Raw genomic sequence first — 57,671 nt, 5'->3', positions numbered from 1 at the left:
GGTCGTCGACGCCGGCGCGGATGATCATGCCGGCGCGGGTGCGATTGAGCGCGAGCCACATCGCCACGCCGATCACGACGGAGGCGGCGAAGATCACCAGCCGCACCAGGGGATACCGGAGATAGACCGGCTCGCCCGAGGATTTGATCGCCGTGACCAGCGGCAGCTCGATGGGGCCGATCAGCCAGTTCGGCGTCTGGATCTGGTAGAAGTCGCCGCCGCAGGCCCACAGCATGAGATCGGCGAACACGATCGAAAGCCCGATCGTCACCATGGTCTGCCTGAGGTCCTGTCCCTCCATCCGGCGGAACACGATCAGCTGGAGCAGGACGCCGACCAGGGCGGTGAGGATGAAGGCGACAATGAAGCTGAGCAGCCAGGAGCCGGTCGCCGTGCTGATGGCGTAGCCGACATAGCCGCCGAACAGATAGAGCGAGCCGTGCGCGAGGTTGACGTTGCGCATCAGGCCGAAGATCAGCGTGAAGCCGCTGGCGACGAGGAAGTAGAGTCCGCCGAGAGTGATGCCGTTGAAGACCGCGTTGAGGAAGACGCGCTTGCGGCCGATGGCCTCTTCCAGGCCCGGCGGCCAGACCGCGAAGACCAGCCACAGCCCGACGGCGATGGCAATGATCGAGATCAGCGCCCAGGCCGGATGGCGTTCGACGAAGCGGCTCATGTGCGCAGCCCGCCGATCCAGGCCCCGCGCCGGAGGTCCACCGAATGCAGGTCAGACAGGCTTGCAGCGGCTGCTAGCCTCACCATGAACGCGCGCTCCCGTCGGTCGCGACCCTCTTTCGGGATCGCGTTGCCCGCATCCTAGCGAGGCTGCGGGGGCGACGTTTGATCGTGAGTATCTTTTCGTGGCCCGCGCTCAGGCGCGCAAAATCTTGGCCGCGCGACGATAATCGGTCGGGGCCATCCCCACATTGGCGGCGAAGAAGCGGGTGAAGCCGCTCTGCGAGGAGAAGCCGAGATCGAAGCCGATATCGGCGATCGGCGTCTCGCTTGCCACCAGCGCTTCGAGCGCATGTTCCATGATCAGCGTGTTGAGATAGAGGTTCGGCGTCACGCCGGTCTGGACGCGGAACAGCCGGTAGAAATGCGGTCGCGACAGTCCTGATTCCCGCGCGATCGTGTCGAGCTCGATCTCGGCGCCGGGGCTCTCCGACATCATCTTGATGCATTTGCGCACGCGGAAATCGGTGACGGAGCCGTTTGCGCGTGGATCGCGCGCGATCTCGGCCTGCTGCCAGCTTTCGTCGTAGCAGATGTCGATCAGCCGCCGCAGCTCGGAATCCAGGCTGGACAGAGATGGTGCGCCGCACACGAGCGCGGCGGTCCGCCTGATGTGCTTGTCCAGCGCCGGCGTGCGCCGGAACTGGGTGCGGCCGAAACGCATCCGATGGGTGCCGGATGCATCGGGGGCAAACCATTCGGCATTGACGTAGAGCACGAAGAAGATCGCGCCGCCGTCGAGATCGGCGGGCAGGAAATTATGCGGCTCCCAGGGATTGACCGCGACGACGGACGTCTCGTTGAGATCGTGGTGACCGTCGGAGACGTCGATGCATGCGGGCATGCCGCCAACATGGAAGATCAGATGACCTTCACGATGGGCGTGGATATTGAAAGGGCGGTTCAACTGATAAACCGTCGCCCGGCCGAACCGGCCGTGGAAGACGGCGAGCGCACGGCTCATGCCTTCCCCTCCCGAATGTTCTTGTCTTTTCGCTCAGCGTTCAACAACGCCGACGAGATTGCAAGAGCGGAGAGCGACCGCGTCAGCAAGTCGCTCCCCGGGTTGCGCATCGCGGAGGTGATGCGTCAGTACTTCTTACATTCCGGCACGGTGCGGCTCGGCAGCCCGATCTTGGAGAATACGGCCGGGTCATAGCCGAGCGTCTGATTCACGTTCGGGATCACCTTCACGACCTTGCTGAACAGCGCGCCCTTGCCGTCGTCGACGACCTCGGTGACGAAGTTGGTGCCGATCGCCTGGCGATTGGAGTCGAGCTTGATCTTGCCGTTCGGCGCATCGATCTCGATCTTGGCGAGGGCTTCCTTGTACTTGGCCTGGTTGTTGGAGAGGTCGCCATTGACCTGACGCAGCGCCAGGATCAGCGCCATGGTCGAGTCATAATAGTTGGTGGCCAGCAGCGATGGGCTCGGGAAGCGCTTGTTCGGCGGGAAGGCGTCCTGATAGGCCTTCACGAATTTCTGCCAGCCCGGGTCCTCCCACGTGTCGGCCTGGCCGCTCGCCGCGATGGTGCCGACCAGGGCGTTCTTGGCGTTGCCCTTGGACGACAGGATGGTCTGGTCGATCATGATGGAACCGCCCATCAGATGCGCCTTGCCGCCGGCCTGCTGGTACTGGTTGAGGAAGTTGACGGCGTCGGCGCCGCCGAGGCCGAGATAGATCGCGTCGACATCGTCGGGCAGTGCGGCGATTACCGAGGCGAAATCCTTGGTGCCGAGCGGCACCCATTGCCGGTTGGTGACCTGTCCGCCGGCGCCGCAGAACTCGAGCACGAGGCCGAACACCTGCGTGTAGATGAAGGAATAGTCCTCGCCCACGGTCGCGATCTTGCGATACTTCTTTTCCTCAAAGGCGTATTTGCCGAGGCCGACCTGCCACTGCGCGCCGTCCATGTTGTAGCGGAAGAAGTTCGGGGCGGGATCGACATAGGTCGTTTCCTGCGCGCCGGAGGCCGCGTTGATGAAGGTCAGCTCGGGATGGGTTTTTGCAAAGTTCTTCACCGCGATGCCCTCGTCGCCAGAGAGCGGCGAGAGCAGGATCTGCACCTTGTCCTGCTCGATCAGCTTGCGCACGGCGCGCACCGCGCTGTCCGGCGTTGCATCGGTCGATGCGACGATGAATTCGAGCTCCTTGTCGCCGACCTTCTTGCCCAGGACGTTGAGGGCCGTCTGGTGGCCGCGCATGCCGTCCTCGCCGAGCACCGTGTAGGTGCCTTCGAGGGTTGCGGTCACGCCCACCTTGATCTTTTCCTGGGCGATCGCTGCGGTTGAAAGAAAAAAGCTGCTCAGCGCGAGCAGTCCCACACTGCATTTCGACATTGTGCTCCTCCCTGTGTGTCGTCTTTTGTCGCCGCGTGGCTCTCGAAAAGCCCGCGGCTTTGATGGGAAAGCTAACCGAAGTCGGATGCGGTGCATGCGTCGGCGCCTCCTTTGGTTTGACGGGCAGTCTCATTTTTGAATGGTGCGGCGCAAATGGTTCCGCGGTGCAACAGGCGGTCACAGGAACGCTTCCGGCGGGGCTCCGTTAGCGGAGCAAATTGCTGGAGCTGTCCATGATCGAATACCCCAAGCCGCCTTATCCTTCGCAACAGCAGCCGATGCCTGGTTCGACGCGTGCGATGAATCCACGTCCCGATCATGGCGAGGAGAGTTATAAGGGCGCCGGGCGTCTGGCCGGAAAGAAGGCGCTCATCACCGGTGGTGACAGCGGCATCGGCCGCGCGGTCGCGATCGCCTATGCGCGAGAAGGCGCCGACATCGTCATCTCCTATTTGAACGAGGACGAGGATGCAGCCGACGTCAAGGCGCTGGTGGAGCAGGCCGGACGCAAGGTCGTCCTGATTCCCGGCGACATCCGCAATCCCGAGCACTGCCGGTCCGTCGTGCGTCGCACCGTCGAGGAGCTCGGCGGGATCGATATCCTCGTCAACAATGCCGCCCACCAGGCCACGTTCAAGGACATCGCCGACATCAGCGACGAGGAGTGGCAGCGCACGTTCGAGACCAACATCCACGCCATGTTTTATCTGGCCAAGGCCGCCGTCCCTCATATGAAGCCGGGAGCTGCGATCATCAACACGGCGTCGGTGAACTCCGACATGCCGAACCCGACCTTGCTGGCTTACGCCACGACCAAGGGCGCCATCCAGAATTTCACGGGTGGACTGGCCCAGATGCTGGCCGAGAAGGGCATTCGGGTCAACGCCGTGGCTCCGGGTCCGATCTGGACGCCGCTGATCCCGTCGACGATGTCGGAGGAAAGGGTCGAGAATTTCGGCAAGCAGGTCCCGATGCAGCGCGCCGGCCAGCCGGCCGAACTTGCAACGGCCTATGTCATGCTGGCCGATCCGCTCTCGAGCTATACCTCGGGGGCGACGTTGGCCGTCACCGGTGGAAAGCCGTTCATCTGATTGAAGGCGCCTCGTCGCGTTGTGAGCACGTGAACCGTGGCGGCGCCGGAGGCCGGGCTGCCACGTCCTGGTCAGCAGATCGATCAGGCGGCGTTGGACGCCTTGGCGTTGACGCCCTTGCGGAGCGCCACCGTGTTCAGCTTGGTATTGGCCGCCTTCTCTTCGTTCAAATTGGTCGTGAGGAAGCGCACGATGTCGTCGTGGCCGAGCTCTTCCGCCCAGGCGATCAGCGTGCCGTAGCGGCACATCTCGTAGTGCTCGACGGCCTGCGCGTTGGCCACGATCGCGGCATCGAGCACGGCCTTGTCCTCGATCTCGCCGGCGGTCGCGTCGGCTTCCTCGATGAGGCCGTCGATGGCCGGACACTGCGTGCCGCAGGGCTCCTTGCCGAGCTTGGCGAACACCTTGCCGAGCCGTGCCACCTGCTTGTTGGTCTCGTCCAGATGAGCCTTCAGGCCGGCGGCGAGATCCCTGTTGGTCGCCTTGTCGATCATCTTGGGCAGCGCCTTCAGGATCTGCTGCTCCGCGTAATAGATGTCCTGCAGCCCGTGCAGCAGCAGGTCTTCCATCGATTTGATGTCCTTGGTGAAGAATCCCATAAAAAGACCACTCCTTTCACAATGATGACACTGGAACGCTGCGCGGCCGCAGCTGTTCCATTCCCGTGTGCAGATCAGGAGAGCCGAATGAGCGATGGAGTTGATCATCTTGCAGGCCTGCTCGGACACGCGGCGATGGACGTGTGGGGCGACATGCCTCGCGACATCCAGGAAGCGCTGTTCGAGTCCGCCATGAAGGGACGCGAGACCGAGCGCGAGGAGCTCGCACGGCTGCTGCACGAGCGGCACCCGCGTACGCTTCATCCGGCCCGGCCAGGATGATGCAGCCGGTGGAACGATCGTACGCGCCGCTGATTGGTAAATTGAGCGACGCGCCGCCAAATGGTTCGCATGAGGCCGCGGGAGGCGCTGCGCTCGAACGTTGGAAAATTTGTGAGTCGATCGCCGTGACTGAGGTGAACATCGGAAAATGGTACGACCCAATCTCGGAACGGTGGATCGTGCCGCGTGAAGCGCGCGCCATCGCCGGCTATGGTCAGTCCGGCGCCGGGAAGGTGACGGAGAGCCACGAGAGACGCGAGGCGCAGCGGATCTGGCAGCTGTTGGTGGATTGCTGCGCAGGCGAGTGATGCCGCCTCGGGCGGCTTTGGCCGAAGCCAAACTGTCGTGGTCCCCCTTCAAGCGCCCGTCGAATAGTTGTGATCACATAGATCCGGGGGGCTCCGCGGCACCTTTGAGACCGCTGAGGCTTTCGTTCCTCGCGGTGCGGCCGCCAGCTCCGGGCTTGGGCGAACGCCTCCTGCAACGACCTCTGGTGTCACGCGGGGCAGCCCAGCGTTTCCGTCAACGCTGATCTCGACGACCTCAGGATCGGATCGGTATATTACCACCCGATTAGCAGGCCGACGCCGGAACAAGGATCAGATGATGGACGATACGATTGGCTTCCCCGATCCCGGTCTCGACCTGTCGGATGGCTTCAAGCCGCACACCTCGCATTGGGGCGTGTTTTCCGCGCGTCAGGGCGCGGCCGGGCTGGAGGTCAGGGCCTATGCGGGCGACCCCGATCCGAACGGCATCATCGACAATTTCCCCGGCGCGTTGCGCCATCAGGCACGCATCGCCCAGCCGGCGATCCGCCGCGGCTGGCTCGAGCGCGGGCCGGGCCCGGACGATCGCCGCGGCCGTGACGAATTCGTCTCCGTGAGCTGGGAGAAGGCGCTTGACCTCCTCGGCGACGAGCTGTCGCGCATCCGCGATACCCGCGGGCCTGGCGCCGTGTTCGGCGGTTCCTATGGCTGGTCGAGCGCCGGCCGCTTTCATCACGCCCAGAGCCAGGTCCATCGCTTCCTCAACATCGCGATGGGCGGCTATGTGCGCTCGGTCAACTCCTATTCCTCCGGCGCGTCCTCGGTGCTGCTGCCGCAAATCCTCGCCGGCTATGAGGACATCACCAAGCGCAACGTCACCTGGGAGCAGATCGCCGATCACACCGACATCGTGCTGGCCTTCGGCGGCATGGCGCTGAAGAACTCCATGGTGGCCGGCGGCTCGATCAGCAAGCATGTCGAGCGCGGCGCCATGGCAGCGGCCCGCAAGCGCGGCTGCGAGTTCATCCTGGTCAGCCCGCTTCGCGAAGACCTGCCCGTCGAGGCCGGTGCGGAGTGGATGACCTGCGTGCCGAGCACCGACACCGCCTTGATGCTCGGCCTCGTCCACACGCTGGTCAGTGAAGGCCTGCACGACCAGGCCTTCCTCGATCGCTACACCGAGGGATGGCCGGTCTTCCTGCGCTACCTCACCGGCGAGAGCGACGGGCAGGCAAAGCATGCCGAATGGGCTGCCGCGATCTCAGGCGTCGAGGCGCAGACGATCCGCAAGCTGGCGCGCCGGCTCGCCGGAAAGCGCGCACTGATCACCGTCTCGCATTCGCTGCAGCGCGCCGAGCATGGCGAGCAGCCGGTGTGGATGGGCATGGTGCTGGCGGCGGCGCTCGGCCAGATCGGCCTTCCCGGCGGCGGCTATGCCTATTCGCTCGGGGCGATCGGCTATTACGGCCGCCGCGTCAACGACGTGCCGGGGCCGACGTTGGGCCAGGGCCGCAACGGCGTCGCCGATTTCATTCCGGTGGCGCGCATCGCCGACATGCTGCTCAACCCAGGCAGCACCTATCGCTACAATGGCGAGACGCGGACCTATCCTGACATCCGCATGGTCTACTGGGCCGGCGGCAATCCCTTCCATCACCACCAGGATATCAACCGCCTGCGCAAGGCTTTTGCGAAACTCGACACGTTCGTCGTGCATGAGCTTGCCTGGACCGCCACCGCCCGTCATGCCGATATCGTGCTGCCGTCGACGATGACGCTCGAGCGCGAGGACATCGGCTATTCCAGCAACGACCCCCTCATGGTGGCCATGCACCAGATCGCCGAGCCGTTCGGGCTTTCGCGCGACGACTACGACATCTTTGCCGATCTCGCCGACCGGTTGGGGGCCCGCGAACCCTTCACCGAGGGCCGTACCTCGCGGCAATGGCTCGAGCATCTCTACGAGCCGACCCGCGCCTCGCTCGCCAAGCGCGGCCTGGAAGCCCCTCACTTCGACGAGTTCTGGGCGCGCGGCAGCCTGGTCGTGCCGCAGCAGCCCGATGATGGCGGCCGGTTGCGCCGCTTCCGTGAGGATCCCGTCAATCACGCGCTGCCGACGCCGAGCGGGCGCATCGAGATTTTCTCGCAGAAGATCGCCGGCCATGGTGATGCGGATTGTCCGGGACATCCGGTCTGGCTCGACAAGACCGACATGCCCAAGCCCGGGGCGCCGTGCTTCCTCGTCGCCAACCAGCCGGTGACGCGCCTGCACAGCCAGCTCGATTTCGGCGGGCATTCGCTTGGCTCGAAACATCGCGGCCGTGAGGTCGCGCGGATGAACCCGCGCGATGCTGATGCACGCGGCATCAAGGACGGCGACATCATCCGCCTGTTCAACGATCGCGGTGCGTGCCTCGCCGCAGTCCACGTCACCGACGGCATCGCACCCGGCGTGGTGCAGCTTCCGACCGGCGCCTGGTACGATCCGATGGACCCCGAAGACGAGGCACCGCTCTGCGTTCACGGCAATCCGAACGTGCTCACCCGCGACATCGGGACCTCGTCGTTCGCGCAAGGCTGCACTGGGCAGCTGACGGTGGTCGAGGTGGAGAAGTTCACCGGCAATCTGCCGCCGATCCGCGCGTTCGATCCGGTGTAGCCCTCGCGTGCCCTGACGCAGCACTACGCCGCGGCGCTGGCGATCCAACCGATCTGCGGGGAAGGACGCCGCCGCGGCGGCGCTTCGACCTCGAGCCGCTCACCCCTGCTGGCGAGGCGCCAGCGTGCCGGTGACTCGCCGCTGATGCGCTTGAACACGGTCGAGAAATGCGCCTGCGTGCTGAAGCCCACGGCAAGCGCGATCTCCGCCAATGGCCGCTCGGTGCTTGCAAGCAGCGTCTTCGCCTGCTCGGTCCGGTGATTGAGCAGATATTCGCGGGGACGGTAACCGGTCGCGGCGCGGAATTGTGCCGCAAAGTGCATCCGGGACAGGCCGGCGACATTGGCAAGCTCGGAGAGGCTGATGCCGCGGTGGAAATGATCGGCGATATATTGCTCGACACGCCGCAGCCGCCATTTCGGCAAGGCGTTGACCCTGACGCGCGGCAACTCCATCCGAGTGAGATGCATCGCCAGGGTCCGGCCGATGCACTGCGTGAAACGCCGGTCTTTGGCATCATTCTGCTCGATCAGCGCCTTGGCAAGCTCGGCTGCGAGCGGATCGCGGAGCAGCACGAGATCATTGAGCCCGTCAGTCGCAACGACATGGGCCGGAAGATGATCCGTGGAGATGTGGACGTGCAGGAAGGCGCATGGCGACTGGAATTGCACGCCGAGAGATTTCGACGGAGCGGTGACATAGAGCGTCCCCGCAGGCATGGTGCCGTCGAAAATGATCTGGCGATCCCGTGTCAGCTTCGCGCGCGTGGTCTTCAGGGCGATGCCGATGAAATAGCGATCGTCCGGCGTCGTCGTCTCGTGCGACGAGCTGCTCCGCGTGTCCTCCCATCGCGAGATCGTGATATCCTCGATCGCGCCGTCCGGAGTGCGATCGATCTGACGCCATTGGCTCTCCCGGGCGATCACCTGCGTCGGGCGAAGAACCTCGTGATCCCGCGAGCCGGCCGGAAAATCGATCCAGGCATGGGCCGCGTGCAAATTGTTCGACATCGCTCGTCCTCTCCTGGCTTTGCCGCGGTTTGCAACGACCGGCAAACGCGCAAACCCAATACTTTCCATGCTCGGAGGATAGGCGTGAGCTGGCCAGGACGCCCGTTAGTGGTGATTAGGATCTGTTAGATTTTGTGCGTGTGCACCAGGTGCGACAGCCCGCCGCAGACCTTGATTATGTTCAATTTGTCAGAGATTTGCCCGGCTGCCCCTGTTTGAGGGGACCTCAAGGAGGATCGCGTGGCGATCGACGTGCCGGTGTGAGATCCGCGCAGGGCCTTCGCTGGACCTCGCATCGGTGCCGGGTATAGTCCCCGCGCGTTTCGAGGAAGCAGTCGTCAAGATGAGCAAGATGTGACCGACCTCACGGCAGGACATGGCCCCCGCAGCGGCGGCGCCGGAACGATCCTTGACCTCGATGCCGTCTCGTTCGGGCCGTTTTTGCTGCGCTCGCGGCTGCTGGAGAAGGACGGGGTGCCGGTCAAGCTCGGCAGCCGCGCGATGGATATTTTGCGCCTGCTCGTCAGCCGTGCCGGCGAGGTGGTCCCAAAGAACGAGATTCTCAGCTACGCGTGGTCCGGACTCTCCGTCGAGGAGATCAGCCTGCGGGTTCATGTCGCGGAGCTGCGCAAGGTGCTCGGCGACGGCAAGGACGGCATACGCTATATCACCAACATCCCGAGCCGGGGTTATTGCTTCGTCGCGCCGGTGCAGCGTGGCGGACGCGACGAGCCGCCTGCGCTCACGGCGCGGCCGGCCGAAAAGGCGACGCAGTCTCTGCCGCATCGCCTGGATCGGATGGTCGGGCGGGACGAAATCGTGGCCGAGCTGGCGCCGCGCTTGCTCCGCGATCGTTTCGTCACGCTGCGCGGGCCAGGCGGCATCGGCAAGACCACCATTGCGGTCGCGCTCGCGCATGACCTGTGCGACAGGTTCGAGGGCAACGTCCACTTCCTCGAATTCGGTCCGCTCAAGGATGCCGCGTTGGTAGCGAGCACGGTTGCCGCCGCGCTGGGCCTCGTCGTGCATCACAACGATCCGAGTGACAGCATCGTCAATTTCCTGCGCGGGCGCCGGCTGCTTCTCGTTCTCGACAGCTGTGAGCACGTCATCGACGCGGTCGCACGTCTCGCGGAAGACATTCACCGCGAGGCGCCCGGCGTCGCCATCCTCGCCACCAGCCGCGAGTCGCTGCTGGTGGCTGGCGAGCAGATTTTCGAACTTGCTCCGCTGCCCGGCCCGCCGCAAGGCACACGCCTCAGCGCCGGCGAGGTGCTGAATTATCCGGCGGCGCGCCTGTTCGTCGACCGCGCCAATGCGGCGGGGCATCGCGACGATCTCACCGACGAGGATGCGGAAGTCCTGGTGCAGATCTGCGGCAAGCTCGATGGCATCGCGCTCGCGATCGAACTTGCTGCCGCGCGCGTTGGCCTCTACGGGCTGCGCGAGATGGCGGCGCTGCTCGACAGCCGCCTGCAGCTCGAATGGCGCGGGCGGCGAACGGCGCCCCCGCGGCAGCAGACGCTCGGTGCCACGCTCGACTGGAGTTTCGGCCTGATCGGCGAGAATGAGCGCATCGTGTTCCAGCGGCTCGCGGTCTTCGCAGGTCACTTCACCCTGAGGGGCGCGATAGCGGTGGCTGCCGAGGAGGCAACGCCGGAGGAACGCGTCATCGACGCGCTGGAGCAACTCGTGGCCAAGTCTCTGGTGTCCTCGCAGCCGGACGGCGCATCGCGGCGCTATCGCCTGCTGGATGCCACGCGTGCCTATGCCATGCAGAAGCTGGCGGATTGCGGCGAGGCCGACGTCATCGCGCGCCGTCACGCTTGTTATGTTCAACGCACGCTTGAAGCCGGGCTGACGGCGCAGGGCGGCAGCGGCCAGGTGTCCCGCTCGCAGGAGCGGGTGGGCCTGCTCGCCGATGCCCGCGCGGCGCTGGCCTGGAGCTACGCCAATGATGACGGCGCTGATTTGCGCGTGCCGCTTGCCGGCAGTTGCACAGGGCTGTTCGTCGAACTCAATCTGCTGAACGAGGCGCGCATCTGGTCCGATCGCGCACTCGCGATGCTCGACGACGCCGATCGTGGCGGCCGATGGGAGCTCGAGCTTCAGTCGACGCTCGGTCACGCCTTCATGTTCACCGAGCGCAACAGCGAGCAGGCGGAAGCGGCGCTCAGGCGCGGGCTGGAGATCGCGCAAGCGCTCGGCGATCACGCCAACACGTTCAGGCTGCTGTCGCGACTGAACATGTTCTACCGCCGGACCGGTGGCTACCGCCATCTGGTGCCGACTGCGCGTCACGCCGAGCGGATAGCGCGCCTGATCGGCGATACGGCGGGCATTGCCGGCAGCAAGGCGCTTCTCGGCGTGTCCTATCACCTTGCCGGCGACCAGGCCGAGGCGCAAGCTCATCTCGACGAGGGCATGCGCGACGACGCCGCGCTGCGGGGCACGCAACCCGGACATTTCGCCTATTCGCGTACGCCGCAAATTCCGCTCGCGCGCGTGTTGTGGCTGCGGGGCTATCCCGATCGCGCGCTCGAATGTGTCCTCCCGCTCGTCGGCGCGTCAGCGCCGCGCGACGTGGTCATGCATTGTATCGCGCTGTGCTGGTCCGCCTCGGTGTTCGGTTGGGTCGGCGACTGGTCCGCCGTCGAGACCATGAGCACTCGCCTGGCGACGCATGCGAGCATGCACGGGCTCGTCCCCTACGAAGCCGTTGCGACCGGGTTTCGGGCGCAGACCATGATCGCCCACGGCGAGGCCATTGGCGGCATCGACTTGTTGCGGAGCGCGCTTCCGCGTCTGCACGCGGATCGCTACGAGCTCTATATGTCGGCGTTCGCCGCGGATCTGTCTTCCGGGCTGGTCTCGTTGGGGCGCTTGGCGGAAGGCGCTCAAGTCCTTCACGAAACCATTGACCGCGTCGAGCAGGAAGGCGGCGCCTTCGACATGCCGGAGCTGCTGCGTCTGCGCGGAGAGCTCGAGGTGCAGAGCGGAAACCTCGACGCGGCCGAGGCAAGTCTCGTCGCATCGGCAGAGCTCGCCGAGCAACAGGGCGCGCTGTCCTGGCGGCTCCGCACCGAGATGTCGCTGGCGCGGCTGCGCGAGCGGCAGGGTGTACGAGATCCGCGCGAACAGCTCGCCAAGACGTACGCGCGGTTCACCGAAGGGTTTGAGACCGCCGATCTCAAGGACGCTCGGCTCATGCTGAATCCGCCTTCCGCCTGATCAAGCCGAACAGCGACGGCGCCTCCGCAGCGATCCGTCGCGCGGTTGCTGTCAGCCCTTGTGCCCGTCCAGTCGCGCAAGGAAGCCGCGAACGAGCGCAGCGATTTCGTCGGTGGCTTCATCCAGCGCGAAGTGGCCCGCTTCCAGGATGTGAACCTCCGCATCCGGAACGTCGTCGCGATAGGCCGACGCGCCGGCGACCGCGAAGGACGAATCGTATTTGCCCCAGACCACCAGCGTCGGCGGCCGGGTCTTGCGCAACCATTCCTGCCATTTCGGATAAGAGGCGACGTTGGTCCGGTAATCCAGGAACAGCGTGGTCTGGATCTCGGCCTGTCCCGGACGCGTCAGGAAGGCGTATTCGTCGGTCCAGGTATCGGGGTCGTAACGTTCGAGGTGCGGGCTGGAGCCGAGATGCCGCTGGCGCGTCGCCGCCAGCGAGGTGAAATTGGCCTTGAGCGCCTCGAGCTCGTGGGCCGGATCGGCCCAATATCTGCGACGCGCCTCCCAGAGCGGGCTCAAGCCCTGCTCGTGCGACACGGCATTCTGGATGATGATCCCGCGGACACGTTCAGGATGCGCCAGCGCCATGCGGAAGCCGACCGGGCCGCCATAGTCCTACATGAACAGGACGTAGTTGCTGAGACCGAGCTTGGTCGTGAGCTCCCCGATCACGCCGGCGATGTTGTCGAACGTATGGGTGAAATCGGACGGCGGCGGCGCGCTGCTGTTGCCGAAGCCGGGATAGTCCGGTGCGATCACGTGATATTTGTCGGCGAGCAGCGGCAGCAAGGGCTCCCACATCCGCGACGAGGACGGAAAGCCGTGCAGCAGCAGCACGGACGGGGCGTCGGGGGAGCCGGCCTCGCGATAGAAGGTCTTGAGACCGCCGATATCGATGGTGTGATAGCTGATCGAGCGACGGCTGGATCGCAATTCCTGTGCCGAGGCTTGCACGACGGCGCAGGCCATTGCGGCGGAGAGGGCGAGTGCGGCTGGAATGCTCATGTCATTGCTCTTGCACGTAGCGTGAGGATTTGTGGAAAGTGCTGCGGCGTCGGGAGGCACCATCGCAGGCGTCTCCCGAGCCATGGCCGCAGCTGTGATTTACGAAGCCTTCGCCATCGGCTTGCCCGCGAGAGCAGCCAGCAGCGCCTGCGCGGCCGGACCCGACGAATGCGGGTTCTGGCCCGTGATCAGCAGGCCGTCGCTGACGACGTGAGGCGTCCAGTTGGCCTTCTTCGAGAAGGTGGCGCCGAGGCGGAGCATCTCGTCCTCGACCAGGAACGGCACCACCTTGGTGAGGCCGACTGCCTCCTCCTCGCCGTTGGTGAAGCCGGTCACCTCCTTGCCCTGCACCAGCGGCTTGCCGTCCGGCGTCTTGACGTGGCGCAGCGCGGCGGGGGAATGACAGACGATCCCAACATGCTTGCCGGCGGCAAAGAAGGACTCGATGAGCTTGATGGAGTTCGGGTCTTCGGCGAGGTCCCACATCGGACCGTGGCCGCCGGGATAGAACAGCGTGTCGAAATCCTCCTGCCTGATGCTGTCGAGGCGAAGGGTCCTGTCGAGCTGCGCCTCCGCGGCCGCGTCCTGCTCGAAGCGCACCGTCAGGTCGGTGCGGAATTCGGGCTCGTTGCTCTTGGGATCGAGCGGCGGGCGGCCGCCCTTGGGCGAGACCAGCGTGACCTCCGCACCGGAATCCCTGAAGATGTAGTAGGGAGCTGCAAGCTCTTCGAGCCAGAAGCCCGTCTTGCGTCCGGTGTTGCCGAGCTGATCGTGGGACGTGAGAACCATCAGTACCTTCATGACTGTCTCCCTGAGTGCGTTCGCTATGCTGACGCATTCCACACGCGTGGTTGCGTCGCCTGGGTTTCGTTCGAGCACGTCGTTCGTTGCTCGCAAACCCAATCTGCGCTCAAGGCGGGCTGTTGGCTCGTTATGTATTGTTAGACGTTGAGAGAGCCGCGATACCAGGCGTGTCACCGCTATTCGAAGACGGCGTCGAAGATTTCGACGTCCATCAGCACCGGCTTGGCAATCACGGTTCCATCGGGCCGCAATGTCTGCGCGCGCCGAAGTGTCGGCACCACGATGCCGCCGAAGCTGTCATGAGCCCAGGAGGAGTGTGCGACCTTCATCCCGAAGAGATCGTGATCTGTCCGCCGCTGCAGGGCGCTCTCGTCGAAATAGAAGATCTGCTCGGGCGCGAGCGTCATCAGGTGAGCCGGGAATTGTGCCCGCAGCCGCCGCCAGGTTTCGGCATTCTCCTGCCAGGGCGACAGCTCCTCGATCACGACATCGGGGTGGGCAAGCAGGAATGGAATGGTCAGATAACTCCAGATCGCGACGCCGCAGAAGAAGACGAGATGCAGCTCGTCCGCAAGCGCCGGTGGATCGACCTCGGAAAATGCAAGGCTGGGGTCACGCCAGGACCGCAGGACCTCACCATCCAGGCTCTCGATCGTGATCGCATCCGGTTGAAAGGAGCCGGAGTGCTCACCCCCGGTGATGCCGGTGAAGCGCACCGATTGCGTCCGGGTCGAGCCTTCCGCGGTCACGTCCTTGAATTCCCGGGCATGGCCGGCGCTGGAGAACAGCGTCCCGCCAACGGAAAGGTGGAGCGTGAACCGGTTCAAGCTGTTCCAGCGGGCCATTCCGCCGCTGGCATCGATTACGTCGTCAAGAAGCGCCATGTCCCGCCACATCCACCGTGCAGTGTCTCCACCATGGCGGGGCGCATGCGGCTTGGCGTGTTAGAAGTTGTTAGGAGTTGCGAGCGGGCAGCATGGCAGTATCTCGTTGAAGATACTCTCAATTCAGGGTGCCCAGCAGCTCCCTGGCAGCGATCAGATCGCGGGTCTGGAAGCCCTCCTGGTAGCGCGCAACGAGGGGGTTGAGCAAAGCGCGGACGTCAGCGGCCTTGCCGGCCTGCTCCCAGATGCGGCCAAGGCTGATCGCCCCGCGAAGCTCCCAGCCGACCGCGGATTGACGCCGCGACAGATCGAGCGATCTGCGCAAGGTGCTCTCCGCCTCCACAGCGTTGCCCGACCCGGCGAGGATGTCACCCTTGATTCTGAGCATCTCCGGCATGTCGAAGGATTCGCCATGATCGGGAATCTGGGCGATCGCCTCGTTGATCGTCTGCAAGGCCTCGTCGGGCTGGTTCTGGGAGGCGAGACCCTCCGCGAGCGCCGTCGCAAACACCGTCGTCATGATGCGGTGCCGTGTCGCGTACAACGTAGCCTGACTGCGGCGGAGGTGCTCGATACCCCCCGCGACGTCGCCACGGCGCAACAGCAACTCGCCCTTCTGGCCGATGCCGACCGCGTGATAGGGGCCGAGGAAGTGCCGCGCTGAATGGTCGATCAGCCGCTCGATCAGGATTTCGGCACTGGCCCAGTCGCCGACCCAGAGGAACACGTAGATCGTCCAGATCAGGGAGATGCCGAGGGTGAGCGGCTGCTCGAGCAGCTCGGCCTCGCGAACCGTGTATCTGGCCACCTCGACCGCTCGCTCGGGCCGGCCTGTGAGCCAGAGCCCGCGCGCCAGCGCAACCAGCGCCACGATGCGGTCGTCATAGCCGAGATGCCCGATATTCAGTCGTTGCGAGCCGGGATTGTGCACCATCGCGCTTTCGCAGAACCGAACCGCCTTGTCCTGGTTGCCGATCAAATGATGCGCGACGCCGAGCATCCAATCGACGTTCAGCGTGGCGGCGGAATCATTCAGTTTGCGCGCAACGCCCTCGCCCTGCTCGCCGGTGTCGAGCGCGCCGTGAAAATCTCCGACCCTGGTCAGGTAGATGTGCAATCCGCGCAACAGCCAGAGCTGCCAGTGCAGGTCCTCGAGCTGCCGGGCGAGCTCGAGACTGCGCGTGAAGGCCGACCGGACCGCTTCCGTGTTGCCTTGCGTGAACATCACGGAAACGCCGAGCGCGGCCTGCAGGGTCATCTCCTGCCGGCTGTCCACGGCGTTCGTGTCGAGGGACGCCAGCGCCTGCTGGGTCCATCGGTAGCATTCCGTCAGCAATGTCAGTTCGAGGAAGAATTGCGCCGCCGAGGCCGCCAGATCTACGCCGATCGTCCGGTCGCCGCCGTCCGAAAAGCTGAAGGTCAGCGCAGCCCTGACATTGGGCAAATGGTCGGCATAGGGAAGGAAGCCGCCCGCGCTCTGCATGCCCGTGGATTTGAGGGCAATGTCGCGCAGGAAATCGCGGAAATATTCGGCGTGGGCGCGCGCGACGCGGTCCGCTTCGCCATTCTCGACGAGCTTGTCCGCCATGAAGGCGCGGGTGGTGTCGAGCAGGCGATAGCGCAGTCGCCGCTCCGCCGGCGAGGTCGCGATCAGGGATTTGGAGAGCAGGTTGGAAATGGCTTCCACACCTTCGCCCTCGCTGATGCCCTGGCAGGACGCGACCGCAAGCGCGGCTTCCAGCGTGAACGGCCCGACGAACACCGACAAGCCGCGCAGGGTCGCGCTCTCGGCCGGCGGCAGCAAATCGTAGCTCCAGGCGAGCGCGGCGCTCAGGGTCTGGTGCCGCGGAATCGCGGTGCGCCGTCCCCGCCACAGCAGCGAGAAGCGGCTGTCCAGCAGTGATGCGGTCCCGGCAATGCCATAGGCGTTGACACGTCCGGCCGCGAGCTCGATCGCCAGGGCAATGCCGTCCAGCCGCCGGCAGATCTCTGCAACGAGCGGCGCATCCTCCTCGGTGAGCTCGAACTCGCTCAGGCTCTCGGCAATGCGTTCTACGAAGAGCTGGCTTGCGGGATAGGCAAGGATGTCGGCGATGCCGAGGCCTTCGCGCTGCGGCGGGCAATCCAGCGGAAACAGCCGGTGGACGCGCTCACCTTCGGTGCGAAAGGATTCGCGGCTGGTGGCCAGAATATGCAGCTTCGGCGCCTCGCGGACCATGCGCTCGGCCAGAGGGGCGAGCTCGTCGAGGATATGCTCGCAACTGTCGAACACCAGCAGCATGCGCCGGCTGCGCAGGACCGTCAGCAGGCTCGGCACGGGATCGTCGGCATTGACGGTCAGGCCCAGCGCGGCCGCGATCGTGCCGGGAGCGAGCCGGACATCCGTCAGCGCGCCGAAATCGACGAAACATACCTGGTCATCGAAGGCCGCGAGCTCGCGATGCGCGACGGCAAGTGCGACCGACGTCTTGCCGATTCCGCCCGGGCCGACGATTGTGACGAAGCGATGCTGGGCAAGCTCGGCCGAGATCTTCTCGACCGCATCGTCACGCCCGATCATCTTCGCGAGTGGCGCGGGCAGCGAGCGGGGCGAAGCGGCGGGCAGGCTGGTCCGGCTCTCCGAAGGCGCAGCCCGGAGCAGCGGGGCCGCGAAGCAATAGCCGCGCCCGGGGACGTTGATCACGTAGCGGGAGCCTTCGCCGGCATCGTTCAAGGCCTTGTCGTTCAAAGCCTTGCGCAACGTCGTGATGTGGAAACGCAGGCTGCCTTCGTCGACATTCACGTCGGCCCAGATGCGCTTGATCAGCTCCCGCTTGTCGACGACCTCACCCGCACGCTCGGCGAGAAAAATGAGGATGTCGAGCGCACGGCCGCCGAGGTGAAGCGGAGCGCCGTCCTTCTCGAGCAGCCGCGACTTCGTGAACAAGCGAAATGGCCCGAAGGCAATGACCGAATCTTGCTCGTTAGTGTCCGGCACGGGCCAATTATTCCAGTGACAATGCTGAAGTGCAGTCTTGGTCTAACAGAACGAGACGTCCAGTACACTGGCCGAAAGTGGCGAAATCGCGTGGCGATCATCGCAATCGCCGATCACGCGAGGAGCGTCGCAAATCTAACTTAAACGCGAGTGGTCTGAGCGATCGGGACATCTCGGCAATGCGCCGGCCGCGATGGCGGATCTGGATCTCACTCGTCGCGCGACGGTGATCATAACAGAATCTTGCAACGTCTAACGAGCAACGGGCGCAAACAGCATCCAGTATGCCCTTCGAGTTAGACGCAATTTTCAACGGGAGGCTATGATGTCCGCGATCGGCGCTCGGCCGAACGACCATGTCGTTCGATCTCAATTTGTACCTGGTCTCGATGATCAGTCGCGTGATTGGGAGCTCGTGCTGCGGGAATCCCACCATCGCATGAAGAACACGCTGACCCTGCTGGGTGCGTCAGTCCGTCGCGATTTCACGCGCGCGGGCAGAGGCGTTATGTCGCTGGCGGTGGACCGGCTCGAGCGGCGCATCGTCGCCTTCGGCAGGCTCTATCAACTTCTGTCCGATCATGACGATCTGCCGTTCGTCTCCGCAGCGGCATTCTTCGAAAGCCTGTGCGAGGCGATCTCCGAGGCTGTGCTGGAACCGGCAGGTATCCGCTGCGAGGCTGCGATCGAAAGCGGCACATTGCCGGCGGCGCAGTGTCATCGGCTCGCGCTGATGCTGACGGAGCTGGTCACGAATGCGGCAAAGCATGCTTTCCCGAACAAGAATGGTGCGCTGATCCGCATCGGCATGGCCCGGCGCGACGGCGCCTGGCTCTGCACGGTGGCCGACAACGGCATCGGCGCGACCGGTCCGCTCCAGGGCACCGGCAGCCGGATTCTCGAAGGGCTCGCACGCAGCATCCATGCGCGGCTGCAGGGCGAGGCGGGGGAGGGCGGCACGCGGGTCACCATCGTGATGCCGATCGCTGCGGCGTGACCCTCCCTCACAACGGCTAGCGGACCCTAACACGCCATAACGGGCAAAGGTCTGTTGTTTGCGCGATAGTCCTGACGTTGAGAGCGGGTGTCGATCCCGGACCCGCGGCTTGAAACAAGGAGTTGGACATGGCTGTGATCGAGATGAATCGCGAAGCTGAAACCAAGCCCTCGAAATCTCGCGGAGTTGATTTGAAGCTCGAGGTCCTCGTGATTCCGGTGTCCGATGTCGACCGCGCCAAGGCGTTCTACACGCGTCTCGGCTGGCGACTGGACGCCGATTTCACGTCAGGCGACGACTGGCGCGTGATCCAGTTCACGCCGCCGGGCTCGGCCTGTTCGGTGATCTTCGGCACGAACGTCACGGCCGCAGCGCCCGGCTCGGCGCGAGGCCTGTATCTGGTCGTCTCCGATCTCGAGGCGGCACGACAGGTCCTGCTCGACCGCGGTGTCGAAGTCAGCGAGGCATTTCACGGTGCCGGCGACGTTCATGCCGGGCCTGACGAGCCCTATCTGTTCGGCAGCGTTCGAGTCAGCGGTGCTGACCCGAAGCGCGGCAGCTATGCTTCATTCGCCGCGTTCAGCGATCCCGACGGCAATGGCTGGCTGTTCCAGGAAGTCACGACACGATTGCCCGGACGCATCGCAGGCGACGGCACGACATTCGCCTCAGCGACCGATCTGGCCGCAGCGCTGCGTCGCGCGGCGCTGGCCCATGGCGAGCATGAGGCGCGGACTGGCGGACACGACGACAACTGGCGGGACTGGTACGCCGACTACATCGTCCGCGAGCAGGCCGGCCAGCCGCTGCCGTCTTGAGTTGCAACGAAAGGCATCTTCCGATCCTGGCCGACACGGCGCGCGATGACTTGGTCGTCGCGCGCGGTGTCGTATTGCGCGGATGTCATCGCTCTCTTGCAGCGACCGGACTCGCAACGGCTAACGCAGGCTAACACTCCATAACGAGCAAATTGCCGGGGCCTGCGCCAATCTCTCTGCACACCAACCGACGCGTTGATTTTGAACTCGGTCAACGTCGCCGACCAAAGCAAGGGAGATCCAACGTGACCGCGCACGCACGAACTGAGAGCCTCAATCCCGACCGCCGTCAATTGCTGAGCCAGGCCGCGATGACCGCGGTTGCCGCCAGCGTATCGAGCCTGTTGCCGCTGCATCCGGCCAAGGCTACCGCAGGCGGCGCCATCCGCCCCTTCCAGATCAGCGTGCCCGAGCAGGATCTGCTCGACCTGCGCCGGCGCCTGGCTGCAACGCGCTGGCCGGATCGCGAGATCGTCACCGATCAATCGCAGGGCGTGCAGCTGACGACGTTGCAACAGCTCGTGCGCTACTGGCAGAGCGACTACGACTGGCGCAAGGTGGAAGCGCGATTGAACGCCTTGCCGCAATTCGTCACCGAAATCGACGGCGTCGACATTCACTTCATTCACGTCCGCTCGCGGCACGAGAATGCACTGCCGATGATCGTCACGCATGGCTGGCCCGGTTCGATCATCGAGCAGATGAAGATCGTCGGTCCGCTCACCGATCCGACCGCGCACGGCGCCAGGGCCGCGGACGCGTTCGACCTTGTGATTCCCTCGCTCCCCGGCCACGGCTTCTCGGGCAAGCCGACGGTGCTCGGCTGGGACCCCCAGCGCATCGCGCGGGCCTGGATCGTGCTGATGAAGCGGCTCGGCTACAACCGCTATGTCGCGCAAGGCGGCGATTGGGGCAATGCCGTGACGGAGCAGATGGCGCTGATCGCGCCGCCGGAATTGCTCGGCATCCACACCAACATGCCCGCGGCCGTCCCCGACGACATCGCCAAGGCGCTTCAACCCGGCGGAACGCGCCCGGCGAACCTCCCGGCGGACGAGCGCCTTGCCTACGACCAGCTCGATGATTTCTACAAGCACGGTCTCGGCTACGCGATCGAGATGTCGAACCGGCCGCAGACGCTCAATGGCCTCGTGGATTCGCCCGCGGGCCTCGCGTCCTGGATGCTCGATCACGATGCGCGCAGCGCCGCGATGATCGCGCGCGTGTTCGATGGCCGGACGGAAGGGCTGTCGCGCGACGATGTGGTCGACAACATCACGCTCTATTGGCTCACCAACACCGCGGTGTCGTCGGCGCGGCTGTACTGGGAGAACAAGCTGGTGTTCTTCGCGCCCAAGCACATCAAGATCCCGGTCGCCGTCAGCGTCTTTCCGGACGAGATCTACGCCGCGCCGCGGAGCTGGGCCGAGAAGGCCTATCCCAAGCTGATCCACTACAACCGTCTCGACGAGGGCGGACACTTCGCGGCCTGGGAGCAGCCGGCGCTGTTCTCCGCGGAAGTGCGCACCGCGTTCCGTCCGCTGCGGCAATCGATCTGAGATGCGAACCCATACATCAGGAGTGCAAGCAATGAACCGTCCCGAACCCACCTTCACGACCGAGCAGATCCACCTCGAGCGCCGCCTGCCGTCCTACTGGCGTGTCACCTTCGACATGCCGCCGGTGAATATTTTCGGCCCGAAGCAGTTGCCGGTGCTGGGCGACATCGTCACCAGGATCGAGACGGATCCGGACGTGAAGGTCGTGGTGTTCGACAGTGCCGTCGAAGGCTTCTTCATCACCCATTACGACTTCCTCGCGCCGCTGGAGGACTCGCTTCGTGTCCCGCGCGGACCGACCGGCCTCGAGGCGCTGCCCGACATGCTGGTGCGCCTCAGCCGCGCGCCGGTCGTCTCCATTGCCGCGATCCGGGGCCGCGCGACCGGCGTCGGCAGCGAGCTCGCGCTCGCGAGCGACATGCGCTTTGCCAGCCGCGAGAAGGCGATCCTGTCGCAATGGGAGGTCGGCGCGGGCCTCGTGCCCGGTGGCGGGCCGATGGCGCGGCTGCCGCGCCTGATGGGCCGCGGCCGTGCGCTCGAAGTGCTGCTCGGCGCCGACGACATCCATGGCGATCTCGCCGAACGCTACGGTTACGTCAACCGGTCGTTGCCGGATGCCGAGCTCGATGGTTTCGTCGAGGCACTCGCGATGCGCATCGCCTCGTTCGACAAGGAGGCGATCGCCCAGACCAAGCGTCTTGTCGATGTCGCAAGCCTGCCGCCGGACGCCGAAATCAAGCCGGAGTGGGACGCGTTCCTGGCCTCGCTCGGTCGCCCCGCGAGCCAGACCAGGATCAAGGCGCTGATGGCGCGCGGTTTCCACCGCTCCGGGGACGTCGAGAACCGGCTCGGCTTCCACGTTGGACAGATCGGCAGCTAACGGAACCGTTGCGACGCTCGGCCGGTTGGAGCGGCGGCAGGCGGTCACGCCGATGCCGCCTTCCACCGGTACAGAGCGCTGGTGCGCAAAAACAATCGAGGAGAATTGAGATGATCCGCAAGGCAAAAGCAGTTTGGAAGGGCACGGGCCGCGACGGCAACGGTCAGCTCTCGAGCGAATCCGGCGTGCTCAGTGAAACGCCCTATTCATTCAAGACGCGCTTCGAGAACGAGAAGGGCACCAATCCCGAGGAGTTGATCGCTGCGGCCCATGCCGGCTGTTTTACGATGGCGCTGGCCTTTGGTCTTCAGATGGCAGGTTTCACGCCGGACGAGCTTTCGACCGAAGCCGCCGTGACCCTGGAGCCCGAAGGCAAGGGCTTCAAGATCAGCAAGTCCGCGTTGACCTTGCGCGCCAAGGTGCCGAACCTCGACGACGCCGGTTTTGCCAAGATCGCCGGCGAGGCCGAGAAGAACTGCCCGGTGTCGAAGGTGCTCAACGCCGCGATCACGCTTGACGCCAAGCTGGGCTGAATGAACGCTGGGAGTGCTGCCATGTCTCGCCAAAATCCGTCTCGCCAAAATCCGTTTCGCCAACATCAGCCGGATGAGGACAGGTTCCGGGCGATCCTGCCCGAGGATATCGCATGGCAGCCCTTCCCGGCATTCCCGCCGGGCGCGCGGTTGGCCGTCATGGTGGGACATCCCGCCGAGCCCGGGCCTTACGTGGTCCGGGTCAAGGTGCCCGGCGGCACCAGGCTGATGCCGCACAAGCATCCGGAGGACCGCATCTACACGGTCATGTCGGGCGTGTTCTACATCGGGCTTGGCGAGAGTTTTGATGGCGATAAAGTCAGAGCCTATCCGCCGGGCAGTGTTATCGTGCTGCCTGGCGAGACCTGGCATTTCCATTGGGCGAAGTCCGGCGAGTACGTTACGCAGGTGAGCGCGATCGGGCCGCTGGGCCTCGAATACCACGACGACAAGGATGACCCGCGCTTGCGTGCAGTTGCAGAGCAAAGGTAAGCATCTCGACGAAACCAAGGAGCATCAAATGACGACGGAACGCGCAGTTTTGGCCGGAGGCTGCTTCTGGGGCATGCAGGATCTGATCCGCAAGCAACCAGGCGTGATTTCGACACGCGTCGGCTACACCGGCGGCAAGGTGAAAAACGCGACCTACCGCAACCACGAAGGCCACGCCGAGGCGATCGAGATCATGTTCGATCCCGCCAAGACCAGCTACCGGACCATGCTCGAGTTCTTCTTCCAGATCCACGATCCCACCACGCTCGATCGCCAGGGCAATGATCGGGGCACCAGCTATCGCTCCGCGATCTTCTATGCGAGCGATGAGCAGAAGCAGATCGCCGAAGACACCATTGCCGACGTCGAGGCGTCGGGCCTGTGGCCCGGCAAGGTGGTGACCGAGGTCGCGCCCGCAGGAGAGTTCTGGGAGGCCGAGCCCGAGCATCAGGACTATCTCGAACGTTATCCCGACGGCTACACCTGCCACTTCATCCGGCCCGGCTGGAAGCTGCCGCGCCGCGCCGCTGCCGTCGGAGGCTAGATCAAGACGCCGCGCCGTCAGGCCCGCGATCGCGCGATCAGATCGCGGGCCATGCGCATGTCGGCGATATCGGAGCCTTCGGTAAACGTCCCGCAGACGTTGTCGAGAAGCGCCCGAGCTTCCGCGCCCCGGCCGGCTCCGATCATGGCGCGCGCGAGGCTGGTCGCGCAGCGGAGCTCCCAGAAGCGCGCGCCCTGCTCGACGGCAATGTCGATGGCCTCGCGAAAGTGCGCCTCGGCCTGCTCCGAATGCCGCGCGCTTCTGAGCATCAATTCTCCCTTGATGCGGAGCAGCTCCGGCAGATACCAGCGCTCCTGCCGGTCGTTGCAACGGGTCAGGACGTCTTCGATCACGTCGAGGCCACGGTCGACCTGGTCGGCTTCGAGGAAGCACGCGGCGAGCTCGCCGAGCAGCGGGAGAAAGCGCGGCAGGAAGCGCGCATCGCCGGCGCGGTTGAGCTCTTCGCGCAGGAGCGGCAGGCCGGTGGCGATGTCGCCGCGCCTGGCCACGACCGCGGCGTTGAAGGCGCGTGCCCATAGGCCCCACAACCGGATTCCGTGGCGCTCGGTGTGTTCGAGCAGCTCGGCGCCGTGGCGCTCGGCGGCATCGAAATCGCCGGACCAGAACGCGATCGGGCAGACGGCCTGTCCCAGCACGCTGCAGAAGGTCAGCGCATGGCCGTTGGCGCGGCCTTCCTCGATGTTCTTGGCGGCGAGCGCCTGGGCTTGGTCGGCGAGGCCCTGAAGCCACAGGATGCGGGCCCGGAAATATTGCGTCGATATCCTGAGATCGAGCGGGAAGATTTTTGGCTTCTCCACCAGCACATGCAGCGAGGCGTTCACCCGATCGATACGCTGCCGCGCGTCGTCCTGGTCCCCGAGATAATGCAACGCGACAGCCATCAGGCGGTCGCCCAGCATAAGATCGGTGCTGTCGGGCGAATTCGCAGCCGCGTTCGCAAAGCGCTCGGCGAGCCCGCGGGCCTTGCCGAATTGCCCGTTGTTGAACTGGTCGATGCACAGGCCCCAGAGCGCCCGCAGCCGGAAGTCCTTGTCGTCGAGGCTCTCAGCCAGCTCGAGCGTCGTCTCGAGGATCGGGCGCGCCTCGCGCGCGCGGCCCTCGCCATACATCAGCGACCAACCGAGTGCCGACAGGAGCTGCATGCGGATGCGGTCGTTGTCGCCGTCGTCTCCAAGCGCCGCCAGTGCCGTTCTGCTGCGCTCGCGGCATTCGGCGAACAGCGACAGACGCACCCACAGGGTGACCGCTGCCGCCGTCAGCGCAATGCCGAGCCTGGTGTCGCCGTCGGGCGCGAAGGCCCAGTCCAGCGCCGCGCGCACATTGTCGAGCTCCCCACCATAGGTGCCGAGCCATTCGGGCAGCGGCGTCGACGTGTCCGCCCCCGCGCGCTCGAAGCAATCGCGAAAGTGCTCCGCATGGCGCCGCGCGAACTGCCTGGCTTCGCCGAGCTCGTTCAGTTTCCCGAGCGCGTAGGTGCGCGTGGTGTCGAGCAGGCGATAGCGTAGCGCCCGCGAGCCGGATGGCGAGATCAGCGATTTGGTGACCAGGCTGTCGATCGCCTCCAGCGTCTCCGAGGTGCTGAGGCCGTCGCCGGACGCGACCGCGGCGGCCGCCTCCGGCGCGAACGGCCCTGCGAACACCGACAATCGTCGCAAGGTGGCGCTTTCCGCCGGAGGCAGCAGGTCGTAGCTCCAGTCGAGGGCGGCGGCGAGCGTCTGGTGCCGCGGGACGGCGGTGCGCCGTCCGCGCCATTGCAGCGAGAAGCGGCTGTCGAGCAGGGAGGCGGTGCCTGCGATGCCATACGCATTGACGCGGCCCGCCGCGAGTTCGATCGCCAGCGCAATGCCATCGAGGCGCCGGCAGATGCTGGCGACAAGCGGCGCCTCTTCCGCGCTGAGCTGGAACGGCCCGGAGCTCTGTGCGATGCGCTCGACGAAGAGCTGGGCCGCCGGGTAGGCGAGAACCGCGGCGACGTCGAGGCCCTCGCGCTCGGGCGGACAATCCAGCGGAAACAGCCGGAAGATCCGCTCGCCTTCGCTCCGGAACGACTCGCGGCTGGTGGCGAGAACCCGAAGCTGCGGCGCTTCGCGAACGATGCGCTCAACGAGAGGCGCCAGGGTATCCAGCACATGCTCGCAACTGTCGAAGATCAGCAGGGCCGGTCCGGTCTTCAGAAATGTCAGAATGGCCGGCGTCGGATCCTCCGCGCTGACGGTCAGTCCGAGGACGGAGGCGATGCTGGTTGGGACATGGCTCGCATCCCGCAGCGGACCGAAATCGACGAAGAAGACGCGGCCGTCGAAATCCGCCGAGCGCCGATGCCCGACCGTGACGGCGACGGCGGTCTTGCCGATGCCGCCGGGACCGACCAGGGTCATGAAGCGATAGAGCGTCAGGCCGTTCGAAATCTTCTCGATGACCTCCTCGCGTCCGACCATCTTCGCAAGCTGGGCGGGCAGGGAGCGGGGAGGAATGATTTCGGCGGCGGCTGGCGCGACCTGCGAGGGCGCTTGAACGAACGGGGCGACAAAGCAATAGCCACGGCCGGGTACATTGAGGACATAACGGGCCGATTTGCCGGTATCGCCGAGCACCTTGCGCAACGCTGCGACATGGAAGCGCAGACTGCCCTCGTCGACATTCACCTCGGCCCAGATGCGCTTGACCAGCTCTCTCTTGTCGATGACTTCTCCGGGGCGCTCGGCAAGCAGGATGAGAATATCGAGCGCGCGGCCGCCGACATGAAGCGGCTCCCCTTCCTTCTCCAGGAGCCGGGACTTGGGAAACAGCCGAAATGGCCCGAATGAAATGGCCGAGTCTTGGTTGTTATTGTGAGCTGGCACGTGCCATTGCCCCCGCAACGGGAGTCAAAAGGTATTTTGTTCTGGTCTAGCAGAACGAGGCGTCCAGTAAACTGGCCGAAAGCAGCATGGCTGGCAGACCTGCGCAGATGGCTTGGGTCGGCTTCGGCTCCGCCTCAATCATGCTGGAAATGGAAGGGGTTAGGTCGCCGTGGTCTTACCCGGGTCCTTTGTGACGATGTGTGCCGTCAGCGTGACCAGACCCATCAGCGCAGCCAGCAACCAGAACGCCATGGGCAATCCGCCAAAACGTGCGACGAAGCCGACGCCGGCGGGGCCGATGAGGATTCCTGCGTAGCCCGCGGTCGTGATCGCCGCGACCGCAAGCCCCGTGGGCATCACCGTCTGCCGCGCCGCCCGGCGGAACAGCACCGGCACGAGATTCGACGCGCCGAGCCCGATCAGCAGGAATCCGCCGATGGCGACCGCTGCAATGGGCGCCGTGAGCAGGACCACGAAACCGGCGATCGCGATGAGGCTGCCCCAAAGCAACGTCGTGCGGTCGCCGATCCGCGCGACGACGGCGTCGCCGCCGAGCCGGCCCGCAGTCATCGCGATCGAGAACACGATATAGCCGGCGCCGCCTTGCGCCTCGGTGACGAGACCTGCGCCGATGACGAGCAGGGCGCCCCAATCGAGCATCGCACCTTCGACCAGGAAGGTGATGGCGCCGAGCAGCGCGAGCAGCAGCACCGATCCGTGCGGCAGCACGAACAGCGGGCCCTCCTGCACCTGCACCGAGCGAAGCAGGCGCGGCGAGGTCGCGACCATCGCGATCAGCATCATGACGGAGCAGATCAGCGTGCAGGCGAGCGTTCCGAATTGCAGCGAGAGCAGCGCCGTCATCAGCGCGGATCCGGCGAAACCCCCGATGCTGAACAGGGCGTGGAAGCCGGACATCAGCGGGCGGTGCGCGGCGCGCTCCACCTCCACGGCGTGGATGTTCATGGCAACGTCGATCGAGCCGAGCGCGGCGCCGAATGCGAAAAGCGCCAGAGCCAGCGTTGCGGGCGTAGCCGCAATCGCGAGCAGGGGCAGGACCAGCGCCAGCCCGAACCCGCCCGCAATGATGATCGGCCTGCTGCCGTAGCGCGCGCTCACGATTCCGGTCACCAGCATCGCGATGACCGAGCCGATGCCGAGGCTGAGCAGCAGCAGTCCGAGCACGCCGTCATCGACGCCGAGCCGCGTCTTCGCGAACGGCACCAGCGGCGCCCAGCACGAGATGCCGAAACCCGCGACGAGAAAGGCAAGCCGGGTCGCAAGGCGGGTCGAAGGCCGGTCGGCGGAAGACATGGAAACTCCGGGAGAGCAGGCAGGACGATCGACAAGCCCGACGATTGTCGCGACTTTATGTCTGTAGCGCGCATGAGGTGCCGCGGCCGCAGAGGCGCTTCGGTCGTTGCGTTCAATCATTGGAACCGGTGCAGATTCGCAACGCGCGCGGCCGTCTCCATACCGTCACCCTGAGGTGCTCGCCCCTTCGGCGAGCCTCGAAGGGCGACGGCCCGGCTGTGGCCGTTCATCCTTCGAGGCTCCCGGCGCGATGCTGCGCGCATCGCGCCACTCGCACCTCAGGATGACGGAGCGGGGGAGGGCCTGTGTCGCCCGCTGTCAATCCACCTTGCTTAAAATATTCCACTTTACCGAAATTCGGTTTCGGCGTATGTATCGCGCATCCCGGCTCACCAAGAGGGGCGATCATGTGTCGTCACTATCGCGAACCGGGCTTGCGGTGGACGCGGCAGCGTCGGCATGAGAGGTGCGGGCAGGGCGGGTAGTCCCTGTGAGTCCGTAACCGCGTGCGGACGAGCGGCGCTGCTAGGCTTCGTCTCGTCTGTAAGTTTCCGGCTTCGTCGACAGGGCTGGGAATACTGCGGCGAAATGGCGGGCCGTGCGTACGGCAAAACCGTGTGGTCCTGGCCGTCGTTGCTACGGTCAAGCATCTGCGGAGATGCGAGCGAACCCAACCGGGCAGACTGCATCATCCAATTCGCGGGGCGAGGGAGGCCAGAAGGAATGGTCGGCTCCCGGGAGATCACGGCATAAGCCGTCCGACCACCGCGCAGGGAAGGCCGAGTGATCGGCACCACCTGTATGCTGCTGTGCGGTTCTTCCTGCGTGTGCATTTCGCGCAGCGGACCGCGGGTGCGAGCCGGCACCCGGCCTTCCCTGCGCCCTCTTGGCTATGAGGGTAGCGAGATGAAGCAAAGCTCGGGCGAAATGCGCCGCGAGGACGCGAAGGCATGTCTGCGGCACACACACACACACGCTGTCATCGCCCGCGAAGGCGGGCGATCCAGTATTCCAGAGGCAGTTGTGACGGAATCGAGAAGCCGCGGCGTACTGGATTCCCCGCTTTCGCGGGGAATGACGGCGTCGCTTGGAGAACCAAGCCGTCACCTCATACTCCGTCATTGCGAGGAGCGCTTGCGACGAAGCAATCCAGAATCTCTCAGTGGAGAGACTCTGGATTGCTTCGCTTCGCTCGCAATGACGGTGGAGAGGGCGGGCGTCATAACTCCGCTCTCGTGCCCCGACGCAGCGCCTTCCTGGCTCGTTCTAACCCGCAAGGATCCGCCGGCAGGCGTCAACGTATACCTCCGCGCCGGTGACGATGTCGGCGTCGGCGGTGTTTTCGGTCCAGTGATGGCTGATGCCGCCGATCGACGGCACGAACAGCATGGCCGCGGGCATGACGGTTGCCAGCATCTGCGCGTCGTGGCCGGCGCCGCTGGGCATGCGGATGGATCGTCCACCGGCCAGCGCCTTGCTCGCGGCTTCGATTGCGTCCTGAAAGCCGGGATTCATCATGGCGGGCGCGCCGGTGCGGATTTTCTCGACGGTGACGCTGCAGGGACCGTTCGCGCTGGCCTCGTCCGCCATGGTCCGCAGCAACTGCTCCAGCCGCGCAATGACGGCCGGATCGTCGTCGCGGATCTGGAATAGCATCTCGGCGCCGCCCGGAATGATGCTTGGCGCGCCGGGATCGAGCGTGATGCGCCCGGTGGTCCAGACCGTGCGCGGACCGCAGGTATCAGGAAAACGCTGGTCGATCGCGACGCAGAATTTGGCCAGCGCCAGCCCCGCATCCTTGCGCACGGCCATGCGCGTAGTGCCGGCGTGATTCTGCTCGCCGGTGAAATTGATACGGTACTGCCAGATGCCGACGATGGAGGTGACGACGCCGATCGCAAGCTTGCCGCTTTCGAGCGTGTCGCCCTGTTCGATATGCGCCTCAAGATATCCGACGTGGCGGCCCGGCTCGACGCCGACGCGTGGACGGCCCGCAAGCCCCATCTCGGCGAGCGCATCGCGCATGGTGCGGCCGCTGGTGCGGTCGCGCGCGGCGTCGATCTCGGCTTCGGCCACCTGGCCGACATAGGAGCGCGAGCCGAGGAAGCTGCCGAAATGACCTTCCTCGTCGCACCAGGCGGCAACTTCGACCGCGCCTTTGACGGTCGGATCGGCATTGAGCACGCGCGCCGCCTCGAGCGCATAGACGATGCCGAGCGGGCCATCGAGCCAGCCGGCGTAGTTCTGGCTCTCCAGATGCGAGCCCGCCAGAAGTTTCAGTCCTGGCGTTGCGCTGGTGCCGAAGACGTTGCCGATCCCGTCGATCGAAGCGGCGAGGCCGGCGCCGGGCAGCTTGCGCACCAGCCAGTCGAGCGAGAGCTTGTGCGGCTCGGAGAAGGTCGGCTTGTGCACGCCGGTCTTGTAGGCGCCGATGGCGCGGAGCGCATTGAGATCGGCGAGGACGCGTGCGCCGTCGGCGGAAGGACGATTGTCAGGCATGCTCAGTAACCTTCAGCGCCTCGGTGCGGATCTCCTCGACCAGTCGTTCCTTGAGCTGGACGAATTCCGGCGTGGTCTTGATCTTGTAGGAGCGCGGATGCGGGAGGTCCACTGTGATCTCGGCCTTGATGCGGCCGGGGCGCGCGCTCATGACGATGACGCGGCTGCCGAGGAAGATGGCTTCCTCGATGTCGTGGGTCACGAACAGCACGGTTTTCTGGTCGCGCTCCCAGATCCCGAGCAACATCTCCTGCATCAATGCGCGGGTCTGGTTGTCCAGCGCGCCGAACGGCTCGTCGAGCAGCAGGATTTTTGGATCATTGGCGAGCGCACGCGCAATCGCGGTGCGCTGCTGCATGCCGCCGGAGAGCTGCTTCGGCCAATGATTCTCGAAGCCGGACAGGCCGACCTGGCGGATGAAGGCGTCGGCGATCTTGTTGCGCTCCGCCTCGGACACGCCGCGCTCGCGCAGGCCGAAGGCGATGTTCTCGCGCACGGTGAGCCAGGGAAACAGCGTGTAGGACTGGAACACCATGCCGCGATCCGCGCCGGGGCCGGTGACCTCGCGCCCGTCGAGCGTGACCCGCCCGCTGGTCGGACGATCGAGCCCCGCAACGATGCGCAGCAGCGTGGACTTGCCGCAGCCGGAGGGGCCGAGGATGGTGACGAAGTCGTTGTTGCCGATCACGAGATCGGTCGGCTCCAGCGCCTTGGTCGGTGCGTTGCCGTGGCGAGCGGGGAAGGTGCGCGAGACCTGCTCGACCTTGAGGATCGTCATGCGAGCCTCCACGGAAACAGCCAGGCGTTGAACGCCTTGAACATGAAGTCGGAGAGGAGGCCGATCAGCCCGATCACGATGATGCCGAAGATGATCTGTCCGGTGTTGAGCAGCGCCTGGCTGTCGGTGATCATGTGACCGATGCCCGAGGACGAGCCGATCAGCTCGGCAACGATGACATAGGTCCAGGCCCAGCCCAGCACCAGCCGCAGGATTTCCGCGATCTCGGGTGCGGAGGAGGGCAGCAGCACGCGGCGGATGATGCCGCGGTCCTTGGCGCCGAGTGTATAGGCTGCCTCGACCAGATCGCGCCGCGTTGCGCCGACGGTCACGGCGATCATCAGGATGACCTGGAATACCGAGCCGATGAAGATGACGAGCAGCTTCTGCAGCTCGCCGATGCCGGCCCACAGGATCAGCAGCGGAATGAAGGCGGACGCGGGCAGATAGCGCGCGAAGGAGACGAACGGCTCGAGGAACGCCTCGACCGGCTTGTAGGCGCCCATGAGCACGCCGAGCGGCACTGCGATGATCGCCGCCAGCGCAAAGCCGCCGACGACGCGCCAGATGGTCATGCCGATGTCGTAGATGAAGCCCTGCTTGGCGAGGAGGTCATAACCTTCCTGCACCATGGTGAGCGGGTTGGCGAGAAAGGTCTTCGACACATAGCCGCCAAAGGTCGCCCACGACCAGAGGGCAACGAACACCACGAAGAACGCAAGGCCGTAGGCCACGCGCTGCTTCGATGTAACAGGGTCCAGGGGACGCATCAAACTGTCTATCCGGGCGATGAAGAGAAATGCCGGCCCCGCCGCAAGACGGGACCGGCAGCGCTAGAAGAAGCTACTTGATGAAGCTGGCGTCGAAGAGATCCTCGACCTTCGGCGCGGCCTTGATGATGCCGATCTCGAGCAGCAGGTCGGCAGCCTCCTTGTTGAAGGTCAGGAAGTCGCCGGCGAAGAACTTCTGGTTCGCGGCCTTGTCCTGCCAGCGCAGATATTTCGCCGAGTTGCCGAATTGCTCGCCGCTTTGCTTCACGTCCGCGCCCATGATCTCGTAGGCCTTGGCCTGGTCCTTGGCGATCATGTCGAGCGCCTCGAAATAGCTGTCGGCAAGCGCCTTGGCGGCCTTCGGGTTCTCCGTCAGGAATTTCGGCGTGCAGCCGAAGGTGTCCATGACCATCGGATAATCGAGCGTCGTGGCGATGATCTTGCCCTTGTCGGGGGCGGCGCGCACCGTCGACAGATACGGCTCATAGGTCATCGCCGCATCGTTCTGGCCGGAGACGAAGGCCTGCGCAGCCGCGGCCGGCTCGAGGTTGACGACGGTGACGTCCTTCACCGTGAGACCGTTCTTCTTGAGCATCCAGGCCAGCGCGAAATAAGGCGAGGTGCCGGGCGCGGAGGCGGCGACGGTCTTGCCCTTCAGGTCCTTGATCGCGGCGACATCGTTGCGCACGGCCATGCCGTCGGCGCCAAAGCTCTTGTCGAGCTGGAAGATCTGCTTGGTCGCAACGCCATTGGCGTTCCAGGAGATCCAGGTCTCGACCGTGGTCGCCGCGCACTGGATGTCGCCGGACGCGATCGCGAGGTGGCGGTCCTTCTGCGGAATCTTCTTGATGGTGACGTCGAGGCCGTTCTTCTTGAAGATGCCAGCCTCCTTCGCCAGCGTCAGCGGCGCGAAGCCGGTCCATCCGGAGATGCCGATTCCGACCTTGACGTCGTCGGCGAGCACGGGAGTGGCGGCCGAAAGAGCAATGATTGTCGCAAATATCGTCGAACTACGCATGATTGTCGTCCTCTTGCCGATCGATGGATTGACGTCCTGTTGATCATTGTCGGTCCGGATGGACCGTTGCCCGAAGCGCTGCACGATTTGTGCCGACATATCCTCTCAGCCTCCCTTGAATCGCGCGACAAGGCGGTGAGAGTCACCGGGATAGAGCAGGCGCACGGCGGTGATGGTGCGTGCGCTGCGCCAGGTGTAGCGGTCGATCACGAGGCAGGGCGCGCCGACGGCGATCGCGAGCGCATCCGCCGTGCGATCGTCGGCGACGATGGCGCTGATGGTGTGCTCGGCCTCCGTCCACGGGACATGATGAAGCAGCCACGACCCCGGCGGTTCGCGCGCGAAATCCGCGGTTGCGGCCTCCGGCACCGAGGACAGGTCAATCAGCCTGTCCTCGACCGCAAAAGGCACTTTGTCGGCGCTGTGCCGGCAGCTGATCGCGACCACCTTGCCGGCCTTTTTCACGCCGAGACGGTCACGGTCGGCGGCAGTCGCAGCCCGCAGCTTGCGACCGATCAACTCGTAGCCGTAGCCGCGCCCCAGTGCGGTGATCTCGGCGCGGATGTCGGCGATCTTGAGCACCGCCGACTGATGCTGCGGCCGGCGCACAAAAGAACCGGCCCGCCGCCGCCGCTCGATCAAATCGGCCTGCGCGAGCTCCGACAGCGCCTTGTTCACCGTCATGCGCGAGCAGCCGTAACGGGCCACCAGCTCGTGCTCGAACGGAATGCGATGCCCGGGCGGCCATTCGCCGGTCAGGATGCGCGTCTCGATGTCGGCGCGGATGCGCTTATAGAGCGTCGGCTTGTCGGCGGCATCGGTCGCGAGACTCATGCGACGAGCCTCCGCACCGCAGCGTTGAAGCGCTCGCGCGCCGCCTGACGCAACTTGTGCCGGCCGCCTTCGACGACCTTGTGGCCGCCGGCCCAGACGCAATCGATCGCGCCACTGCTCGCGGCAAAGATCCAACCGTCGATGGCTGCGTCGCCGGCGCGCCCCGATAGCGAAGGATGTGCCGTGTCGAGCGTGACGATGTCGGCGCGCGCGCCCGCGGCGAGGCCGACTGTCGGCTGCGCCAGCGCTTGCGCGCCGCCTGCAAGAGCATGGTCGAATAATGTGCGACCGGTGGAACGGCCCGCGCCGCTGGAGAGCACGTTGCGCTCGCGATGCTTCAGCCGCTGGCCATATTCGAGCTGGCGCAATTCGTCGGCGACGCCGACGAGCACATTTGAATCTGTGCCGACACCAAACGCGCCGCCCGCAGCGAGAAATTCGCGCGCCGGGAAGGTGCCATCGCCGAGACTCGCTTCGGTGACAGGGCAGAGGCCTGCTACCGCGCCGGTCTTCGCGAACGCGGCGACTTCCTCATCCGTCGTGTGGGTCGCGTGGATAAGGCACCACCGCCGATCGACGGGAACGTGCTCCAGCAGCCATTGCACCGGGCGCCGTCCCGACCAGGCGAGGCAGTCCTCGACTTCCTTCACCTGCTCGGCGGCGTGGATATGCACCGGCCCGCCGTCGGCAAGCGGAATGACCGCCGCGAGCTCGTCAGGCGTCACCGCGCGCAGGCTGTGCGGCGCGATGCCGATATTGGCGTCGGGCAATGCGCTGATCGCCTTACGCGACGCAGCTATCAATGCCGCGAACTGATCGACCGAGCAGATGAAGCGGCGTTGGCCGTCATGAGGCGCCGCGCCGCCGAAGGAGCCGCGCGCATAGAAACTCGGCAGCAGCGTCAGGGCAATGCCGGAGGCTTCGGCAGCCTGCGCGATGCGCGCGGCCGTCTCGGCGGGATCGGAATAGTGCGAGCCGTCGCGATCATGATGCAGATAATGGAATTCGCCGACGCGGGTAAATCCCTGCTCAAGCATCTCGACATAGAGAAGTGTCGCGACGGCGGCAACGTCATCCGGCGTCATTGCGAGGGCGAAGCGATACATCGTCTCGCGCCAGGTCCAGAACGTGTCGGTGGAATTGCCGCGCAGCTCGGCGAGGCCCGCCATGCCGCGCTGGAACGCGTGGCTGTGCAGGCTCGCCAATCCTGGAAGCGCAATTCCGTGGCGCTCGTCGCCGGCGGCCGGCTGCACACCCGCGGACACCGCCGCGATCGCGCCGGCGGTGATCACCACCTGCACGTCATTGGCCCAGCCCGAGGGCAGAAGCGCGGAGGCGAAATGCAGTCGGGTCATGATTACACGCCGGCTGGACAGAACGGTCCCACGATTATATGTCTAGACATATAAGTCAAGCATCCCACGCGAAGGGACCGTTGCATGGCAGAGCGCTTCGACCGGATCTGGCACAATGCCCGGCTTGCCACGATGCGGGCCGACCGGCCCGATCTTGGCGAGATCGAGCGGGGCCTGATCGCCGCGCGCGGCGGCCGTATCGTTTATGCCGGTGCGCAGGCCGATTTTTCGGCGGATGCCGATGCGGCCGAACGGATCGACTGCGGCGGACGCTGGATCACGCCCGGCCTCGTCGACTGCCACACCCATCTCGTCTATGGCGGCAACCGCGCCCACGAGTTCGAGCTGCGCCTGAAAGGCGCGAGCTACGAGGAGATCGCGCGCGCCGGCGGCGGGATCGTCTCGACGGTGGCCGCGACCCGCAAGGCGAGCGAGGCAGATCTCGTCGCAAGCGCGCTGCCGCGGCTCGACGCGCTGATCGGCGAGGGCGCAACCACGGTCGAGATCAAGTCGGGCTATGGTCTCGACACCGAAACGGAGATGCGACAGCTCGCGGCCGCGCGCAGCATCAGCCGCCAGCGGCCGGTTGCGATCCGCACCTCCTTCCTCGGGGCGCACGCCCTGCCGGTGGAGGCGGAGGGTGACAAGAATCGCTATATCGATCTCGTCTGCAAGGAGATGCTGCCGGCCGTTGCGAAGGCCGGTCTTGCCGATGCCGTCGATGCCTTCATGGAGGGCATCGCGTTTTCGGCGGAGCAGACCGCGCGGGTGTTCGAGACGGCGAGAGGGCTTGGGCTGCCGGTCAAGCTTCATGCCGACCAGCTCTCGAACCTTGGCGGTGCTGCGCTCGCTGCAAGATTCTCGGCGCTGTCGGCCGATCATCTCGAGCATACTGACGAAGCCGGCGCCGCCGCGATGGCGAAGACGGGAACGGTGGCCGTGCTGCTGCCCGGCGCGTTCTACTTCATCCGCGAGACGCAGAAGCCGCCTGTCGAGGCGTTCCGCACCCACGCCGTTCCCATGGCGCTTGCGACCGACTGCAATCCCGGCAGCTCCCCGCTGACCTCGCTTCTGCTCACGATGAACATGGGCGCGACCCTGTTCCGGATGACCGTCGCCGAATGCCTCGCCGGAATCACCCGCGAGGGCGCGCGGGCGCTGGGGGTGCTCGATGAAACCGGCACGCTGGAAGCCGGGAAATGGTGCGACCTCGCGATCTGGGACATCGAGCGTCCCGCCGAGCTTGTCTACCGCATCGGCTTCAATCCGCTGCATCGCCGGGTGTGGAGGGGCCAGTGACGGAGCAGGGCACCGCGATCGTCGTCAGGCCGGGAGCGGTCAGTCTCGACGATCTCGCGCGCGTGCTGGAAGGCGCATCCGTCGTGCTCGATCCCTCGTTCTGGCCGCGCGTCGAGGCGGCAGCCGAAATCGTTGCAAGGGCCGCGCAAGCCGACGCTCCCGTCTATGGCATCAACACCGGCTTCGGAAAGCTGGCCTCGAAGCGCATTCCGCCCGATCAGACCGCGCTGCTCCAGCGCAATCTGATCGTGTCGCATTGCTGCGGCGTCGGCCCAGCCACGCCCGAGCCTATCGTGCGGCTGATGATGGCGCTGAAGATCGTCTCGCTTGGGCGCGGCGCTTCCGGCGTGCGCCGCGCGGTGGTCGAGCAGTTGCAGGCCATGCTGGCACGGGGCGTCACTCCGCTGGTGCCGCAGCAGGGCTCGGTCGGCGCCTCCGGCGATCTTGCGCCGCTCGCGCATATGACGGCGGTGATGATCGGCGAAGGGCAGGCGATCGTCGGCGGGAAAGCCGTGCCCGGCGGTGAAGCGCTGACAGCTGCCGGTCTTGCGCCATTGACGCTGGGCCCCAAGGAGGGGCTTGCGCTGATCAACGGTACGCAATTCTCGACCGCCTACGCCATTGCCGGCGTGTTGCGCGCGTTTCGCCTGGCCCGTGCGGCGCTCGTGACCGGTGCGCTGTCGGTCGACGCCGCGATGGCCTCGACGGCGCCGTTCCGTCCCGAAATCCAGGCACTGCGTGGTCATCCCGGGCAGATCGCCGCAGCCGCGACGCTTATCGCGCTGTTGGATGGCAGCGACATCCGCCTGTCCCATCTCGAAGGCGACGAGCGCGTGCAGGACCCATATTGTCTGCGCTGCCAGCCGCAGGTCGCGGGCGCAGCGCTCGACCTGATCACGCAGGCCGCGCGCACATTGATCGTCGAAGCCAACGCCGTCACCGACAATCCGCTGGTGCTGGTCGAGACCGGCGAGATCGTCTCGGGCGGCAACTTCCACGCCGAGCCCGTGGCCTTTGCTGCCGACGCGCTCGCGCTGGCGCTGTCGGAAATCGGCGCGATCAGCGAGCGGCGCATTGCGACGCTGGTCGATCCGGCGCTGAATTTCGGCCTGCCGCCGTTCCTCACCCCCGATCCCGGTATCAATTCCGGCTTCATGATCGCCGAGGTGACGGCCGCCGCGCTCTATGCCGAGAACAAGCAGCGCGCGGCAGCCTGCTCGATCGATTCGACGCCGACCAGCGCCAACCAGGAGGACCATGTCTCGATGGCCGCACACGCCGCGCGCCGCCTGTGCGACATGGCCGACAACCTCGCCGCCATCCTCGGCATCGAGCTCCTGGTCGCCGCCCAGGGCATCACGCTGCGTGCGCCGCATGCGACCAGTGCGTCGCTGGCCGCCGTCATCGCCGCACTGCGTGAGCAGGTGCCGGCGCTCGGTGCGGACCGCTACATGGCCGGCGATCTGGCCAAGGCTGCTGCGCTGATCGAGGCGGATGCGTTGCCGGCCATCGCGATCACTGCGCTTCCATCCGATCCGTTTCCGAGACTTGATTAAGAGGTCCGCATGAACCGCCGACTGGACAATGACCGCACCATCCGCGCGCCCCGCGGCAGCGACATCAGCGCCAAGAGCTGGCTGACGGAAGCGCCGCTGCGCATGCTGATGAACAACCTCGACCCTGACGTCGCGGAGCGCCCGAGCGAGCTCGTGGTCTATGGCGGCATCGGCCGCGCCGCGCGCGACTGGGAGAGCTTTGACCGGATCGTTGCGGCCTTGCGCAGGCTCGAAGGCGACCAGACGCTGCTGGTCCAGTCCGGCAAGCCGGTCGGCGTGTTCCGCACCCATGCGGATGCACCGCGCGTGCTGATCGCGAACTCCAACATCGTGCCGCACTGGGCGACGCTCGATCATTTCAACGAGCTCGATCGCCAGGGCCTGATGATGTACGGCCAGATGACGGCCGGCTCCTGGATCTACATCGGTAGCCAGGGCATCGTGCAGGGCACGTACGAGACCTTCGTCGAGGTCGGCCGCCGCCATTATGGCGGCAGCCTTGCCGGCAAATGGATTCTCACCGCCGGCTTGGGTGGCATGGGCGGTGCGCAGCCGCTGGCCGCGACCATGGCCGGCGCTTCAATGCTCGCGGTCGAATGCCAGCCGAGCCGCATCGAGATGCGGCTGCGTACCGGCTATCTCGATCGACAGGCCGCAACGCTCGACGAAGCGCTGGCGATCATGGAAGATGCCGCCAAGACGAAGAAGGCGATCTCGGTCGGCCTGCTCGGCAATGCCGCCGAGATTTTCCCGGAGCTCGTGCGCCGTGGCGTCAAGCCGGACGTCGTCACCGACCAGACCAGCGCGCACGATCCAGTCAACGGCTACTTGCCGAAGGGCTGGACGCTCGCTGATTGGGAAGCCAAGCGCGGCTCCGATCCGAAGGGGGTGGAGCGCGCGTCGAAGACGTCGATGGTCGAGCACGTCCAGGCCATGCTGGATTTCCATGCCCAGGGCATTCCAACGCTCGATTACGGCAACAACATCCGCCAGATGGCGCAGGACATGGGCCTGAAGAACGCCTTCGATTTCCCCGGCTTCGTGCCCGCCTATATCCGTCCTTTGTTCTGCCGCGGCGTCGGGCCGTTCCGCTGGGCCGCGCTCTCGGGCGATCCGGAGGACATCTTCAAGACCGACGCGAAGGTCAAGGAGCTGATGCCTGATGACAAGCATCTGCACAATTGGCTCGACATGGCGAAGGCGCGCATCAAGTTCCAGGGCCTGCCGGCGCGGATCTGCTGGGTTGGCCTCGGCGATCGCGATCGACTCGGCCTTGCCTTCAACGAGATGGTGGCGCGCGGCGAGCTCAAGGCGCCGATCGTGATCGGCCGCGATCATCTCGACAGCGGCTCGGTGGCGAGCCCCAATCGCGAGACTGAAGCGATGAAGGACGGATCTGATGCGGTGTCCGACTGGCCATTGCTGAACGCGCTGCTCAATTGCGCCAGCGGCGCGACCTGGGTGTCCCTGCATCATGGCGGCGGCGTCGGCATCGGCTATTCCCAGCACGCCGGCATGGTGATCGTCGCTGACGGCACGCCGGAAGCGGCCAAGCGGATCGAGCGTGTGCTCTGGAACGACCCGGCCACCGGTGTCATGCGCCATGCCGACGCGGGCTACGAGACCGCGATCGACTGCGCCCGCGACAAGGGCCTCGATCTGCCGAGCCTTTCGAAGTAGCTAGCCGCGGGCTCGATCAACCTCTCCCGCTTGCGGGGGAGGTCGGCGCGGAGCGCCGGGTGCGAGCTCTCTCCAATCAGGGAGTCTCTTGCGGAGGCACGCCCATCCCAGCCCTCCCCCGCAAGCGGGAGAGGGAGCGCACCTCCTTCGGGGCAGCGTCGCCGATTCAGCCGCTCACCAGCAGCTTCGGCATCGTCGTCTTCGCGCCGTCCATGAAGGTCTGGACGGCGTCGCGGACGATGGCGTCGAGATCGGGCGGGATCGGCGTCTCGTAGATGAATTTTCGGATGGCGAGATAGAAGATGTGGCCGTGCAGGCCCCCCAAGATGATCCTGCTGGATGAACCCTCGGAGGGCATCATGCCCGTCCTCGTCGAGGAGATGGGCGTGCTGTTCCGCCGCCTGCGTGACGAGGGCAAGACATTGCTGCTGGTGGAGCAGAACGTCGAATGGGCTCTTCGATTGGCCGACCGCGCCGTGATCATCGACCAGGGCGAGGTCGTGCATCAAAGCAGCGCGGTGGCGCTGCTCGCGGACAAGGACATCCAGGAACGCTACTGCGCGGTCTGACGTCTGGGCCCTCTAGGCGACGACCTTGGCGCCGTCGAGGCGCCGGCGTTCGTTCGCCAGATAGTCGCCGATCGCATCGGCCGACATCGGTTTTGCGAAATAGTAGCCCTGGATGAAGTCGCAGCCGAGCCGGCGCAAGGTGTCGAGCTGGGCGCGGGTCTCGACGCCCTCGGCGACGCAGGCGATCTCCATGTCGTCGCAGAGGCCCGTCAGCGACTTGATGATCTTGTAACTGACCGGATTCTCGTTGATGTCGGCGACGAAGCTGCGATCGACCTTGATCTTGTCGAGCGGCAGCCGGTGCACGTGGCTCAGCGAGGAATAGCCGGTGCCGAAATCGTCCAGCGAAATGCCGCAGCCCATCGCCTTCAGCGTCGCGATCGACTGCTGCGCGCGCACGAAATCGAAGGTGACGGCGGTCTCGGTGATCTCGAAGTCGATCCGACGTGGCGACAGGCCGCTTTTCTCGATGATGGAGATCAGCGGCAGGATGCCTTCGGCGGCACAAACGTCGTGCGCAGACAGGTTGAACGACAGGCGGATGTCGTCGGGCCAGGTTTTGGCGGTCGCGAGCGCGCGCGCCAGCAGCGTCTGCGTCAGTGGCCGGATCAGGCCGATGCGCTCGGCCGCCGGAATGAAGTCGGCGGGGGAAACCCAGCCGAGACGGGGACTGTGCCAGCGCGCCAGCGTCTCGAAGCCCGCAGTGTGCTCGCTCATGGCATCGACGATCGGCTGGAACACCAGCTCCATCTCGGCGCCGAAATCGGAGGTGCGCAACAGGTTCTCGATCACGCCGCGGCTCCGGATCTCGGCCTCGAGCTCACCCGAGAAGATCACGGTGCGCCCGCGCAGTTGGCGCTTGGCGTGATAGAGCGAATAGTCGGCGCATTCATAGAGAGCTTCCGACGTTGTCGCGGAGTCCGGAAACAGCGCAAACCCGATCGAGCAGGACAGGCCGGTGTGGGCGGTGTCGAGCTGGTACGGCAGCTTGACCTGCCCGCCGATACGTTCGCCGAGCCGTGCCAGATCGGCATCATCGGGGTCACCACACACGACGAGGCCGAACTCGTCGCCGCCAAGCCGGGCGAATTCCACGCGTTGCGGGCCAAAGCCCTCGCAGACCTCGCGGATGCGGCGGCCCGCCTCGATCAGGACGCGGTCGCCGACGCTGTGGCCGTAATTGTCGTTGATCGGCTTGAAGCCGTCGAGGTCGATGATGCCAACCGCGACGCGAACGTTCCTGCGCTCGGCGTCGGCAAAGGCGCTCGACAGCTCGGCGAAGAAGCGGCGGCGGTTCGGCAGCTCGGTGAGGGAATCCAGATTGGCGAGGCGGAAGTTCTCGTCCGAGAGTGCCTGGGTCGCCGCCTGCTGTGCCAGCAGCGATTTGCGGCTGGCGACGAGGTCGGCGAAGTCGCGGTAGTAGATGGTCAGCACCGTCACCATCGCGCCGGTGACCAGCAAATTGTTGACGGCCATCGCCTCCAGCGTCGGCTCGCCCGTGGCGAAGTAAAACACGACGTAGGGCACGTCGACGACGAGAGTCACGATCAGCGCGGCCGAACGCAGATGCATCAGCGAGAAGATGCAGCCGATCACGGTCACCGCCATGTAGAAGGCCACCTGGCTCTTGGCAAAGGGATCGCCATAGGGATAGAGGGCGAACGACCAGACGGTGAAGCCCGCCGCGATCGGTGCCGCGATCCAGTTGGTGATACGCAGATTGCGCAGGATGTCGGCGTCGCTGCGGACGACGTGGCGCTGCCGCAGCCACCAGAAGGTCCGATAGCCCGCCACCGCGATCAATACGCCGGGCACGATCATGCTGAGCGAGGCCGGCGCCAGCGGCACATAGGTATATGCGACCGCGATCGTGTTGGTGATCAGGATGAAGTAGAGCAGCGGGATCTGCTTGGAGAAGGCGTCGAACTGCGCGCGCGTCAGCTCGGGATTGTCGGCCGGCACGCGAAACAGCCGCATTGCGGCGGCGAAGTGAGACTTCAAATCGGCAACAGGCATTGAAATACGAGCCCCGGATCCTGAAAACGCCGGCGATCTTGCATAGCGTGGGTAAAGGGCGGGTTAGATCGGGCCTTGCGCGAAAGACCAGCACAGGTTGCACGCTACCGCAGGAGTTTCCGGCTGAGTGCCAGGGCAAGGCTGTGTTAACGATACGGGGCCGCGGCAGCAGGCGTATCGCGGCGAAGTCCTGCAAAAGCAGCCGTTGCGTTCTGCTAACCATGCGTTTCGGCGCAACGTCTTGCCGCACCTCTCCCCGGCGGGCCCCAGCGGGGGAGAGGTCAAAGATAGCGTGCGATGGCCGCTACTTCTTCTCCAGCGCCGCGGTCTGCTTGGCGAGCTGCTTGTCGAAATCTTCCGACAGGCCGGTCGCGTAGGTCGCAAGCTCACCCTGTTTGACGAACGGATTCGGCGCGCCGTCCTTCATCTGCGCACGCTTGGCCTGCATGCCATAGACCTCCGGGTGCGGCCCGAGCAGCACGTCGACCTTCATCGCCTTCACTTTGGCGTAGGTCGCGCGGTAGTCGTCGACGATGCCGGGATAGGTCGGCTGTCCCACCAGCCGGTTCAGCGCCACGGTGCCGCTGCAGAAGAACAGCACCTCGCGGTTCTGATTGCCGTCCTTGACGGTCATCTCCCAGCTCGTGCAGCCGGGCGAGTGGCCGGGCGTCGCATGCGCTGTCAGCGTGGTGTCGCCGAGCGTAACCTTGTCGCCTTCCTTCACGACACGGTCGACCTTCACCGGCGGGAAAGCGAGGTCTTCGTTCTTCTCGTCGCCGGGATAGTAGCCGCCTTCGAGCAGCGGCTTGTCGCGCTCGCCGGCCACGATCTGCGCACCGGTCTCCTTCTTGATCTCGGCAAAACCGCCGGTGTGATCGAGATGTGCGTGCGAGTTGAGGACGATCTTGATGTCCGAGACCTGGAAGCCGAGCTTGGCGATATTGTCCTTGATCATGCCGGTCGACTGGGGCATCGCCGTGTCCATCAGGATCAGGCCCTGCGATGTCTTGATGACATAGACGGCGATGCCCTCGGTCCCGACATAATAGATGTTGCCGATAAGCTGGAACGGCTCGAACGTCGCCGTCCATTTCTGCATGACTGTTGCCAGGAAATCCTTGAGGGTCTGCGCCTGCGCGCCGGTCGCGAGGAATGCCAACGCACACAGCGCGGCCGTGAGTTTTCTCATAGTTTGCTCCCGAAGTGTTCTTGTCGTTTTGATCGGGCGGACGTCGCGGCTCGACCGCGCGCAGGTTACGTTGCAGCCGGCGTTGCGGGCAACTGCTTCGTATGAGGAAAATTTATCTGCCGCGCGGGAGCTTAGCGTCCGATCGTGACGCCGGCGGTCGAGCGCATGGCATCCCGGAGGCTCCTCGCGTTCATGTCGTCGAGGACTTCTCGCGTCAGGACGGTGGTCTGGCCGGGCGTGTTGAGGATGGTCTCGCCGCGCGAGGAGGAGAGCCGGTCCGTCTTGTAGGGCGCGGCTGGATCGGTGGCGGGCGTGTGGTGAGGCCGTTTGCTGGACGCCGCAAAGGCTCCTTGCGAGACGCAGACGGCGGCGATCACGATCAGTCGCAACAGCTTTGCAGGCATGCGATCTCCCATGTTCGGGAAACCTCAGCCTAGCACAAACGTGACGGCGCTTGCAGCGGAAAGGATCAGGCCAGAGCGGCCTGGCGTTCCCGCAACGGTTCGCGAACCCGATCGAGCTTTCCTGGCTCGGCGAGCCGGGTGAAGCTGCGATGGCTCGCCTGCGCGGGGGCCTCGACGATGACGCCCTCGCAGACGATCTGTCCGCCGAGCATCTTGAATTCCAGCTTGTCGTAGCGCGGCATCGTTTCGCCGGGCGCAGGCGGCAGCAGCCCGACGCTGCCCTGGATGTTCAGCGTGGCTTCGCCGGTGCCGTGAAGGCGGGGATTCCACATCCTGATTCCGCTTTCCGCCCAGCGCTGCCGGATCAGCGCGGTGCGATCGGCAGGTTCCGCTGCTTTCGCGCGAAGTTTCGGCGCACTGCGAATCTCCTCAGCGGGAGCCGCGAGAGCCGGAGCCGGCTCCTCATGGGTGACAACGATGGCGTCGGTGGAAGAGTCCTCCGCGGCGACGGGGGCAGGGTCGCTTGCAGCGATCGGCTCGATCGCCGCCGCGCAGTCGCAGGTGGGATCGCTGTCGATGCTCTCTTCAGCGACAGGTTCCGCCGGGACGTCGCGCTCGGCAAGCGTGACATGGGTGTCGTCTACAACGGGCCCGACATCGGCGACCGTAACAATGGAGGGATCGTCGGCAATGACGAGAGCGGGAGCCTCAACCGAAGCGACCTCAATCGAAGCGACCTCTAGATTGGACGAGGTCTCCTCCACGACATCAGGCTCAACGTCGGCTGCGAGCTCGGGAGATGGATCGCTGCTGATGACGGGCTCAGCGGCTTTGGCCGGCTCGTCCGCGACGTCGATGGCCGCGACCGTTTCCGTGGCGACGGGCTCGAGCTCCGTCGAGAGCTCCACAGGCGGATCATTGTCGATGACGGGCTCAGGAACATCGACTGGTTTGGGACCATCGACCGTTTCGCTGGTGACTTCGTCCGAGGCCAAGACATCTGCCACGAAGACCGGCTCGACATCTGACGGCGCCTGCTGCAGCGAATCGTCGCTGCCGGCGATATCGGCTGCTGCTTCCGCGATGACAGGGTGGGCGGTGCCGCCCTCGGCGACCGCGGCGTCGTTGCGCAGCGGATCAGTGCTGATGCCAGTGTCGAGAGCCGGAAGAGCTTCAGCGCTGTCGGTAACGATGACAGGCTGTTCCGCGACGACCGCCGCGCCATCGATGCTGCCGCCATGCGGCAAGGGCCGAAGCCGGGTGAACGCCCATTTCACCGCGGGGATGCGGCGCAGCAACGATATCAGTCTCGAAAGCACTGGGAGTTGTCCAAGAGGTACTCGGCGTGAGGCAATCGCTGATTCGCCAGCAATGTGAAAAACTGCCCCGGCCGTCACACCCCTGTCAATGTAGACGGGACCAATTGCAGAACATCCACGCATCCGGCGCGCGCGCCGCTGCATGATGTGTCAGGCCGCCTATGTCATCGGCGACGACAAGCTTTGGCTGGCCAGGGACATCGGATGGATGAAGGAACCGGAGCCGCAGGGGATCCGCAGCGTGATGAGATATTGCCCCGGCCGTTGATGGCGAACATCGCCGAACTGCGCAGCCTGCGACTCTCAGCACTCACCACACCAGACGGAAACCGCCGGTGCCCCTATAGCTGTGGTTGTCCGCGGGAGCATCGAGGCTTGCGCGATAGGTGATCTCGCCGAACACGGCATAGCGGCCGTTGGCCCAGCTATAGGTGCCGCCGCCGCCGATGCTGCCCCACAGCCGGTCATGGCCGCTGGCGAATCCGGTGCCGGCGACATCGATCCTGGTGCCTTCGAGAAATTCGTAGTGCAGATTGCCGATGGCATAGAGGTCGGAGCGGACGATGCCCGTGCCGTCATTCCAGGTGCGCTGATGATTGAGCGACAGTCCGAGACGGCCGAGCAGGCTGTCGGCGTTGCCGAGCGAGACCAGTGCGCCGAAGCGGTCGGTGAAGGCATCGAAGTCGACCTTCGAATAGGCAAGCTGCGCCTGCGGCGCCAGCCAGAGGCCGTTGCCAATTGCGATCCGCCTGCCGCCCTCGATGCTGAACGCGTAGCCGAGGCCCTCATTGCCGTGGATCAACGAGCCGGCCAGCGCAGATGACAGGTCGCTGCGATAGAACATGGTCTGCGCCTGGCCGTCGACATAGAAGCCGTCATGGCCGTACCAGGTCGCGGTGGCGCCGACGCCGGTTCCTTGCGCGCGGATACGGCCGTTGCCGAACAGCGAATTGACGAAGGCCGTGGTCAGGCCGTATTGCGCCGTCAGGCTGACGATCAGCCGGCCGCGCGCGTTGTCGAGCGCAGCGCCGTCGAGTCCGACTTGCACCTTCATCTCGTCGGAATCATAGGTGGAGCCGGTGGTGTTGGAAGGCCGCAACGCGCTCTGGCCGCCCTCGATCCGGCCCCAGAAGGCCGATTGCGTCCACGAGCCATCAGACGTCTGCGCGGTATCGACACCGGCGCGCGCCATCGCTTCGCTGCCGCCCCAATAGCGGTTGCCGGCGCGCTGCTGCAGGCTCGCCGCCTGGTTCATCCCGAGCAGCACCTGTGCGTAGTTCTCGTAGAGGGGAACGCCGGCCTGATAGAGCGGCCCGGCCGGCGCCGATGGCGGCGGATTGATCAGGCTGGACCGCAGATACCAGTCGCCGTCTGCGGGCGTGCTGATCCCGTTCTTCTGCAGCGTGTAGGCATAGGCGCCGCCGACCACGGCCTGCTGGCCGCCAATGACGTAATTGCCCTGCAGCGCGAAGGTGCCGTTCGAGGCGCCGGCGACGTCGATCACCTTGATGCCTTCGCTGGTCTGCGCGCCGAGGCCGCCGCGATTGAGCACGCGCACCGTCGTCGCCCCAGCCGTGCTGCCGGTGACCACGAGGCGGTCTGTCGACGACGCGTCGCCTCCCAGCACGCTTTCAATCTCCAGCCCGCCGCCGTTGCCGGTGTAATTGCCCGCGATCGTCAGGGTGCCGATGGAATTGCCGGGCGCGATCAGGCCGGCATTGGTGGTTGTGCCGACCGTGCCGATGCCCTGCAGCCGTCCGCCAGACAACACGCTGAGCGTGCCGCCGAGATTGCCGTTCACCGACAATGTGCCGCCCTGCACCGTGGTCGGGCCGGTGAAACCTGCATTGTTGCCCGTGAGCGTCTCACTGCCGCTGACGAGCGTCAGCCCGCTGCCGCCCGTAAACGTTCCGGCGAAAGTGTCATTTGCGTTGGTCAGCGTCAGCGACTTCGCGCCCATTGCGACGGTGCCGCTTCCCGCGAGGCTTTGAATATCCGTCCCCGTTGCGGCGATGCCGGAAATATCGAAAGTGCCATTTGCGGCCACGTGGCTTGACGACGCGACGGCGCCAATGCCCGTCAGCGCCAGCGTACTGCCGGCGTTGATCAATGTTTGGCCGGCATAGGTGTTGTTCGCGGCGAGATTGAAGATGCCGCCGCCGGTCACGGTCAAACCACCAACGCCGCTGAAGGCAGACGCCCCAACGGTTCCGATCGTAAGGCCCGCCGTATCGACCGTCAGTCCGCCCGCGGCGATATTGAGTTGTCCTGCCGAAAATCCGGTGAGGAAGCTGGCAGTGCTGGTCGGCTGGGCGCGCAGAGTGGCATTATCGAAATTGGCTTGTATGGTTCCAAGGCCCGCTTGCAGTGACAGTGCCTGAAGCGTGCCGCCACCGCTGATGTTGAGCGTGCCCGAACTGCTGGCACCCACGCCCAACCGAACCGATCGAGCGCTGACGAAGCCGCCATTGTCAATGTTGAGTGTGCCTGACCCACCGTTACCAATTCTAAATTGGGTGTTGACAGAGTTCAATTGCGATCCGGCTCCGGTGACCGTCACGACGCCAATATTACCTGCATTGTTCCCAATGGTCGTTGCACTGGCGTTGACCGTGCTGGTCAGTGTGCTGCCGTTCTGAATGATCAGAATGCCCACTCCGGCTACACTACTGACGTTTAGGCTCCCAGAGGCACTGGACGCTGGACCGCTGACGCCAAGGACCGCCGGAACCGAGTTCAAAATGTTGGCGACGCCTGCGGGCACCGCTCCGCCCACCCAGTTGGCTCCATTCGTCCAGTCGTTGCTTGTTGTTCCGGTCCAGGCCGCCGCCTGCGCCGCCGCTGATCGCGGCAACAGCGCCGATAGCGCGACCGCAGAAGCGCACATCAGCAGCAGAGGGCGCAGGCGCACGCGCGTGAGGGGCAGCGGTGCACTCCGGCGAGGGCTTGAACTTGGTTTGTCGTTCGCTTGTCGTGAAAACGTCGCAGCCCCGATGCATTGGCGCATGGCGCACAGCCCTTGTTGTTGGTCTTGGTGCTGCGCCGGATGGCGGATTGCCAAACATCATCGACAGCGGATCGTGATTGTTACGGTATGTGGCTGCCTGTGATCGGGTCAATGCAGATGATTGCGCGCAATCGGGAAAAATGAGCAGTGTGTTTCCGATGCAACGTCAGGTCGACGGAATTAATGCCGCGGTAACTACACCACGCGTGTCGAACGTAAATTGATGGCGTGCGCGGCAAGACGGCGACCAGCATCTTGTGCGAGCAACATGACGGAGCGAGCCCGAGACTCGCTGCGTCATATGCCGCGACTGATTCGCGAGCCTCGGCGGAACCCTTCAAGTACGACCCGCGCCGAGCTCTCCGTTTTTGTCTATCGCCCGCCGGAGCCGGAACCTGAACCTGAGCCCGCGCTGCCTCCGGCCTGACTGCCCATGTTGTTCGTGTTGGTGCCGCCGGCCGATGGTTGCTGCGCGCCCTTGCTGTCGCTCGCCTCGTTCTGCATGTTCGACGACTTGCCGGTCGTCATTCCCTTGGTCGCCGGGCCGCGCGAGGAGGGGCCGACGTCGCCCTGACTGGAGGCGCCGGGAGCCGGTTGTGTCTGCGCGAAGGCGCTACCGGTCGCCAGCGCCATGATGCATGCGGATGCCAGAATGATCTTTTTCATGGGATTCTCCTTGACATGACATCTCCGGACAATCCGCCTGCGGCATCGACGTTCCTGCCGATTTGATGCCATCGCTTCAACTCTCTGCGGCCGAATGTCGGGGTTCCCGTCGCCATCGCCATCGGCTATTCAGGACCGTCATTGTTTGTTGGGGGACGACGCATGAGGAAGATTGTCGCCATCGGAGCGGCTTTGCTCTGGTCCACCATCGCGTTCGCGCAGGAGCGCACCATCACGGTTGCCTCGACCACGTCGACGGAACAATCAGGCCTGTTCGGCCATCTGCTGCCGCTGTTCGAGAAGGCCGAGGGCATCAGCGTGAAGGTCGTTGCCGTCGGCACCGGACAGGCGCTGGATATCGGGCGGCGCGGCGATGCCGACGTGGTGTTCGTCCATGACCGGGTTGCCGAAGACAAGTTCATGTCCGAAGGGCAGGGCGTGAAGCGCTTCGACGTCATGTACAACGACTTCGTCGTCGTCGGGCCCAAAAGCGATCCCGCGAAGATCGCCGGCGGCAAGGATGTCACCGATGCGCTGCGCAAGATTGCTGCGGCGAAGGCGCCGTTCATCTCCCGCGGCGACAAGTCCGGCACGCACGCGGCCGAGCTCCGGCTGTGGAAGGAGGCGGGCGTCGACATCAGTGCCGGCAAGGACAGCTGGTATCGTGAGATCGGTCAGGGCATGGGCCCGGCGCTGAACATGGCGTCGTCGTCGAACGCTTATGTTCTGTCGGACCGCGGCACCTGGCTGTCGTTCAAGAATCGCGGCGAGCTCGCCATCCTCACCGAAGGCGACAAGCGGCTGTTCAACCAGTACGGCGTCATGCTGGTCGATCCGGCCAAGCATGCGAACGTGAAGGCGAAGGATGGGCAAGCCTTCATTGACTGGCTGGTCTCGCCGAAGGGGCAGGACGCGATCGCCGGCTACAAGGTGGGCGGCGAGCAGCTATTTTTCCCTAACGCGTCCCACTAGCAGGAAGGCGACGGTCGACACCGCGACGCTGAGCGCGAGCAGGATCAGTCCGAGTCCGAGTGCCAGCGGCAGATCGCCCTTGCTGGTCTCCAGCGCGATCGCGGTCGTCATCGTGCGCGTGAAGCCGCGGATGTTGCCGCCGACGATGATGATGGCACCGACCTCGGCGATGGCGCGCCCGAAGGCCGCGAGAAAGGCCGTCAGCATCGAGGTCCGGCCGAGCGCGAACAGCAGCGCCATGCAGCGGAAGACCGACAGCCCATCGATCCGTGCCAGATCGCCATATTCCGCCCACAGCAGGCTCGCCGGCCGGTGCACGAGCGCGACCACGATCGGGGTGGCGAGCAGCGTCTGCGCGATCACCATGGCGGCCGGCGTGAACAACAGTCCGGCCACCCCGAGCGGGCCGGAGCGCGACAGCAGAAGATAGAGCGCGAGCCCGACCACGACCGGCGGAAGGCCGAGCAGCGCATTGGTCAGCACGATGACGACCTGACGTCCGCGGAAACGCGTGATCGCAAGCAAGGCCCCGATCGGCGCACCGATCAGCAGGGCAAGGACGCTCGCGGTCAGGCTGACGCGCACCGACAATGCGACGATGCCGAGCAGCTCGGCGTCGGCTTCGCCGATCAGCGAGAGCGCCGCGCCAACGGATCGTGCGAAATCGTTCATCCGGCCTGACGCTGTTGCGCCGGCAGCAGATCGAGCACCAGTTCGGAGGGACGGCAGAGCCTGACGCCCTTCGGCGTCACCACGATCGGCCTGTTGATCAGGATCGGGTGCGCCATCATCGCATCGAGCAGCTGTTCGTCGGTCAGCGCGGGGTTGGCGAGCCCGAGCTCCGCATAGGGGGCAGCCTTTTCGCGGACCGCCTCACGCACCGAAATTCCCATGCGTGCGATGAGCTGCTGCAGCAGGGCTCGCGATGGCGGCGTCTTCAGATACTCGACCACATGCGGCTCGATGCCGGCGTTCCGGATCGTCGCGAGCGTCGTGCGCGACGTGCCGCATTCGGGATTGTGGTAGATGATCACGTCCATTGCAGATGCCCTTGTGCTCAGCAGCAGGCCTTTGAGGCCGCCGGCGCCGCTTGCGGCGCGCAGCAAGCCGACTGGGTCTCTTGTTTCTCATGCGCGACCCGCGCCTGGTTCTCGCCGGTGCCGTCGCCGTAATCGGTGCTCTCGCCCGTGGTGTGGAAGGTTTCCCAGGCGATCCCGGCGGGATCGTCGATCCAGGACTTTTCCGACTTTGCGTAGCAGCAGGTGGTCTGCCCCTGCTCGACAACGTTGCCGCCGGCCTTGCGCAGCCGGGCATAGACCTCCTGGAGCTCCTCGCCGGTCTCGACCTGGATGCCGAGATGATCGAGCCCGGCCGCGCGTCCGCGCGTCGAGATCGCAAAATTCACCCGCGGGTCGTCCAGCATCCATTTGGCATAGTCGGACTTCACCACCGAGGGCTCGCTCGCAAACAAGGCGGAGTAGAACCCGATGGACCGGGAGAGATCCTCGACGGACACGTGAACGTGCAGGCGCTTCATGGTCTGTCCTTTCAGGCTGGCACCCTGTTGCGCTTTCGCGCGGCCCTCGGAGCGCGTGACGCTCCGCCTCAGCAACCAAACGATTGTGGAAATAACAGGCAGCTGTCAATCGAGATAGGGGGCAATCCGTCCCAATCTCGATCCGACGGCGGGCGTTTTGAGGTTCAGCGTTTGGCGGCAGCCGATGCCGAGATCCTGGGCGCAGCGTCGATGCTCTGGTGCCAATAGCGCTCGATCTGGTCGATCAAGGCAGGCGGCAGCGGGACGTAGTTGAGCGTCTGGGCCTCGGACTTTCCGTTTTCCAGCGACCAGCGGACGAAGTCGATGGCGGCTGCCGATCGTTCCGGTGATTTCGGCGCCTTCGGCATCAGCACGAACGTCGTCGCCGTGATCGGGTAGGCATCTTCGCCGGGTGCGTTGGTGAGCACGAGATGGAAATCCTTCTCGGCTTTCCAGTCCGCGCTTGATGCGGCCGCCTGGAAAGATGCGGCGTCAGGCACGACGTAATTGCCGGCGCTGTTCTGCACGATACCGAAGGAAATCCGGGCGAGCCGTTGCAGCGCGTAAGTGTATTCGAGATAGCCGATCGCGCCGGGAACGAGGCTGACGAGCGAGGCGACACCATCATTGCCCCGGCCGCCGAGGCCAAGCGGCCATTCGACGGAGGTGCCTTCGCCCACGCTGGCTTTCCACTGCGGGCTGACCTTCGCGAGGTAGTTCGACCAGTTGAACGTCGTGCCGGAGCCGTCGATGCGATGGACCACCGTGATCGCAGCGTTCGGCAATCTGACGTCGGGGTTGATCGCGGCGATCGCGGGATCGTTCCAGGATTTGAGCTTGCCGAGATAGATGTCGGCGAGCACCTGCCCGGTGAAGCGGATCTGGCCGGGCTTGACGCCGTCGATATTGACCACGGGGACGACGCCTCCGATCACGATCGGGAATTGCATCAGGCCGAGCCTGTCCAACTCCCGGGGGGCGAGCGGCATGTCGCTGGCGCCGAAGTCGACGGCTTCCTTTTTGATCAGGCCAAGGCCGATGCCCGAGCCGACGGCTTGATAGCTGACGACGTTTCCGGTCTTGGCCTTATATGCGTCGGTCCATTTCGCCATCACGGGGGAAACGAAGGTTGAGCCGGCGCCTTTGGTTTCGGCTCCCAAGCCCGGCGTTGCGACGAGCAGAGCGGCGAGGATGATGGGAAGTGCAATATGTGTCTTCATTTGCGCGACGCTAACAGGTGGGGCACGAAGCCGATGTGGTCGATCTCACAATTGCGTCGCGAGGCATTCGCGGTGGCCATTGCGCGCCGACTACACCATGCCGTCAGCTCCGCCGCGTCGTCCGATTGAGGGAGATCGCTGGCCCGGCCGGGCAGGGACGCAATTTGGGGCAAATTGCGCGCCATGCGGCCAAATCGGGCCGTTTCGCGCCCGCCAGCAGCTTTATTCCCGCCGTGGATGCTTTAAGGAGAGTGCGGATCAGGTCGCAGTCGCCCCGTGGCGGTGCTAGACCCTGGTGCAGGAAATAATGGGTCGGGCCGGGATGGCTCGCCCGCAAGGATGAAGGATATGAGGCAATGATCCAGACCGTTGGCATCATCGGGGCAGGGACCATGGGGAATGGTATCGCGCAGATCTGCGCGGCGGCCGGGCTCTCGGTCGTGATGGTCGACATTTCCGATGCGGCGGTGAACCGCGGGTTGTCGACCGTCGGCGGCAGCCTCGAGCGTCTGGTCAAGAAGGAGAAGATGTCGGCGGCCGGTCGCGAGGCGGCGCTCAAGCGCATCACCGGCACCACCGACCGGGCGAAGCTTGCCGATTGCGATCTCGTCATCGAGGCCGCAACCGAGAACGAGGAGCTCAAGGTCAAGATCCTGAAGGATCTCTGCGCGACGTTGTCGCCGCGCACGCTGCTTGCGACCAACACCTCGTCGATCTCGATCACGAAGCTCGCTGCGGCGACCGATCGTCCCGACCGCTTCATCGGCATGCACTTCTTCAACCCGGTGCCGGTGATGGCGCTGCTGGAGCTGATCCGCGGCCTGCAGACCTCCGACGACACCCACGCCAAGGCCCTCGATTTCGCCAAGCGCGTCGGCAAGGTGGCGATCACCGCCAAGAACAGCCCGGGCTTTGCCGTCAACCGCATCCTGTGCCCGATGATCAACGAGGCGATCTTCGCGCTCCAGGAGGGAATCGCGACGGCGGAAGAGATCGACGCCGGCATGAAGCTCGGTTGCAACCATCCGATCGGGCCGCTGGCTCTGGCCGATCTCGTCGGGCTCGACACCATGCTTTCGGTGATGGAGGTCTTTTACAAGGGCTTCAACGATCCTAAATACAGGCCAGCGCCGCTGCTCAAAGAGATGGTCGATGCAGGCCATCTCGGCCGCAAGACCGGGCAGGGCTTCTACATCTATAGCGCCTGATCCTCGCAATTTGCGCTGCGACAAAGACGGATGTCGCGAATTGCGCCAGCATGGATGCGGGCGTTCCCTTCTCCCCTTGTGGGAGAAGGTGGCGCGAAGCGCCGGATGAGGGGTTGTTGCCGCAGACTCACTCGCTGAGGAGCACGCGGAGGCAGACCCCCTCACCCGGCTCGCCGCTGTGCGGCGAGCCCCTCTCCCACAGGGGGAGAGGGAAAGACGAAACGGACGAAGCAAAGATGTCGGATCGACTGAAGGCCGAGCGCGAGGCGGCGGCCGCACGGCGGAACCTGTTGACCCAGGATGCGATCGAGCGCACCGGGATTACCGAAGAGATGATCGGGGAACTCGTCACCCGCTTCTACAGACGCGTGCGCGAAGATGCACGGCTGGGGCCGGTGTTCGGGATCGTGCAGAATTGGGACGAGCATCTCGCCAAGCTCAGGGATTTCTGGTCCTCGGTCGTGCTGATGAGCGGCCGCTATCACGGCTCGCCGATGCGGGCTCATTTGCCGCTGAGCCTGGTGGGCGATCATTTCGACCGCTGGCTCGATCTGTTCGAGCAGACCGCGCGCGAGGTCTGCCCGCCGCCGGCGGCTGCACTGTTCATCGACAAGGCGCGCCGCATCGCCGACAGTTTTGAGATGGCATCAGCCACCGTCGCCGGTTCTATCGCCGCGCCGCGCCACGTGCTCAGGTCCTGACGACGACCGGTTGCCTGCAAACATAGCGCGCTGCACCAATTCCAACATCATCGGTCTGATCTGCAAAATCATCATGCCGCTCGCGCGGCGTGACGTTGAAATTGTGAAAACGCGCTTGAATTCGTTCATCGTCGTTCAATCAACGCGAGCAAAGCCATATTGATGCACTGCGGTGCCAACTCTTCGCCTTGTTTTCGGCAGAGTTCCAGCGCCTGCTTGTGAACATGTCCCGCGCATCGTTCACAACCAATTCATCACCGTCCGAGAGTCCTGGGGAGCCCGAAGCCGGCGCCTGTGCCGAGCAGACGCGGCGAACGGTCCTGCTTGGCGCGCTCGCCACCACCGCCTGCCTCGGTTGCTCCGCGTCTGCGCGCGCGGGCGAGGATCCGCCCGGGTCCGACGAACGGCCGCAGAAAGGCGATGTGCTCGTCTTCTCCGAAGGCGACAAGGAGGGAAAGCTCATCACCGCAGCCGACCTGCCGGCCGGCGGTCCGCCGGTGCATGCCTGGCCGAAGGATCCCAAGACATCGGTGGTGCGCAGCGCCACCCGGCTCAACGAGATCCTGATCATCAAGCTCGATCCCGCCGAGCTCGACGAGAAGACGGCCGCGCGCGCCGTCGACGGCATCATCGCCTATTCGGCGATCTGCTCGCATGCCGGCTGTCCCGTGTCCGCCTGGGTGAAGAGCGATGTCGGCGACAAGGAGGTGTTCAAGTGCATGTGTCACAACTCCGAATACGATCCTCGTGCGGGCGCACAGGTTGTGTTCGGCCCGGCGCCGCGACGGCTCGCGGCGCTGCCGGTGACGCTCGCTGACGGCTCGCTCAGCGTCGCCGGCAATTTCATCGGAAAGGTAGGTGGCGCGCAGCCAGGATGATGGAGGTGCGGGCCCGCGCCCGCGTCACGAGAGGCCGTATCCGCCGACGGGCGGACGGCGGGACGAACGACAAGAATTCAACACAAGAATTCAAACGGATGAAAAGGGGAACGTCCATGACCAGGAAGCAATGGTACCTGTCCGGCTTCGTCGCCTTCACTTGCCTCGCCTCGACCGCCGCCGTGTCAGGTCCGATCGAGAATTACGCACCGGTCACCGCACAGCGGCTGGAGAATCCGGAGCCAAACAACTGGATGCTCTATCGGCGCACCTATGACGGGCACGGCTATAGCCCGCTCGATCAGATCAACACCTCCAACGTGAAGAATCTCACGCCGGTCTGGACCTTTGCCACCGGCGTTGTCGAAGGTCACGAGGCGCCGCCGATCGTCAACAACGGCGTGATGTTCGTGGCGACCCCGATGGGGCAGGTGATCGCGCTCAACGCCAAGACCGGCGACGAATACTGGCGCTACAAGCGGCAGCTCCCCGACGATCTGTTCCAGCTGCACCCGACCAGCCGCGGCGTCGGCCTCTGGGAGGACAAGCTCTACCTCGCCACCACGGACGACCATGTCGTCGCGCTCGATGCCAAGACCGGCAAGGTGGTGTGGGACACCAAGGTGCAGGACTACAAGAAGGGCCAGTATATGACCCTGATGCCGCTGATCGTCGACGGCAAGGTCATTGTCGGCGGCTCCGGCGGCGAGTTCGGCGTGCGCGGCTATATCGCGGCCTATGATGCCAAGGACGGCAAGGAGCTGTGGCGGACCTTCACCATCCCGGGCGAAGGCGAGCCGGGCCATGACACCTGGCAGGGCGACGACTGGAAGAACGGCGGCGGCTCGGCCTGGATGACCGGCAATTACGACAAGGAGACCAAGACGATCTATTGGGGCGTCGGCAACGCCGCGCCATGGCCCGGCGAGACCCATCCCGGCGACAATCTCTACACCTCCTCGGTACTTGCGCTCGATCCGAGCACGGGCAAGATCAAGACCTATCACCAGTATCACCAGAACGATTCCTGGGACTGGGACGAGGTCGATGCGCCGATGCTGATCGACCTGCAACGCGATGGCCGCAACATCAAGAGCCTGGTCCATCCGGGCCGCGACGCGATCTTCTGGGTGCTCGAGCGCACGCCGACCAAGATCAACTACGTCGCCGGCTGGCCGTTCGTATCGACCGACGTCTGGAAGGGCATCGAGCCCGAGAGCGGCAAGCCGATCGTCGACCCCGCGCACAAGCCGGTGATCGGCAAGCGCGTCGAGTTCTGTCCGTCGCTGTGGGGCGGCAAGGATTGGCCGTCGGCGGCCTACAGCCAGAAGACCGGCCTCGTCTACGTGCCCGCCAACGAGAACTTCTGCGGCGGGTTCACCGGCGAGAAGGTCGCCCTCAAGCCGGGCGAGCTCTGGCTCGGCACCAAGCCGGAAGACATCGGCCTGAAGACGAAGCCGGGCGCGGATCATTTCGGCGAGCTGCAGGCCTGGGATCCCACCACGGGCAAGAAGGTGTGGCAACACAACTTCCCGAAGTCGCAGCTGTTCGGCTCGGTGACCGCGACCGCGGGTGATCTCATCTTCGTCGGCGGCACCAATGACCGCAACTTCCGCGCCTTCAACGCCAAGACCGGCGAGCTCCTGTGGGAGCAGAAGACCAACTCCGGCATCATGGGCATGCCGGTGTCCTATGAAATCGACGGCACCCAATACATCGCGATCCAGTCGGGATGGGGTGTCGACGCGCAGCGCATCCAGGACGCGCTGGTGACCAACAACATCGGCATCGAAGCCAACGTGCCGCAAGGCGGCGTCATCTGGGTGTTCGCGCTGAAGAAGTAGCTCCGCGGCGGATCGAAAGAAGCGGAGCAGCAGGGGGGTGGCGAATGCGGCGGACGGCAACGTCCGCCGCATTTTTGCGATGGAAGGCGTTGAACGCGCTTTGTCCAGCGGATGGATAGGTAACAAAACAGACCGGATGGATGGGTAACAGTTGTTCATGATTTGGTCGGCTGCGGCGCGGCGCTGGCGCTGCGCCGTAGCTTGCGCGTTTTCTGGTCGATGATGCCGATCGGTACGTTGAAGAAGCGCACTTGCCAGGTTCCGTCTTCGGTCTCCTCGACGGCAACGGCTTCACCAACGAGAGCGCTGCAAATGTGAATGAGCTCGCCTCGCCATTTGATCTCGCCGTTGGAGCGAACCTGGCGCACCGCGGCTTCGGCCGGGTAATCAGGCTCGGGAAGCCGCCTCGGCATCGCACGCGGCGAGGGCTGATAGACGCTGGCAGGTGGGCGTTGGCCAAGC

The 57,671-nt window shown here is 65.0% G+C and carries 46 protein-coding genes and 4 pseudogenes (1 of these 50 running past the window's edge); 21 read left to right on the top strand and 29 right to left on the bottom strand.

The annotated features are described in order from the left end of the window. The 3 genes from GA0061098_RS25050 to GA0061098_RS25040 all read right to left on the bottom strand — a co-directional run. A protein-coding gene (locus GA0061098_RS25050) for a branched-chain amino acid ABC transporter permease (RefSeq protein ID WP_091962724.1) crosses the window boundary here: on the bottom strand, positions 1-676 show its 5' portion. 335 nt of this gene lie to the left of the window's left edge; only the first 676 of its 1,011 coding nucleotides appear in the window; the start codon lies at positions 674-676; its stop codon lies beyond the left edge, outside the window. Between the two features lie 195 nt (positions 677-871). Continuing rightward, positions 872-1,699: a helix-turn-helix transcriptional regulator gene (locus tag GA0061098_RS25045; protein ID WP_018318060.1), complete on the bottom strand. Its 828-nt coding sequence runs from the start codon at positions 1,697-1,699 to the stop codon at positions 872-874. A gap of 125 nt (positions 1,700-1,824) precedes the next feature. Continuing rightward, positions 1,825-3,075, bottom strand: coding sequence for an ABC transporter substrate-binding protein (locus GA0061098_RS25040; RefSeq protein ID WP_091962719.1), 1,251 nt, complete (start codon positions 3,073-3,075; stop codon positions 1,825-1,827). Between the two features lie 233 nt (positions 3,076-3,308). Here GA0061098_RS25040 and GA0061098_RS25035 point away from each other — a divergent pair, with 233 nt between their 5' ends. Then, a complete protein-coding gene (locus GA0061098_RS25035; RefSeq protein WP_091962715.1) occupies positions 3,309-4,166 on the top strand; it encodes an SDR family oxidoreductase in 858 nt (285 codons plus the stop codon). Between the two features lie 83 nt (positions 4,167-4,249). Here the strand turns inward: GA0061098_RS25035 and GA0061098_RS25030 are convergent, their stop codons facing one another. Continuing rightward, the gene (locus GA0061098_RS25030; RefSeq protein WP_091962711.1) at positions 4,250-4,765 is read right to left on the bottom strand and encodes a YciE/YciF ferroxidase family protein; all 516 of its coding nucleotides are present in this window, start codon (positions 4,763-4,765) and stop codon (positions 4,250-4,252) included. Positions 4,766-4,852: 87 nt separating this feature from the next. On the opposite strand from GA0061098_RS25030, the gene GA0061098_RS25025 reads away from it, so the two are divergent. The 3 genes from GA0061098_RS25025 (at position 4,853) to GA0061098_RS25015 (ending at position 7,975) form a co-directional block, all read left to right on the top strand. Continuing rightward, positions 4,853-5,047, top strand: a complete 195-nt coding sequence (locus tag GA0061098_RS25025; RefSeq protein ID WP_091962708.1) for a hypothetical protein — start codon at positions 4,853-4,855, stop codon at positions 5,045-5,047. Beyond that, positions 5,044-5,355 (top strand): hypothetical protein, encoded by a 312-nt coding sequence (locus GA0061098_RS25020; RefSeq protein ID WP_091962704.1) that lies wholly within the window; start codon positions 5,044-5,046, stop codon positions 5,353-5,355. Before GA0061098_RS25025 ends, GA0061098_RS25020 begins: the two co-directional genes overlap by 4 nt. Positions 5,356-5,653: 298 nt before the next feature. After that, entirely contained in the window at positions 5,654-7,975 is a 2,322-nt protein-coding gene (locus tag GA0061098_RS25015) for a molybdopterin guanine dinucleotide-containing S/N-oxide reductase (RefSeq protein ID WP_091963156.1), read from the top strand. A gap of 23 nt (positions 7,976-7,998) precedes the next feature. On the opposite strand, the gene GA0061098_RS25010 is transcribed toward GA0061098_RS25015, so the two are convergent. Further along, positions 7,999-8,985 carry a helix-turn-helix domain-containing protein gene (locus GA0061098_RS25010; RefSeq protein ID WP_091962702.1) on the bottom strand — a complete coding sequence of 329 codons (987 nt, stop codon included), beginning with the start codon at positions 8,983-8,985 and terminating at the stop codon, positions 7,999-8,001. A 354-nt stretch (positions 8,986-9,339) separates the two neighbouring features. Between GA0061098_RS25010 and GA0061098_RS25005 the strand changes: the two genes are divergently transcribed. Then, positions 9,340-12,216, top strand: coding sequence for an ATP-binding protein (locus GA0061098_RS25005; protein ID WP_091962699.1), 2,877 nt, complete (start codon positions 9,340-9,342; stop codon positions 12,214-12,216). A gap of 51 nt (positions 12,217-12,267) precedes the next feature. Here the strand turns inward: GA0061098_RS25005 and GA0061098_RS25000 are convergent. From GA0061098_RS25000 to GA0061098_RS24985, 4 genes and pseudogenes are all read right to left on the bottom strand, one after another. Further along, positions 12,268-13,224, bottom strand: a pseudogene (locus GA0061098_RS25000) (alpha/beta fold hydrolase). A 99-nt stretch (positions 13,225-13,323) separates the two neighbouring features. Further along, complete coding sequence (locus GA0061098_RS24995) at positions 13,324-14,025, bottom strand: type 1 glutamine amidotransferase domain-containing protein (protein ID WP_091962696.1); 702 nt, start codon at positions 14,023-14,025, stop codon at positions 13,324-13,326. A 179-nt stretch (positions 14,026-14,204) separates the two neighbouring features. Beyond that, positions 14,205-14,912: a hypothetical protein gene (locus tag GA0061098_RS24990; protein WP_091963153.1), complete on the bottom strand. Its 708-nt coding sequence runs from the start codon at positions 14,910-14,912 to the stop codon at positions 14,205-14,207. Between the two features lie 118 nt (positions 14,913-15,030). Then, on the bottom strand, positions 15,031-17,889 hold the full coding sequence (locus GA0061098_RS24985) for an ATP-binding protein (protein WP_091962693.1): 2,859 nt from the start codon (positions 17,887-17,889) through the stop codon (positions 15,031-15,033). 325 nt (positions 17,890-18,214) lie between these two features. Here GA0061098_RS24985 and GA0061098_RS24980 point away from each other — a divergent pair, with 325 nt between their 5' ends. The 7 genes from GA0061098_RS24980 (at position 18,215) to msrA (ending at position 23,712) form a co-directional block, all read left to right on the top strand. Then, positions 18,215-18,886 carry a sensor histidine kinase gene (locus GA0061098_RS24980; RefSeq protein WP_091963150.1) on the top strand — a complete coding sequence of 224 codons (672 nt, stop codon included), beginning with the start codon at positions 18,215-18,217 and terminating at the stop codon, positions 18,884-18,886. A gap of 128 nt (positions 18,887-19,014) precedes the next feature. Next, on the top strand, positions 19,015-19,704 hold the full coding sequence (locus GA0061098_RS24975) for a VOC family protein (RefSeq protein ID WP_091962689.1): 690 nt from the start codon (positions 19,015-19,017) through the stop codon (positions 19,702-19,704). Positions 19,705-19,949: 245 nt separating this feature from the next. After that, positions 19,950-21,263 (top strand): epoxide hydrolase family protein, encoded by a 1,314-nt coding sequence (locus tag GA0061098_RS24970; protein ID WP_091962686.1) that lies wholly within the window; start codon positions 19,950-19,952, stop codon positions 21,261-21,263. A gap of 31 nt (positions 21,264-21,294) precedes the next feature. Next, entirely contained in the window at positions 21,295-22,143 is an 849-nt protein-coding gene (locus GA0061098_RS24965; protein ID WP_165637585.1) for an enoyl-CoA hydratase/isomerase family protein, read from the top strand. A gap of 110 nt (positions 22,144-22,253) precedes the next feature. After that, positions 22,254-22,676, top strand: coding sequence for an OsmC family protein (locus tag GA0061098_RS24960; RefSeq protein WP_091962679.1), 423 nt, complete (start codon positions 22,254-22,256; stop codon positions 22,674-22,676). Between the two features lie 21 nt (positions 22,677-22,697). Then, positions 22,698-23,168 carry a cupin domain-containing protein gene (locus tag GA0061098_RS24955; protein WP_091962675.1) on the top strand — a complete coding sequence of 157 codons (471 nt, stop codon included), beginning with the start codon at positions 22,698-22,700 and terminating at the stop codon, positions 23,166-23,168. Positions 23,169-23,196: 28 nt separating this feature from the next. Beyond that, a complete protein-coding gene (gene msrA, locus GA0061098_RS24950; protein ID WP_091963147.1) occupies positions 23,197-23,712 on the top strand; it encodes a peptide-methionine (S)-S-oxide reductase MsrA in 516 nt (171 codons plus the stop codon). Between the two features lie 17 nt (positions 23,713-23,729). Here the strand turns inward: msrA and GA0061098_RS24945 are convergent, their stop codons facing one another. The 8 genes from GA0061098_RS24945 to GA0061098_RS24905 all read right to left on the bottom strand — a co-directional run bounded on the left by GA0061098_RS24945 (position 23,730) and on the right by GA0061098_RS24905 (position 35,144). Next, positions 23,730-26,576 carry an ATP-binding protein gene (locus GA0061098_RS24945; protein WP_091962671.1) on the bottom strand — a complete coding sequence of 949 codons (2,847 nt, stop codon included), beginning with the start codon at positions 26,574-26,576 and terminating at the stop codon, positions 23,730-23,732. Between the two features lie 159 nt (positions 26,577-26,735). Then, the gene (locus tag GA0061098_RS24940) at positions 26,736-27,890 is read right to left on the bottom strand and encodes an MFS transporter (protein WP_165637584.1); all 1,155 of its coding nucleotides are present in this window, start codon (positions 27,888-27,890) and stop codon (positions 26,736-26,738) included. A 1,266-nt stretch (positions 27,891-29,156) separates the two neighbouring features. Beyond that, positions 29,157-30,389, bottom strand: coding sequence for a Zn-dependent hydrolase (locus tag GA0061098_RS24930; RefSeq protein ID WP_091962663.1), 1,233 nt, complete (start codon positions 30,387-30,389; stop codon positions 29,157-29,159). Continuing rightward, positions 30,382-31,167 carry an ABC transporter ATP-binding protein gene (locus tag GA0061098_RS24925; protein ID WP_165637583.1) on the bottom strand — a complete coding sequence of 262 codons (786 nt, stop codon included), beginning with the start codon at positions 31,165-31,167 and terminating at the stop codon, positions 30,382-30,384. Before GA0061098_RS24925 ends, GA0061098_RS24930 begins: the two co-directional genes overlap by 8 nt. Further along, entirely contained in the window at positions 31,164-31,937 is a 774-nt protein-coding gene (locus GA0061098_RS24920; protein ID WP_091962657.1) for an ABC transporter permease, read from the bottom strand. The genes GA0061098_RS24925 and GA0061098_RS24920 overlap by 4 nt, the downstream gene beginning before the upstream one ends. A 73-nt stretch (positions 31,938-32,010) precedes the next feature. Continuing rightward, positions 32,011-32,955 carry an ABC transporter substrate-binding protein gene (locus tag GA0061098_RS24915; RefSeq protein ID WP_091963144.1) on the bottom strand — a complete coding sequence of 315 codons (945 nt, stop codon included), beginning with the start codon at positions 32,953-32,955 and terminating at the stop codon, positions 32,011-32,013. 105 nt (positions 32,956-33,060) lie between these two features. After that, positions 33,061-33,789 (bottom strand): histidine utilization transcriptional repressor HutC, encoded by a 729-nt coding sequence (gene hutC, locus GA0061098_RS24910; RefSeq protein WP_091962654.1) that lies wholly within the window; start codon positions 33,787-33,789, stop codon positions 33,061-33,063. After that, the gene (locus GA0061098_RS24905; RefSeq protein WP_091962650.1) at positions 33,786-35,144 is read right to left on the bottom strand and encodes a formimidoylglutamate deiminase; all 1,359 of its coding nucleotides are present in this window, start codon (positions 35,142-35,144) and stop codon (positions 33,786-33,788) included. Before GA0061098_RS24905 ends, hutC begins: the two co-directional genes overlap by 4 nt. An 84-nt stretch (positions 35,145-35,228) precedes the next feature. On the opposite strand from GA0061098_RS24905, the gene hutI reads away from it, so the two are divergent. From hutI to hutU, 3 genes are read left to right on the top strand one after another with little or no spacing between them, the layout of a single operon-like run. Then, positions 35,229-36,443, top strand: a complete 1,215-nt coding sequence (gene hutI / locus GA0061098_RS24900; RefSeq protein ID WP_091962645.1) for an imidazolonepropionase — start codon at positions 35,229-35,231, stop codon at positions 36,441-36,443. Continuing rightward, a complete protein-coding gene (gene hutH / locus GA0061098_RS24895) occupies positions 36,440-37,999 on the top strand; it encodes a histidine ammonia-lyase (protein WP_091962642.1) in 1,560 nt (519 codons plus the stop codon). Before hutI ends, hutH begins: the two co-directional genes overlap by 4 nt. Positions 38,000-38,008: 9 nt before the next feature. After that, positions 38,009-39,679: a urocanate hydratase gene (gene hutU / locus GA0061098_RS24890; RefSeq protein WP_091962638.1), complete on the top strand. Its 1,671-nt coding sequence runs from the start codon at positions 38,009-38,011 to the stop codon at positions 39,677-39,679. A 166-nt stretch (positions 39,680-39,845) separates the two neighbouring features. On the opposite strand, the pseudogene GA0061098_RS24885 reads toward hutU, so the two are convergent. Continuing rightward, positions 39,846-39,998, bottom strand: a pseudogene (locus tag GA0061098_RS24885) (TetR/AcrR family transcriptional regulator); the annotation flags it as partial. A gap of 1 nt (position 39,999) precedes the next feature. Between GA0061098_RS24885 and GA0061098_RS24880 the strand changes: the two are divergent. Continuing rightward, a pseudogene (locus tag GA0061098_RS24880) lies at positions 40,000-40,248 on the top strand (ABC transporter ATP-binding protein); the annotation flags it as partial. A 12-nt stretch (positions 40,249-40,260) separates the two neighbouring features. Here GA0061098_RS24880 and GA0061098_RS24875 read toward each other — a convergent pair. The 6 genes from GA0061098_RS24875 to GA0061098_RS24850 form a co-directional block, all read right to left on the bottom strand. Further along, positions 40,261-42,264, bottom strand: a complete 2,004-nt coding sequence (locus tag GA0061098_RS24875) for a putative bifunctional diguanylate cyclase/phosphodiesterase (RefSeq protein ID WP_091962634.1) — start codon at positions 42,262-42,264, stop codon at positions 40,261-40,263. Positions 42,265-42,568: 304 nt separating this feature from the next. Further along, entirely contained in the window at positions 42,569-43,453 is an 885-nt protein-coding gene (blaBJP, locus tag GA0061098_RS24870) for a BJP family subclass B3 metallo-beta-lactamase (protein ID WP_091962631.1), read from the bottom strand. 131 nt (positions 43,454-43,584) lie between these two features. Further along, positions 43,585-43,857: a TonB-dependent receptor plug domain-containing protein gene (locus tag GA0061098_RS24865; protein WP_208610676.1), complete on the bottom strand. Its 273-nt coding sequence runs from the start codon at positions 43,855-43,857 to the stop codon at positions 43,585-43,587. A gap of 65 nt (positions 43,858-43,922) precedes the next feature. Further along, positions 43,923-45,155, bottom strand: a complete 1,233-nt coding sequence (locus GA0061098_RS24860; RefSeq protein WP_091962624.1) for a hypothetical protein — start codon at positions 45,153-45,155, stop codon at positions 43,923-43,925. A gap of 331 nt (positions 45,156-45,486) precedes the next feature. After that, complete coding sequence (locus GA0061098_RS24855) at positions 45,487-47,832, bottom strand: autotransporter family protein (RefSeq protein ID WP_165637582.1); 2,346 nt, start codon at positions 47,830-47,832, stop codon at positions 45,487-45,489. Positions 47,833-48,555: 723 nt separating this feature from the next. Then, on the bottom strand, positions 48,556-48,849 hold the full coding sequence (locus GA0061098_RS24850; protein WP_091962618.1) for a hypothetical protein: 294 nt from the start codon (positions 48,847-48,849) through the stop codon (positions 48,556-48,558). 162 nt (positions 48,850-49,011) lie between these two features. Here GA0061098_RS24850 and GA0061098_RS24845 point away from each other — a divergent pair, with 162 nt between their 5' ends. Then, positions 49,012-49,821, top strand: a complete 810-nt coding sequence (locus GA0061098_RS24845) for an ABC transporter substrate-binding protein (protein WP_091962614.1) — start codon at positions 49,012-49,014, stop codon at positions 49,819-49,821. Here the strand turns inward: GA0061098_RS24845 and GA0061098_RS24840 are convergent. The 4 genes from GA0061098_RS24840 to pstS all read right to left on the bottom strand — a co-directional run bounded on the left by GA0061098_RS24840 (position 49,795) and on the right by pstS (position 52,578). After that, entirely contained in the window at positions 49,795-50,493 is a 699-nt protein-coding gene (locus GA0061098_RS24840) for an ABC transporter permease (RefSeq protein ID WP_091962611.1), read from the bottom strand. The two genes, GA0061098_RS24845 and GA0061098_RS24840, sit on opposite strands and share 27 nt — an antisense overlap. Then, positions 50,490-50,861 carry an arsenate reductase (glutaredoxin) gene (gene arsC / locus GA0061098_RS24835; protein WP_091962607.1) on the bottom strand — a complete coding sequence of 124 codons (372 nt, stop codon included), beginning with the start codon at positions 50,859-50,861 and terminating at the stop codon, positions 50,490-50,492. The genes GA0061098_RS24840 and arsC overlap by 4 nt, the downstream gene beginning before the upstream one ends. Before the next feature lie 17 nt (positions 50,862-50,878). After that, positions 50,879-51,358, bottom strand: a complete 480-nt coding sequence (locus tag GA0061098_RS24830; RefSeq protein ID WP_091963142.1) for an ArsI/CadI family heavy metal resistance metalloenzyme — start codon at positions 51,356-51,358, stop codon at positions 50,879-50,881. 164 nt (positions 51,359-51,522) lie between these two features. After that, complete coding sequence (gene pstS, locus GA0061098_RS24825; protein ID WP_091962603.1) at positions 51,523-52,578, bottom strand: phosphate ABC transporter substrate-binding protein PstS; 1,056 nt, start codon at positions 52,576-52,578, stop codon at positions 51,523-51,525. A gap of 356 nt (positions 52,579-52,934) precedes the next feature. On the opposite strand from pstS, the gene GA0061098_RS24820 reads away from it, so the two are divergent. The 4 genes from GA0061098_RS24820 to GA0061098_RS24805 all read left to right on the top strand — a co-directional run bounded on the left by GA0061098_RS24820 (position 52,935) and on the right by GA0061098_RS24805 (position 57,209). Next, complete coding sequence (locus GA0061098_RS24820) at positions 52,935-53,786, top strand: 3-hydroxybutyryl-CoA dehydrogenase (RefSeq protein ID WP_091962600.1); 852 nt, start codon at positions 52,935-52,937, stop codon at positions 53,784-53,786. A gap of 236 nt (positions 53,787-54,022) precedes the next feature. Continuing rightward, positions 54,023-54,487 carry a group III truncated hemoglobin gene (locus tag GA0061098_RS24815; RefSeq protein WP_091962595.1) on the top strand — a complete coding sequence of 155 codons (465 nt, stop codon included), beginning with the start codon at positions 54,023-54,025 and terminating at the stop codon, positions 54,485-54,487. Positions 54,488-54,711: 224 nt separating this feature from the next. Further along, entirely contained in the window at positions 54,712-55,365 is a 654-nt protein-coding gene (locus tag GA0061098_RS24810) for a QcrA and Rieske domain-containing protein (RefSeq protein ID WP_091962592.1), read from the top strand. Between the two features lie 116 nt (positions 55,366-55,481). Further along, positions 55,482-57,209, top strand: coding sequence for a methanol/ethanol family PQQ-dependent dehydrogenase (locus GA0061098_RS24805; protein ID WP_091962589.1), 1,728 nt, complete (start codon positions 55,482-55,484; stop codon positions 57,207-57,209). Positions 57,210-57,364: 155 nt separating this feature from the next. Here the strand turns inward: GA0061098_RS24805 and GA0061098_RS45150 are convergent. Next, positions 57,365-57,671, bottom strand: a pseudogene (locus GA0061098_RS45150) (integrase); the annotation flags it as partial.

This window comes from Bradyrhizobium shewense (assembly GCF_900094605.1).
Lineage (GTDB): Bacteria > Pseudomonadota > Alphaproteobacteria > Rhizobiales > Xanthobacteraceae > Bradyrhizobium > Bradyrhizobium shewense.
The sequence above is the reverse complement of the archived record's forward strand: the minus strand, read 5'-3'. Positions and strand labels throughout refer to the sequence as shown.

Excerpts from the sequence above, each read along its gene's own strand:
- GA0061098_RS24920 (WP_091962657.1), bottom strand. The coding sequence starts at position 31,937 with ATGCGTCCCCTGGACCCTGTTACATCGAAGCAGCGCGTGGCCTACGGC.
- GA0061098_RS24995 (WP_091962696.1), bottom strand. The coding sequence starts at position 14,025 with ATGAAGGTACTGATGGTTCTCACGTCCCACGATCAGCTCGGCAACACC.
- arsC (WP_091962607.1), bottom strand. The coding sequence starts at position 50,861 with ATGGACGTGATCATCTACCACAATCCCGAATGCGGCACGTCGCGCACG.
- hutU (WP_091962638.1), top strand. The coding sequence starts at position 38,009 with ATGAACCGCCGACTGGACAATGACCGCACCATCCGCGCGCCCCGCGGC.
- GA0061098_RS24960 (WP_091962679.1), top strand. The coding sequence starts at position 22,254 with ATGATCCGCAAGGCAAAAGCAGTTTGGAAGGGCACGGGCCGCGACGGC.
- GA0061098_RS24810 (WP_091962592.1), top strand. The coding sequence starts at position 54,712 with ATGTCCCGCGCATCGTTCACAACCAATTCATCACCGTCCGAGAGTCCT.
- pstS (WP_091962603.1), bottom strand. The coding sequence starts at position 52,578 with ATGAAGACACATATTGCACTTCCCATCATCCTCGCCGCTCTGCTCGTC.
- GA0061098_RS24805 (WP_091962589.1), top strand. The coding sequence starts at position 55,482 with ATGACCAGGAAGCAATGGTACCTGTCCGGCTTCGTCGCCTTCACTTGC.
- GA0061098_RS25020 (WP_091962704.1), top strand. The coding sequence starts at position 5,044 with ATGATGCAGCCGGTGGAACGATCGTACGCGCCGCTGATTGGTAAATTG.
- msrA (WP_091963147.1), top strand. The coding sequence starts at position 23,197 with ATGACGACGGAACGCGCAGTTTTGGCCGGAGGCTGCTTCTGGGGCATG.
- GA0061098_RS24940 (WP_165637584.1), bottom strand. The coding sequence starts at position 27,890 with ATGTCTTCCGCCGACCGGCCTTCGACCCGCCTTGCGACCCGGCTTGCC.
- GA0061098_RS25030 (WP_091962711.1), bottom strand. The coding sequence starts at position 4,765 with ATGGGATTCTTCACCAAGGACATCAAATCGATGGAAGACCTGCTGCTG.
- GA0061098_RS25015 (WP_091963156.1), top strand. The coding sequence starts at position 5,654 with ATGGACGATACGATTGGCTTCCCCGATCCCGGTCTCGACCTGTCGGAT.
- GA0061098_RS24955 (WP_091962675.1), top strand. The coding sequence starts at position 22,698 with ATGTCTCGCCAAAATCCGTCTCGCCAAAATCCGTTTCGCCAACATCAG.
- hutI (WP_091962645.1), top strand. The coding sequence starts at position 35,229 with ATGGCAGAGCGCTTCGACCGGATCTGGCACAATGCCCGGCTTGCCACG.
- blaBJP (WP_091962631.1), bottom strand. The coding sequence starts at position 43,453 with ATGAGAAAACTCACGGCCGCGCTGTGTGCGTTGGCATTCCTCGCGACC.
- GA0061098_RS24925 (WP_165637583.1), bottom strand. The coding sequence starts at position 31,167 with ATGACGATCCTCAAGGTCGAGCAGGTCTCGCGCACCTTCCCCGCTCGC.
- GA0061098_RS25045 (WP_018318060.1), bottom strand. The coding sequence starts at position 1,699 with ATGAGCCGTGCGCTCGCCGTCTTCCACGGCCGGTTCGGCCGGGCGACG.
- GA0061098_RS24990 (WP_091963153.1), bottom strand. The coding sequence starts at position 14,912 with ATGGCGCTTCTTGACGACGTAATCGATGCCAGCGGCGGAATGGCCCGC.
- GA0061098_RS24815 (WP_091962595.1), top strand. The coding sequence starts at position 54,023 with ATGTCGGATCGACTGAAGGCCGAGCGCGAGGCGGCGGCCGCACGGCGG.
- GA0061098_RS24980 (WP_091963150.1), top strand. The coding sequence starts at position 18,215 with ATGTCCGCGATCGGCGCTCGGCCGAACGACCATGTCGTTCGATCTCAA.
- hutC (WP_091962654.1), bottom strand. The coding sequence starts at position 33,789 with ATGAGTCTCGCGACCGATGCCGCCGACAAGCCGACGCTCTATAAGCGC.
- GA0061098_RS24965 (WP_165637585.1), top strand. The coding sequence starts at position 21,295 with ATGAACCGTCCCGAACCCACCTTCACGACCGAGCAGATCCACCTCGAG.
- GA0061098_RS25010 (WP_091962702.1), bottom strand. The coding sequence starts at position 8,985 with ATGTCGAACAATTTGCACGCGGCCCATGCCTGGATCGATTTTCCGGCC.
- GA0061098_RS24820 (WP_091962600.1), top strand. The coding sequence starts at position 52,935 with ATGATCCAGACCGTTGGCATCATCGGGGCAGGGACCATGGGGAATGGT.
- GA0061098_RS24905 (WP_091962650.1), bottom strand. The coding sequence starts at position 35,144 with ATGACCCGACTGCATTTCGCCTCCGCGCTTCTGCCCTCGGGCTGGGCC.
- GA0061098_RS25025 (WP_091962708.1), top strand. The coding sequence starts at position 4,853 with ATGAGCGATGGAGTTGATCATCTTGCAGGCCTGCTCGGACACGCGGCG.
- GA0061098_RS24915 (WP_091963144.1), bottom strand. The coding sequence starts at position 32,955 with ATGCGTAGTTCGACGATATTTGCGACAATCATTGCTCTTTCGGCCGCC.
- GA0061098_RS24975 (WP_091962689.1), top strand. The coding sequence starts at position 19,015 with ATGGCTGTGATCGAGATGAATCGCGAAGCTGAAACCAAGCCCTCGAAA.
- GA0061098_RS24865 (WP_208610676.1), bottom strand. The coding sequence starts at position 43,857 with ATGCCTGCAAAGCTGTTGCGACTGATCGTGATCGCCGCCGTCTGCGTC.
- GA0061098_RS24830 (WP_091963142.1), bottom strand. The coding sequence starts at position 51,358 with ATGAAGCGCCTGCACGTTCACGTGTCCGTCGAGGATCTCTCCCGGTCC.
- GA0061098_RS25035 (WP_091962715.1), top strand. The coding sequence starts at position 3,309 with ATGATCGAATACCCCAAGCCGCCTTATCCTTCGCAACAGCAGCCGATG.
- GA0061098_RS24840 (WP_091962611.1), bottom strand. The coding sequence starts at position 50,493 with ATGAACGATTTCGCACGATCCGTTGGCGCGGCGCTCTCGCTGATCGGC.
- GA0061098_RS24930 (WP_091962663.1), bottom strand. The coding sequence starts at position 30,389 with ATGCCTGACAATCGTCCTTCCGCCGACGGCGCACGCGTCCTCGCCGAT.
- GA0061098_RS24845 (WP_091962614.1), top strand. The coding sequence starts at position 49,012 with ATGAGGAAGATTGTCGCCATCGGAGCGGCTTTGCTCTGGTCCACCATC.
- GA0061098_RS24850 (WP_091962618.1), bottom strand. The coding sequence starts at position 48,849 with ATGAAAAAGATCATTCTGGCATCCGCATGCATCATGGCGCTGGCGACC.
- GA0061098_RS24875 (WP_091962634.1), bottom strand. The coding sequence starts at position 42,264 with ATGCCTGTTGCCGATTTGAAGTCTCACTTCGCCGCCGCAATGCGGCTG.
- GA0061098_RS25040 (WP_091962719.1), bottom strand. The coding sequence starts at position 3,075 with ATGTCGAAATGCAGTGTGGGACTGCTCGCGCTGAGCAGCTTTTTTCTT.